At 60.8% G+C, this 53,165-nt stretch carries 53 protein-coding genes and 8 pseudogenes; 27 read left to right on the plus strand and 34 right to left on the minus strand.

All coding sequences use genetic code 11. From position 1 onward, the window contains the following. From NKH41_RS34260 to NKH41_RS27995, 5 genes are all read right to left on the minus strand, one after another. The coding region (locus NKH41_RS34260; protein ID WP_502906061.1) for a Y4oE-related protein at positions 1–413 on the minus strand (413 nt) is incomplete at its 3' end. An 849-nt stretch (positions 414–1,262) separates the two neighbouring features. Then, positions 1,263–2,348: an MBL fold metallo-hydrolase gene (locus NKH41_RS27980; RefSeq protein WP_352934990.1), complete on the minus strand. Its 1,086-nt coding sequence runs from the start codon at positions 2,346–2,348 to the stop codon at positions 1,263–1,265. Beyond that, complete coding sequence (locus tag NKH41_RS27985; protein ID WP_352934993.1) at positions 2,336–2,887, minus strand: hypothetical protein; 552 nt, start codon at positions 2,885–2,887, stop codon at positions 2,336–2,338. Before NKH41_RS27985 ends, NKH41_RS27980 begins: the two co-directional genes overlap by 13 nt. 38 nt (positions 2,888–2,925) lie before the next feature. After that, positions 2,926–3,375 (minus strand): (2Fe-2S)-binding protein, encoded by a 450-nt coding sequence (locus tag NKH41_RS27990; RefSeq protein WP_352542524.1) that lies wholly within the window; start codon positions 3,373–3,375, stop codon positions 2,926–2,928. A gap of 13 nt (positions 3,376–3,388) precedes the next feature. Further along, positions 3,389–5,578, minus strand: coding sequence for a xanthine dehydrogenase family protein molybdopterin-binding subunit (locus NKH41_RS27995; protein ID WP_352934996.1), 2,190 nt, complete (start codon positions 5,576–5,578; stop codon positions 3,389–3,391). Positions 5,579–5,801: 223 nt separating this feature from the next. Here NKH41_RS27995 and NKH41_RS28000 point away from each other — a divergent pair, with 223 nt between their 5' ends. The 5 genes and pseudogenes from NKH41_RS28000 (at position 5,802) to NKH41_RS28020 (ending at position 10,086) form a co-directional block, all read left to right on the plus strand. Beyond that, complete coding sequence (locus NKH41_RS28000; RefSeq protein ID WP_352934998.1) at positions 5,802–6,683, plus strand: LysR family transcriptional regulator; 882 nt, start codon at positions 5,802–5,804, stop codon at positions 6,681–6,683. Between the two features lie 1,258 nt (positions 6,684–7,941). Continuing rightward, a pseudogene (locus NKH41_RS28005) lies at positions 7,942–8,584 on the plus strand (DUF2130 domain-containing protein). Between the two features lie 187 nt (positions 8,585–8,771). Then, positions 8,772–9,119 (plus strand): ArsR/SmtB family transcription factor, encoded by a 348-nt coding sequence (locus tag NKH41_RS28010; protein WP_352473191.1) that lies wholly within the window; start codon positions 8,772–8,774, stop codon positions 9,117–9,119. Position 9,120: 1 nt separating this feature from the next. Next, on the plus strand, positions 9,121–9,627 hold the full coding sequence (locus NKH41_RS28015; RefSeq protein WP_352935001.1) for an SRPBCC family protein: 507 nt from the start codon (positions 9,121–9,123) through the stop codon (positions 9,625–9,627). Positions 9,628–9,633: 6 nt separating this feature from the next. After that, positions 9,634–10,086 carry an MAPEG family protein gene (locus tag NKH41_RS28020; RefSeq protein WP_352473188.1) on the plus strand — a complete coding sequence of 151 codons (453 nt, stop codon included), beginning with the start codon at positions 9,634–9,636 and terminating at the stop codon, positions 10,084–10,086. Positions 10,087–10,949: 863 nt separating this feature from the next. Here NKH41_RS28020 and NKH41_RS28025 read toward each other — a convergent pair. The 7 genes from NKH41_RS28025 to NKH41_RS28055 form a co-directional block, all read right to left on the minus strand. Next, on the minus strand, positions 10,950–11,828 hold the full coding sequence (locus NKH41_RS28025; protein ID WP_352935004.1) for an SMP-30/gluconolactonase/LRE family protein: 879 nt from the start codon (positions 11,826–11,828) through the stop codon (positions 10,950–10,952). A 35-nt stretch (positions 11,829–11,863) separates the two neighbouring features. Beyond that, positions 11,864–12,826 carry a 3,5-dioxohexanoate:acetyl-CoA acetone transferase gene (kce, locus tag NKH41_RS28030; RefSeq protein ID WP_352686489.1) on the minus strand — a complete coding sequence of 321 codons (963 nt, stop codon included), beginning with the start codon at positions 12,824–12,826 and terminating at the stop codon, positions 11,864–11,866. Continuing rightward, the gene (locus NKH41_RS28035) at positions 12,823–13,770 is read right to left on the minus strand and encodes a 3-hydroxyacyl-CoA dehydrogenase (RefSeq protein WP_352935007.1); all 948 of its coding nucleotides are present in this window, start codon (positions 13,768–13,770) and stop codon (positions 12,823–12,825) included. The genes kce and NKH41_RS28035 overlap by 4 nt, the downstream gene beginning before the upstream one ends. 10 nt (positions 13,771–13,780) lie before the next feature. After that, a complete protein-coding gene (locus NKH41_RS28040) occupies positions 13,781–14,587 on the minus strand; it encodes an SDR family oxidoreductase (protein ID WP_352935010.1) in 807 nt (268 codons plus the stop codon). Positions 14,588–14,600: 13 nt separating this feature from the next. Further along, a complete protein-coding gene (locus NKH41_RS28045) occupies positions 14,601–16,673 on the minus strand; it encodes an ABC transporter permease subunit (RefSeq protein WP_352935013.1) in 2,073 nt (690 codons plus the stop codon). Beyond that, on the minus strand, positions 16,670–18,208 hold the full coding sequence (locus NKH41_RS28050) for a sugar ABC transporter ATP-binding protein (protein ID WP_352935016.1): 1,539 nt from the start codon (positions 18,206–18,208) through the stop codon (positions 16,670–16,672). The genes NKH41_RS28045 and NKH41_RS28050 overlap by 4 nt, the downstream gene beginning before the upstream one ends. Positions 18,209–18,279: 71 nt before the next feature. Then, positions 18,280–19,407, minus strand: a complete 1,128-nt coding sequence (locus tag NKH41_RS28055; RefSeq protein ID WP_352542536.1) for a sugar ABC transporter substrate-binding protein — start codon at positions 19,405–19,407, stop codon at positions 18,280–18,282. Between the two features lie 230 nt (positions 19,408–19,637). Between NKH41_RS28055 and NKH41_RS28060 the strand changes: the two genes are divergently transcribed. Next, positions 19,638–20,318: a GntR family transcriptional regulator gene (locus NKH41_RS28060; RefSeq protein ID WP_352473177.1), complete on the plus strand. Its 681-nt coding sequence runs from the start codon at positions 19,638–19,640 to the stop codon at positions 20,316–20,318. A 41-nt stretch (positions 20,319–20,359) separates the two neighbouring features. On the opposite strand, the gene NKH41_RS28065 is transcribed toward NKH41_RS28060, so the two are convergent. The 3 genes and pseudogenes from NKH41_RS28065 to NKH41_RS28075 form a co-directional block, all read right to left on the minus strand. After that, on the minus strand, positions 20,360–20,674 hold the full coding sequence (locus NKH41_RS28065) for a hypothetical protein (protein WP_352935018.1): 315 nt from the start codon (positions 20,672–20,674) through the stop codon (positions 20,360–20,362). Positions 20,675–20,771: 97 nt separating this feature from the next. Beyond that, positions 20,772–21,434 carry a nucleotidyltransferase domain-containing protein gene (locus NKH41_RS28070; protein ID WP_352775248.1) on the minus strand — a complete coding sequence of 221 codons (663 nt, stop codon included), beginning with the start codon at positions 21,432–21,434 and terminating at the stop codon, positions 20,772–20,774. A 214-nt stretch (positions 21,435–21,648) separates the two neighbouring features. Next, positions 21,649–22,230, minus strand: a pseudogene (locus tag NKH41_RS28075) (transposase); the annotation flags it as partial. Between the two features lie 460 nt (positions 22,231–22,690). On the opposite strand from NKH41_RS28075, the gene NKH41_RS28080 reads away from it, so the two are divergent. Continuing rightward, a complete protein-coding gene (locus NKH41_RS28080; protein ID WP_352473173.1) occupies positions 22,691–22,972 on the plus strand; it encodes a hypothetical protein in 282 nt (93 codons plus the stop codon). 192 nt (positions 22,973–23,164) lie between these two features. Next, positions 23,165–23,320, plus strand: a pseudogene (locus NKH41_RS28085) (ferritin-like domain-containing protein); the annotation flags it as partial. Between the two features lie 200 nt (positions 23,321–23,520). Here NKH41_RS28085 and NKH41_RS28090 read toward each other — a convergent pair. The 5 genes and pseudogenes from NKH41_RS28090 to NKH41_RS28110 form a co-directional block, all read right to left on the minus strand. Then, positions 23,521–25,041 (minus strand): FAD-dependent oxidoreductase, encoded by a 1,521-nt coding sequence (locus tag NKH41_RS28090; protein WP_352935021.1) that lies wholly within the window; start codon positions 25,039–25,041, stop codon positions 23,521–23,523. Between the two features lie 82 nt (positions 25,042–25,123). Beyond that, a pseudogene (locus NKH41_RS28095) lies at positions 25,124–25,461 on the minus strand (integrase core domain-containing protein); the annotation flags it as partial. A gap of 274 nt (positions 25,462–25,735) precedes the next feature. Further along, on the minus strand, positions 25,736–26,452 hold the full coding sequence (locus NKH41_RS28100; RefSeq protein ID WP_352935024.1) for a pentapeptide repeat-containing protein: 717 nt from the start codon (positions 26,450–26,452) through the stop codon (positions 25,736–25,738). Positions 26,453–28,264: 1,812 nt separating this feature from the next. Then, positions 28,265–28,420 carry a hypothetical protein gene (locus NKH41_RS28105; RefSeq protein ID WP_352935027.1) on the minus strand — a complete coding sequence of 52 codons (156 nt, stop codon included), beginning with the start codon at positions 28,418–28,420 and terminating at the stop codon, positions 28,265–28,267. Positions 28,421–28,605: 185 nt separating this feature from the next. Then, positions 28,606–28,767 (minus strand): hypothetical protein, encoded by a 162-nt coding sequence (locus NKH41_RS28110; RefSeq protein WP_352935029.1) that lies wholly within the window; start codon positions 28,765–28,767, stop codon positions 28,606–28,608. A gap of 221 nt (positions 28,768–28,988) precedes the next feature. On the opposite strand from NKH41_RS28110, the gene NKH41_RS28115 reads away from it, so the two are divergent. Both NKH41_RS28115 and adh read left to right on the plus strand, forming a co-directional pair. Then, on the plus strand, positions 28,989–29,660 hold the full coding sequence (locus NKH41_RS28115) for a Crp/Fnr family transcriptional regulator (RefSeq protein ID WP_352935032.1): 672 nt from the start codon (positions 28,989–28,991) through the stop codon (positions 29,658–29,660). A gap of 107 nt (positions 29,661–29,767) precedes the next feature. Then, positions 29,768–31,244, plus strand: a pseudogene (adh, locus tag NKH41_RS28120) (aldehyde dehydrogenase); the annotation flags it as partial. 370 nt (positions 31,245–31,614) lie between these two features. Here adh and NKH41_RS28130 read toward each other — a convergent pair. Then, complete coding sequence (locus NKH41_RS28130; protein ID WP_352832179.1) at positions 31,615–31,863, minus strand: DUF982 domain-containing protein; 249 nt, start codon at positions 31,861–31,863, stop codon at positions 31,615–31,617. Between the two features lie 179 nt (positions 31,864–32,042). Further along, positions 32,043–32,261 (minus strand): hypothetical protein, encoded by a 219-nt coding sequence (locus tag NKH41_RS28135; RefSeq protein WP_352935038.1) that lies wholly within the window; start codon positions 32,259–32,261, stop codon positions 32,043–32,045. A 593-nt stretch (positions 32,262–32,854) separates the two neighbouring features. Here NKH41_RS28135 and NKH41_RS28140 point away from each other — a divergent pair. The 4 genes from NKH41_RS28140 (at position 32,855) to NKH41_RS28155 (ending at position 34,899) form a co-directional block, all read left to right on the plus strand. Then, positions 32,855–33,166, plus strand: a complete 312-nt coding sequence (locus tag NKH41_RS28140) for a hypothetical protein (protein ID WP_352775022.1) — start codon at positions 32,855–32,857, stop codon at positions 33,164–33,166. Between the two features lie 649 nt (positions 33,167–33,815). Continuing rightward, the gene (locus NKH41_RS28145) at positions 33,816–34,079 is read left to right on the plus strand and encodes a hypothetical protein (RefSeq protein WP_352935041.1); all 264 of its coding nucleotides are present in this window, start codon (positions 33,816–33,818) and stop codon (positions 34,077–34,079) included. A gap of 256 nt (positions 34,080–34,335) precedes the next feature. Further along, positions 34,336–34,590, plus strand: a complete 255-nt coding sequence (locus tag NKH41_RS28150) for a DUF982 domain-containing protein (protein ID WP_352473196.1) — start codon at positions 34,336–34,338, stop codon at positions 34,588–34,590. Positions 34,591–34,737: 147 nt separating this feature from the next. Continuing rightward, positions 34,738–34,899, plus strand: coding sequence for a hypothetical protein (locus NKH41_RS28155; RefSeq protein WP_352935044.1), 162 nt, complete (start codon positions 34,738–34,740; stop codon positions 34,897–34,899). Between the two features lie 41 nt (positions 34,900–34,940). On the opposite strand, the gene NKH41_RS28160 is transcribed toward NKH41_RS28155, so the two are convergent. The 10 genes and pseudogenes from NKH41_RS28160 to NKH41_RS28205 form a co-directional block, all read right to left on the minus strand. Further along, a complete protein-coding gene (locus NKH41_RS28160; protein WP_352775014.1) occupies positions 34,941–35,396 on the minus strand; it encodes a Ros/MucR family transcriptional regulator in 456 nt (151 codons plus the stop codon). A gap of 168 nt (positions 35,397–35,564) precedes the next feature. Continuing rightward, positions 35,565–35,774: pseudogene (locus NKH41_RS28165) on the minus strand (biotin/lipoyl-containing protein); the annotation flags it as partial. A 33-nt stretch (positions 35,775–35,807) separates the two neighbouring features. Continuing rightward, complete coding sequence (locus NKH41_RS28170) at positions 35,808–35,945, minus strand: DUF982 domain-containing protein (RefSeq protein WP_352775011.1); 138 nt, start codon at positions 35,943–35,945, stop codon at positions 35,808–35,810. 804 nt (positions 35,946–36,749) lie between these two features. Continuing rightward, positions 36,750–37,187: a DUF982 domain-containing protein gene (locus tag NKH41_RS28175; protein ID WP_502906063.1), complete on the minus strand. Its 438-nt coding sequence runs from the start codon at positions 37,185–37,187 to the stop codon at positions 36,750–36,752. Beyond that, positions 37,174–37,515, minus strand: a complete 342-nt coding sequence (locus NKH41_RS28180; protein ID WP_352935050.1) for a hypothetical protein — start codon at positions 37,513–37,515, stop codon at positions 37,174–37,176. Before NKH41_RS28180 ends, NKH41_RS28175 begins: the two co-directional genes overlap by 14 nt. Beyond that, entirely contained in the window at positions 37,490–37,762 is a 273-nt protein-coding gene (locus tag NKH41_RS28185) for a hypothetical protein (RefSeq protein WP_352935052.1), read from the minus strand. Before NKH41_RS28185 ends, NKH41_RS28180 begins: the two co-directional genes overlap by 26 nt. Before the next feature lie 128 nt (positions 37,763–37,890). After that, on the minus strand, positions 37,891–38,124 hold the full coding sequence (locus tag NKH41_RS28190) for a hypothetical protein (RefSeq protein ID WP_352775003.1): 234 nt from the start codon (positions 38,122–38,124) through the stop codon (positions 37,891–37,893). A 122-nt stretch (positions 38,125–38,246) separates the two neighbouring features. Further along, on the minus strand, positions 38,247–38,534 hold the full coding sequence (locus NKH41_RS28195) for a DUF982 domain-containing protein (RefSeq protein ID WP_352472934.1): 288 nt from the start codon (positions 38,532–38,534) through the stop codon (positions 38,247–38,249). A gap of 6 nt (positions 38,535–38,540) precedes the next feature. After that, positions 38,541–38,774 (minus strand): hypothetical protein, encoded by a 234-nt coding sequence (locus tag NKH41_RS28200; protein ID WP_352935055.1) that lies wholly within the window; start codon positions 38,772–38,774, stop codon positions 38,541–38,543. Between the two features lie 69 nt (positions 38,775–38,843). After that, positions 38,844–39,104: a hypothetical protein gene (locus NKH41_RS28205; protein ID WP_352935058.1), complete on the minus strand. Its 261-nt coding sequence runs from the start codon at positions 39,102–39,104 to the stop codon at positions 38,844–38,846. Positions 39,105–39,304: 200 nt separating this feature from the next. On the opposite strand from NKH41_RS28205, the gene NKH41_RS28210 reads away from it, so the two are divergent. The 8 genes from NKH41_RS28210 (at position 39,305) to NKH41_RS28245 (ending at position 47,264) form a co-directional block, all read left to right on the plus strand. Further along, positions 39,305–39,457 (plus strand): DUF6894 family protein, encoded by a 153-nt coding sequence (locus tag NKH41_RS28210; protein WP_352822509.1) that lies wholly within the window; start codon positions 39,305–39,307, stop codon positions 39,455–39,457. A gap of 136 nt (positions 39,458–39,593) precedes the next feature. Next, entirely contained in the window at positions 39,594–40,808 is a 1,215-nt protein-coding gene (locus NKH41_RS28215; protein ID WP_352935060.1) for an ROK family transcriptional regulator, read from the plus strand. Continuing rightward, positions 40,805–42,064: a M20 family metallopeptidase gene (locus NKH41_RS28220; RefSeq protein ID WP_352935063.1), complete on the plus strand. Its 1,260-nt coding sequence runs from the start codon at positions 40,805–40,807 to the stop codon at positions 42,062–42,064. The genes NKH41_RS28215 and NKH41_RS28220 overlap by 4 nt, the downstream gene beginning before the upstream one ends. Positions 42,065–42,097: 33 nt before the next feature. Then, positions 42,098–43,159 carry a substrate-binding domain-containing protein gene (locus tag NKH41_RS28225; protein ID WP_352935066.1) on the plus strand — a complete coding sequence of 354 codons (1,062 nt, stop codon included), beginning with the start codon at positions 42,098–42,100 and terminating at the stop codon, positions 43,157–43,159. 59 nt (positions 43,160–43,218) lie between these two features. Beyond that, on the plus strand, positions 43,219–44,280 hold the full coding sequence (locus NKH41_RS28230; protein ID WP_352935069.1) for a substrate-binding domain-containing protein: 1,062 nt from the start codon (positions 43,219–43,221) through the stop codon (positions 44,278–44,280). A 35-nt stretch (positions 44,281–44,315) separates the two neighbouring features. Then, on the plus strand, positions 44,316–45,290 hold the full coding sequence (locus NKH41_RS28235; RefSeq protein ID WP_352935072.1) for an ABC transporter permease: 975 nt from the start codon (positions 44,316–44,318) through the stop codon (positions 45,288–45,290). Positions 45,291–45,302: 12 nt separating this feature from the next. After that, complete coding sequence (locus tag NKH41_RS28240; RefSeq protein WP_352472943.1) at positions 45,303–46,502, plus strand: alanine racemase; 1,200 nt, start codon at positions 45,303–45,305, stop codon at positions 46,500–46,502. Positions 46,503–46,511: 9 nt separating this feature from the next. Further along, positions 46,512–47,264 (plus strand): ATP-binding cassette domain-containing protein, encoded by a 753-nt coding sequence (locus NKH41_RS28245; protein ID WP_352458022.1) that lies wholly within the window; start codon positions 46,512–46,514, stop codon positions 47,262–47,264. Between the two features lie 104 nt (positions 47,265–47,368). Here NKH41_RS28245 and NKH41_RS28250 read toward each other — a convergent pair whose 3' ends face one another. Then, complete coding sequence (locus NKH41_RS28250; RefSeq protein WP_352935075.1) at positions 47,369–49,759, minus strand: thiamine pyrophosphate-binding protein; 2,391 nt, start codon at positions 49,757–49,759, stop codon at positions 47,369–47,371. A gap of 128 nt (positions 49,760–49,887) precedes the next feature. Between NKH41_RS28250 and NKH41_RS28255 the strand changes: the two genes are divergently transcribed. Both NKH41_RS28255 and NKH41_RS34265 read left to right on the plus strand, forming a co-directional pair. Next, positions 49,888–50,361, plus strand: a complete 474-nt coding sequence (locus NKH41_RS28255) for an Lrp/AsnC family transcriptional regulator (protein WP_352935078.1) — start codon at positions 49,888–49,890, stop codon at positions 50,359–50,361. 252 nt (positions 50,362–50,613) lie between these two features. Next, entirely contained in the window at positions 50,614–51,093 is a 480-nt protein-coding gene (locus NKH41_RS34265; RefSeq protein ID WP_502898819.1) for a carboxymuconolactone decarboxylase family protein, read from the plus strand. A 441-nt stretch (positions 51,094–51,534) separates the two neighbouring features. Here NKH41_RS34265 and NKH41_RS28265 read toward each other — a convergent pair. Next, positions 51,535–51,972: pseudogene (locus NKH41_RS28265) on the minus strand (ATP-binding protein); the annotation flags it as partial. Positions 51,973–52,020: 48 nt separating this feature from the next. Between NKH41_RS28265 and NKH41_RS28270 the strand changes: the two are divergent. The 3 genes and pseudogenes from NKH41_RS28270 to NKH41_RS28280 form a co-directional block, all read left to right on the plus strand. Continuing rightward, a pseudogene (locus NKH41_RS28270) lies at positions 52,021–52,316 on the plus strand (hypothetical protein). Further along, a complete protein-coding gene (locus NKH41_RS28275; RefSeq protein WP_352774978.1) occupies positions 52,306–52,896 on the plus strand; it encodes a type II toxin-antitoxin system VapC family toxin in 591 nt (196 codons plus the stop codon). The pseudogene NKH41_RS28270 and the gene NKH41_RS28275 overlap by 11 nt, the downstream one beginning before the upstream one ends. Positions 52,897–53,016: 120 nt before the next feature. Beyond that, a partial coding sequence (locus tag NKH41_RS28280; protein ID WP_352935081.1) for an ArsR/SmtB family transcription factor occupies positions 53,017–53,165 on the plus strand: 149 nt, incomplete at its 3' end.

Raw genomic sequence — 53,165 nt, forward strand, 5'->3', positions numbered from 1 at the left:
CGGTCAAGGCTGGCGCAGCACGCGCCACAGCGATGCGGCTCTGGCCTTGACGGGCTGACTTCGGTCCGGCGTTCTCTCGACAAGCAGGCAGTTCCCTCGTCGAACATGATTTCCCTATCGGGGAAAAGCCTGGACGAACTCTCTCCGACGCTGCTTCCACTTCGGCAAAGATAGGCGAATACCCGAAACCAGAACCGGTACTCCCGTATCCGCCCGTAGCAATACGCCGACACCGCGCACCAGGCGATTGCGGTTGCGGCTGTCTTTCCCCGCAGGGCAGTCGCTGCCTCTGCAGCTTCAGGCACGGTCCGTTTCTGCACGGCGGCATCGCGGTTGAAGGCATCCAACAGATTGGGATCGCTCACCGCCCGATGGTGAGATGCCGCAAGAGGGCTCTGCGCTGGCAATTCCATGGCGGTTGAAGGGTGACGTGAGGCAGACGCTTCACTGCAAGCTGAGGGGTTCTCGGCTGAAGCCGGAAGTTGGGTTGGACGGGATCTTAATATCGCGCCTCCATTTTTCAGCCGCGGAAACAGCAGCCAGCCCGCCGCCTCAGGATCTTAGGACGCTGCTCGCCGTGAAAAGAACTGTTCCGGCATGTTCTGCCGGGCGATGCGCACCAGATCGCTAAGCGCCGAGCGGATTTGCGGCCAGGGGAACTCGGAGCATTCCCCCCAGGCCTTACCCTCGTGCAACACGGCCTCAAGCTTGCCCGCCACGCCGGCGACAGTCGTGGCAGGCGTCGTTGAGAACGCTTCCAGCAGATCCTTCGCCCGGTCGCCAGCCTCGCACTCGGCCTTGAGCGCGGCGGTGTCCGCTCCAAGCGGCCGACATCCTTTGCCCGCAGCTCAAGCGCCGGCAAATCTCCGCCGCCAGCCTCGCGCCGAAAGACTGTGTGAGATATCCGGGCTAGATATGCGCCACATTGATGCGCGCCTGCCTTGGGTGACTCCGAAGGCTGTGACAATCCAATTTGGTCTGCTACGTCGGTCCAGCATAGCTGCAGAAACGACTTCATGTCCAAGTTCACGCAGCTTGCGCGCGAAAGGCGTGATCTCACAGCCTCCATGCCAGCCGCCCGCCACGATAACAACGTTCGCCATCCGTCAACTCCTCGTCAATGCCCTGCCGTGGGGCACGTCAAGCCCTGCCGCCGTGCAATTGCGAAGGCTTTTGCTGTGGATAGGTTCTGACGTTCGACCATTGCCAATACCTGCTCAGGTTCGCAGGCCGTGAAGGTTGAATCCACAAACAGTATTGCGTTACAGCCCGGAGATATCCGGCTTGCCCTGGACGACGAATGTTTCGAGCATCGCCCAGCAATTGTCCCGCAGGTAGGTTTCGGTCCCGGCGAGCCTGTCGCGCCATTTCGTTAGCAGCCCATCATGCATCTGGGAGACCAGGGCCTGCTCATAGCCCTGATGAAGGTCCCAGGCTGTTTTGCCACTGCGCCCTGGCGGATGCTGCTTCAGGAAGGCGGGAAAGGACAGGCTCGCGTAGGCCTGTTCCGCCGCCTCGACGAGGTCCTTCACCAGTTCGACCTGGGTCTCGACATCCGCGCGGTTTCCAGGACGACTGACGTGGCCGGCGACCAGCGTCTCGAAGTCGTAGGCAAGAACCGTGCGGTGTGCTTCGACGAAGCCGGGAATATCGACGGCGAGGCCGAGATTCTTATAGGGCATCCAGCCGGGATAAACGACGTCGATGAACATCAGGGTCTTCTGGCGTGGCGCGAAGATGAAGATGTTGTCGATCGAATGGTTGATGCCCTTGTAGGCCAGTTCGAGGCGTTGGTTTCCCTGCTCAAGGGTATAGGTCGTTTCGAAGGTTACAGTTGGAGCCGGGCGCCGCTGGTCCTTCCGCGATGAGAGCAGTTCGGCTGTCCGGGCGTGGGCCACGATCGTAACGTCCTTTGCAAACAGATGCGCGCCGGCGATATGGTCGACATGTTCGTGGCTGTAGACCAGATGCGTCACCGGCTTGTCCGTGACGTCCGCGATAGCCCTAAAGTAGTTTTCCCCAAGGCTGGGTGGCGCATCGCAAGCGATCACCCCGGTCGAAGAGACAAGAAACATGGTGCTGTAGGCACCATCCGTAACCCAATAAAGCCCATCGCCAATCTGCTGGACAAGGTAGCCTTTGCCAGGGTCGACCACAGGTCCCGCACCAGGCGTCGTAGTCGTGCTGCTGGCCGCAAGGGCGGGATGAATGCCGCACCCGCACAACCCGGCCCGGACGGCTGTCGCACCGGCCACATATTGCAGGAAGTGGCGGCGACCTCGGTCGGCGGCGCCTTTGTTCAGTGTGTTGCGATCCGGCAGATCCTCAGGGTTGGCTATTTCGGACACTCGGCTCCGCTCCTCATCCAGATTTCGGCATCCATCACGAATTCATCATAGGGGATCGGCGGGGTCGTTCGTGCTTGCCCGGTCCGATCGGTACCTGGTGACCAGGCCCATCTCACAAGCGTCGATCTGAAATGGTTGATGACCTGATCGCCAGTGCGGTTTCCGTTGTGCCGCGGGTCTTTCAAATGTTCGCAGAGCTCATTTGTCGAAAGGCCGTCCCAGCCCATGCTGAGTGGCGCGAGGCGCCAGTTCTCGTCGGCGCCGGGGACGCCGCTGGCCGCATTGTTCGATTTTCCATGACAGGATGAACATGGCAGGCCCGCCGCACCATGATCCGCGGGTCCACGCGCCACACGAAACAGATGTCGATGCCGGTCGTCGCCCTGGCGCGGATAGTCAGTCAATGTGTGGCAATTCTGGCAACGCGGGCTTGTCATGACGCGGGCGACCTTCGCGAAGGCGTCGGCTGAGGCCGTACTGCCGCCGTTCGTTTGCGACCACAGCGGCTGCACGAACGCCGAGACGGCGGCAATCGTCACGCCGACGAGCGCTCCCAGCGCAAGCCGATGGCCAGTCATCACGCATCACCCGCAGCGCGATGCACCGCGGCGCGGATGCGGGCATAGGTGCCGCAGCGGCACAGATTGGTGATTGCCGCATCGATGTCTTCATCCGTCGGATGCGGCTTGTCGTTGATCAGCGCGGCGGCGGCCATGATCATGCCGGACTGGCAATAACCGCATTGTGGAACCTGCTCTGCGATCCAGGCCTGCTGCAAGGGATGCGAGCGGTTATCCGAAAGTCCCTCGATCGTCGTGACATGTTTGTCCTCAGCTTCACCGAGCGAAAAGGAACAGGAGCGCACGGGCTGGCCATCGACATGCACTGTACAGGCGCCGCAGGCAGCGATGCCGCAACCGAATTTAGTGCCCGTCAGGCCGAGGTGATCGCGCAATGCCCAAAGCAGCGGCATGTCCGGCTCGGCGTCGACCGTGACCGCGCGACCATTGACGGAAAATCGTGTCATTGCGTTGCTCCCGTCAGATCCGCTGGTAGCCGCTGCGCGAAATCGGCAGGGCTCGGATGCGCTCGCCTGTCGCGGCGAACACGGCGTTGCAGAAAGCGGCGTGCGTCGGCACGGGACCAATCTCCCCGACGCCTGTCGGCTTGGCGCCGCTCTCGACGAACCGAGTCGTGATGACAGGCGTCTCGGACACGTGCAGCGGGTCAAACTGATCGAAATTCGTCTGTTCGATCTCGCCGTCTGCGAAGGTTACCTCGGTGTGCAGGCCGGAAAGTCCCCAGACCACGCCGCCCTCGATGTTGGATTTGGCAATGCCTGGGTCGAGGGTCTGGCCGATATCGACGGCGCTCCAGACATGGTGACACTTGATGGTCTTGTCCTTGACGGAGAGTTCGACGACTTGCGCGATATAGCCGCCGAATGCTTTGGCGAGCGCCAGACCGCGGAATCGCCCCGCCGGTAATGCAGCCGGCCAGCCGCACAGCGCGCCGACAGCGTTCAGCACCGCGACCGCGCGGGGATCGGAAGCGGCAAGTCTCAGCCGATACGAAAGCGGGTCGGCATTGGCGCGGTGCGCCAACTCGTCGATGACGCTTTCCAGGACGAAATTGTTCGGTCCGTGGCCGGTCGTGCGCCAGACGGAAACCGAGAGCGGCGTGTCGACGCGATGTTGTTCGACCGCATAGTTCGCAATGACGTAAGGCGTCTCGGTCAGGCCCTCGACGGCCATGCCATCGTATGCCGCCGGCGGCATGATCGGCCGCGCCCAGTCGCCCTGTGCCTTGATGACACCGCGCGGGAATATGTAGAGCATGTGGGACGGCGAGACGACACGATGCGTCATCGCCGCCGGCAACCCGTCATTGCCGAGAGACGCCTTCACCGCATGGACCATTGGCGGGCGGTAGGCGTCGTAGCGGAAATCCTCTTCCCGACTCCAGATGACCTTGACCGGGCGGCCGGCGGCCTTTGCAACCAGGATCGCGATCTTCGCGAAATCCGCGAGCAGCCGCCGCCCAAAGCCGCCGCCCAGCAACGTTCTGTGGATGATGATCTGGTCGTCGGCGAGACCCAGCATCTGCTTGGCGACAGCGTGGGTGATCTCGACGCCCTGTGTCGGGATCCACAACTCGCACCGATCGTCCGTCACATGGGCCGTGCAGTTCATCGGCTCCATCGTCGCGTGCGCCTGCACCGGAATTTCGAAGATAGCCTCAAGCGGGCTGTCGGCAGCCGCCAGAACGGCAGAAGCGTCGCCCGCTTTGACTTTCGTGTCGAACGACGCGGATTTCAGCAGCGCGCTATATTCGGCCCTTTGGCCACTGGTTGAATATCCGGCGAGTGGACCCGGCTTGAATGTAAGCTCTGCGCCATCGAGAGCGCGCTTCGCCGTCCAGTAGTCATTGGCAACGACAGCGAGGCCGGACGGAATTTCGACGACGGCAAGCACACCGCGCTCAGTCTTGATCGCCGTTGGGTCGAAGGCCGCCAGCGATCCCCCTTGCGAAGGAGCGCGGCGGATGGCGGCCACCGCCATGCCGGGCACTTTCACGTCGATGCCGAAAATCGCCGAGCCATCGACTTTCGAGGGTATGTCGACGCGTGGCTGCGGCTTGCCGATCAGTTCCAAGCTGCTTGTCGGCCTGAGATGAGGATCCTTTGGAATATCGAGCCTTGCCGCGTCAGCGGCAACCGAACCAAAACTCACCACCCGGTCAGTCGGATCATGATGGATGCGGCCCTGGTCGACGCGAAGGCTCGCAGCGGCAACCCCCAGACGCGTCGCGGCCGCGCCGACGAGCATCTCGCGTGCGGCGGCGCCAACGGTGCGCATGATCGGGAAGAAGGTCGAGATCGATTCGCTGTTGCCGGTGAACATCCATTGATATTGCGGGTGCCGGTATGCGGGATCGAAATCGGCCCATTCAAGCGCGACGCGCGACCAGTCGGCGCCGAGTTCGTCGGCGAGCACCAAAGGAAGGGTGGTTTGGATGCCCTGTCCCATTTCCGACTGGGAGAGCATGATCGTCACCATGTCGTCTGGATCGATGCGCAGCCAGGCATTGATGAATTTGTCGGGGAGTGAAGATGCGGCCCGCGCTTTGACGGTGACCTGCGCCGACAGGAGCAGAGCGCCGGTCGCGACCAGCAATTGCCTTCGATCCAGCGATCCGACCTTGGTCGGTGCGCCCAGTGGACTATCCATCAAGTTCAGCGATCCCTTCTTGCGACCGGCCACTGCCACGACCGAACCTCTCGCCTTCGATCATAGGATGAGTCATTATTCGTTCAACTGAAATCGCTGGATATGTGATATGAACAATTCGGATATCATGGCTGAACAGGATGGCTGGTGCAGCAAGTAGGAGATGCAGTTGACTAGCAAAGCCAACACCGATCAGCAGAAACTGCGCCGGCTCGACTTCACCATGCTGACGATCTTTCGGGATCTCGTTCGATTGCAAAAGACAACGCTTGTTGCGGCTACGCTGGGTGTCAGCCAGTCTGCCGTCAGCCATGCGCTGGCTCGGCTACGGGAACTCTTCGACGATCCCCTGTTCGTCAGGCGCCCGAACGGTCTGGAACCGACACAGCGTGCCTCACAGCTTCTCCCACAAGTCGAAGTCATTCTTCGACTTGCCCAGGATGCACTCAACGTTCCCACGCACTTCGACCCCGAAACATCCACGCGCTCGTTCCGGCTCGCCGGCAACGACCTTGTCGGCGCCGTGATTGCCCCGCCGCTGATAAGGACGTTGCGTGCCGAGGCACCTGGATGCCGGGTGGCGTTTCAATTCGCTGTCGGAACCGAAAGCCTGAACGCCCTGCGCACCAACGAAATGGAGATGGCGATCGGGCGCGTCTGGGATCTGCCCGACGAGTTCCGGGCCGTGCCAGTCTTCGAAGAAGACTTTGTCGTTGTTGTCAGGAAAGACCATCCGGTCGCTCACCACGCGGCGATGTCGCTCGAAGAATACCTATCGCTCGATCACATCCTCGTCTCATTCAGGGGTGGATTTCATGGGATGGTCGATCAGGCTCTGAAGAAGCGCCGGCTTCGGCGCCGGGTTGTCGCCAGCGTCCCGATGTTCATGACGGCCATGGGCGTTGTGGCGAGCGGTGATCTCTCTTCAACGGTCCCGGCCCGGCTCGCCGCCAAATACGCCGATCAGTTCGGGCTTGCGGTCCTGAAAACGCCACTCGCCATTGATCCGTTTACGTTCAGCCTCGTGCGGCATGCACGATCGACGTCGGACGTTGGCCTGGATTGGTTGTCGGCAAGGATAATCGAGAGCGCCTGCCCGCCCTGACCCAAAAAGGAATAAGAAGAAACCATGGCCTTGTTCGGGATTTGACGCACACCGGACTCTTGGTCACGCTGGACCGATGACAAGGGGCGTGCTGCTGGACCTCGCAGGCGTCAACCATGTGGTAAGACCGCTATACCAGGCGAGGTCGACGCCGTCGCGCAGTTGCGGCAGTCCGGTTTGGCCGACGCATAGTAAGCAATGCCACGCGCTCTGTTGGTTTGTCTACGCTATTATAGCCGTGCAGTACGAAAACTACAACAACTTGAACATGTTAGAGGCAGCGCAATCGTACAAAGACCGGCATTGGGAACAACAGTAAAGGTCGCCTGACAAACTCCTAATTTGTAGGTCACAGGTTCGATTCCTGTGGGATCACCACTCAGTCACAGCAAATATGGCCCAAGCTAAATTAGAGCAAGGCTAGGCGATTCCGTTACCGGCCATCCTGGTCGGTGACCCACTAGCTTTCAAAGCAGCCATCAGCATAGGCCCGACCGAAAACTCCCCGGCCCTCGCCTTCTCAGTCAGCACGCGCAGATACATCGCCGATCACATGGACTTCATGGAGCCGCAGAAAAATGGTTCACTTTTTGTTCTTTTCCGAAAACGCGTGGCGAGATATATAGTCTGGCGTGTCCTTTAACTGATTCCTTAGGGAGGCAGCGCGCAGATGACCGTCCAGCCCATCAATACCATGCTGCAGGGGGACAGGATTCTCAATGAGCCGATAATCAGCTGCCCAAGCTGCAAGACGGAAATCAAGCTCAATGAGTCGCTCGCGGCCCCTTTGATTGCTGCCACGCGTGAAGAATACGAAATGCGCCTGGCGCAGAGCAAGGCATCGATGGCTGCCAGAGAAGAGGAGCTCAAGCGCCAGCAGGCCGAGATCGTCGCCGCCAAAGAGGACATCGCCAACCAGGTGGCTGGGCAAATCAAGCTTGAGCGTGCCGGAATCGCGGTCGAGGAAGCCCGCAAGGCAAAATTGCTGCTTTCGGTAGACCTGGAGGACAAGGATAAGAAGCTTGCCGAGCTGGAGGCGACGTTGAAGGCGCGCGACGAAAAGCTCACCGAGGCCCAGCAGCAACAGGCGGAATTCCTGAAAAAGCAGCGTGCGCTTGACGACGAAAGCCGGGAGATGGCGCTGACCATCGAAAGGAAGATCCAGGAGGGGCTGGACGCCGTTCGCGTCAAGGCGAGGTCGGAAGCGGAAGACGGGCTCAAAATGAAGGTCGCGGAAAAGGAAGAACAGATCGCAGGCATGCAGCGTCAGATTGAGGAGCTGAAGCGCCGTGCGGAACAGGGTTCCCAGCAGCTGCAGGGTGAAGTTCTGGAGCTTCAGCTGGAAGCCCTCATTGCCGGCCGGTTCCCGATGGACGTCATTGAACCGGTTGCCAAGGGTGAGTTCGGCGGAGATGTCCTGCACCGCGTCGTCGGACCGGCCGGCCAGCCATGCGGACATTGCGCTTATGATCTCGGAAGCTCTGCCTGCCGGTGTGGAAACCTTCGATCTTCTGGACGGGGTCTATGTCGCCCATCCCAAATGCGCGATGCCGATCGCAATCATGCTGCGACAATCACTCATCGAGCTGGCGAACTCCCGCCTCGCCCAGGACGGCCAAGCCACCAAAATGGAGCAGGTCTATGGCTATCTGACCGGTCCGCGGTTCCGCCATCGCGTCGAGGCCATCGTCGAAAAGTTCTCTGATATGCAGGAGGACCTGGCCAAGGAACGCAAGGCCACAACACGCCTGTGGGCCAAGCGGGAGGCTCAAATACAAGGCGTAATCGAGTCGACCGCGGGGATGTATGGCGACTTGCAAGGCATCGCTGGAAAGGTGATGCAAGAAATTGACGGCTTGGAGGTCCTGGCCATTGAAACATCTCCGCCCGGTGCCGAATAGGCAATCGGTATGCAGCTCAACAGGAAAACGATTGGCAATCTGGAGCGGCTTCCCCAGACATACCCATCGGACTGCTCGGATAGGGTAAGCAAAAGAAGCCCGCCCACCCGACGCAATCGTCGTGCCTAGCCGACGGCCTGTTATCTAAGGTCTTGACTCGTTAATCGCCATATGGCTATATAGTCATATGGCAATATATGGACCCACCGGCGACCGTCTGAGCAAGGCATTCTCGGCCCTCTCCGATCCCACGCGACGCGCGATCCTGGCCCGCCTTGCGACGGGCGAAGCCACGGTGTCGGAACTGCTGGCACCATTCGAACTCAGTCAACCCACGATCTCCAAGCATCTCAAGGTGCTGGAGGATGCGGGTTTCATCGAACGCGGACGTGATGCGCAGCGGCGACCGCGCAAGCTGGTGACAACGGCTCTCAAGGATATTGCCGACTGGGTAGAGCCGTTTCGCAGCCAATGGGAAGACAGGCTCGACAATCTGGATCGCCACCTCGAAAAAATGGGCAAAAAGGAGAAGTAGCATGCTGGCAGGGATCGCGAACACCGACCTGATACTCGACCGGGACACGCACACGATCATTCTGACGCGCGTGCTTGCTGCGCCCTGTGAACAGGTCTTCGAGGCATGGACGCAGCCGGAGCATGTGGCATGCTGGTGGGATCCATCAGGCGAACCGCTCGCACAATGCGAGATCGACCTGCGTCCGGGAGGGGCCTTCAGGTTCGTCAACCGGCATCCCCCTGGCGCCAACCAGTTCGCTGGCGTCTATCGCGAGATCGCACCGCCGCGTCATCTCGTCTTCGAAGCAATGGGGGCGATCGGGCGTGTCATTCTCGACCAGACTGGCGGCAAGACGTTTCTGACGGTGAGGATCGAGTGCGGCTCGGCGGAACGGTTGGAGCAATATCTGAAAATGGGCATCGACACCGGAACGGCCAAGACATTGGACAACCTTGCCGCACATATTGGCGCGATGGCACAACGGACATCCAGCTCTCCGTCAACTGCTCCGAGCAGCGGCGAGTAACATTAGATGCAACAATCAATCTGGACAGCGGCAGATGCGGCTCTGGTGGCGTATGCCATCACTTGCGTCGTTCTATGCCTTAATCTTCTGATGCTCTGGGCTTCCAGCGGGGCGATCCGCGCGAAGGGTGGCGTGGCAATCAATCCGGAGGATGGGGCTCGCTATGGTGTACCTGTGTCAGAAATTGACCCGCCAACTGTCGCGCGGCTCCTGCGCGCACACCGCAATGCCGAGGCCACGATCTATCCATTTCTGCTGCTGGGCCTGCTCTTTGTTTTCACGGGAGGAAAGGCAGCAATTGCAATTCCCATTTTCGCAATTTTTGTAGTCGCCAGGATCGTACATTCGATAGTCTATCTGAAGGCCATGCAGCCTTGGCGCACGATCGCTTTTGCAGTCTCCCTGCTCGCAATCGTTGTCCTGATGGGCGCCGTAGTCCACGATTTGCTCTTTGCCTGAGGTAGAACCGTATATCAGTACCGAAAGCTCCAATCCTGTCGTTCACGGACGTCGTCGCCATCGAGGCCTGCGTGTCGACTAGCGAAAGACTGACGAGGACGTCTGTTTGGGGTCGAACTTGCCTATTGGGAGAGCGGACATTCGCGGACCGCCACACTGCTATAGTCAATGCTATGGATCGACTCCAGCGCCTGGTGCACGCGCGGCGGCCGTGATGATTTTGTCGGGATCGTCGGTCCAGACGAAGGGCTATGACTGCAGCTTGTGGTCGATGACGAAGCGGTTGATAGCGGAATCCAACCTGCCCTCAACACAGGACTGGTGATAGCCGGCGCAGCGCCTGTCGTGCTGCCGCCATCGGTGCTCTTCGTTTTCTGAAGCGCTTCTTCGTGGACTCGATCGTAAGAGCATCGTCAGGGCGACCTGCGGTTTTCCACTATTATGATCGGCTCGTGCCCGAATTTTCTATCAACGTCGCCGCGACTCGAGTATTAGGTTCCGCTTATGGAGCGTCGACACGCCATGCGAAGGATCAGGGACGGGCTTTGGGAAGTCTATGACATAGACAATGAAAAGGTTGTCTTGGTGGACAGCGTAGCTCTGACCGATTTGCGGGACGAAGAGGCACTCGATGCGTTGGAGTTGCTAATGGGTGGATTTCTTGTTGCGAGCAGGTTTCCAACGCTCGGTTGATGGTTTCTCCAGGGACATGTTCGCGCGCACGTCAGGCGAAGGCGCCTCAAGCCTCTCATTGTGGGTTCCATCAGAACCGCAGGGCACGAGCTTCCAGCACCAGTTGCCCTGCGGCGGGACGTTGGGGTGGCACCAAGCAGGCAGGAAGGACATCGCCATTACGCACCGATTTACGCGGCAAATCTTGGCTCGGGAACTCCCGTTATGCCGAGGCCGGTGATGGCAAAAAGGCTGCCGCGTAAAACTCCGTCGCCCGGAAAGCGCGGCAGCGGCGGCTTGGCCATCGAAGTGACGTACAGGGTGTCGAGCCTCGGCCCGCCGAACATGACGCTGGTGATCTTCTTGACGGGCATGTCGATGATGCGATCAACGCTGCCGTCGGGCGCGTAGCGGACCAGCCTGCCGTCATAGACCAGCGCGTTCCACAGGAATCCTTCCGCATCGACAGTTGAGCCGTCAGCCGCCCCTCCCCGGCTGGTATCGACACGCGTGAAAGTGCGCCGGTTGGTGGCGGCACCGGTTGCGATGTCGTAGTCGTAGGCCCAGATCTCGCCGGTCCAGGTGTCGGCGAAATAGAAGGTGCGGTCGTCCGGGCTCCAGCACGGACCGTTCGAGCAGATGATGCCGGAATCTATTCTGGTAACGGAGAAATCCGGATCGAGCCGGTAGAGTCCGCCGGAGGGTCCCTCTTCCATCGTGTCCATTGAGCCGGCGAAGAAGCGGCCGCGCCGGTCGACCTTGCCGTCATTGAGCCGGTTCATCGGCCTGTCCGGCTCCGGATCGTGAATCGGCGTCACCTCGCCGGTGGCGAAATCAAGCAGATGGAAACCGCGCTGCAGCGATACCACCGCGCCACCTCCGTCCTTGCGCAATGCCATCGAACCGATCTTCATCGGCACGTCCCAGCAACGGATCTCGCTCCCGTCGGCGGTTGCCCGAAACACACGCCCGTCGAAACTGTCGATCCAGTAGAGGCGCTCCTGTTCAACGTCCCACAACGGTCCCTCGCCCAGCGTGGTCTTCACGTCCACCACGACTTCGATCTTCATGCCGTCCTCCTCCGTTCGAACCTTGCAGAAGCCGGTCAGAACGCGACCTGGTCGCCGCCCTTCAATGACAGGATTTCGCGGGCCTCGTCGGGCGTTGCCACTTCCATGCCGAGGCCTTCGACGATCTTGCGGGCGAGCACCACCTGCTCGGCATTCGACTTGGCAAGCCTGCCCCTACCGGCCCAAAGACTGTCTTCGAGCCCAACGCGAATGTTGCCGCCAAGCGCTGCCGATTGTGCCGCGATGCGCAACTGGCTGGCGCCCGCACCCAGCACCGACCAGCGGAACTGGTCGCCGAACAGGCGATCGGCGGTGCGCTTCATATGGGCGACGTCTTCCGGGTGCGTGCCGATGCCGCCGAGCAGGCCGAACACCGACTGCACGAAGAACGGCGGCTTCACCAGCCCGCGATCGGCGAAATGGGAGAGGTTATAGAGATGGGCGATGTCGTAGCACTCGAACTCGAAGCGCGTCCCATTGTCGTAGCAGGTTGCCAGTATGTATTCGATGTCCTTGAACGAGTTGCGGAAGACCAGATCACGCGTCGCTTCCAGATGCGGCTTTTCCCAATCGAACTTGAACGTCTCGTATTTGTCGGCGAGGTGATAGAGCCCGAAATTGATCGAGCCCATGTTGAGCGAGGCGACCTCCGGCTTGAATTGGGCGGCGGGGCGCACACGCTCCTCCACCTTCATGTAAGGACTGCCGCCGGTGGTGATGTTGATGGCGGCATTGGTGCCTTGCTTGACGCGCGGCAGGAAACGCGCGAACGCCTCTGGCGTCTGGTCGGGCTTGCCGGTCTCGGGGTCGCGGGCATGCAGATGCAGGATCGCCGCACCCGCCTCCGCCGCCGCGATCGCCTCGCGCGCGATCTGGTCCGGCGTGATCGGTAGATAAGGCGACATAGTCGGCGTGTGGATCGCCCCCGTCACCGCGCAGGTGATGATGACCTTGCCGCTGGGTTGCTGGGCGCCGGGCTTGCGGCTTGTTTGCGTCATTGTCCAAACTCCTGATCCGACTTTTTCTTGTGCGCCGCCAGCGCCATCAGCCGGCGGTCGCGCCAGACCTGCCGTTCGCCGAGTTCTTCCCGCGGCAGGCGCTTGCGACGCTCGGCCTCGACCGTCTCCATGACCTCGCCGGCCCAGTCGACGCGGCGCAGCATCTGCGGGAAGATGTTGGAATAGATCGCCTGATAGCGCTCGACATAGTCGCGCACACCACCGGGTGCATTGAGGTCGACCGTCTCGAACGGACCCATGAACGACCAGCGCAGCGCCAGCCCGTCGCGCAGGCCAGTGTCGACGTCCTCGACGCTGGCATAGCCGTCGGCGACGAGCCGAAACGCCTCCTCCAACAGCGCGCCTTGCAAGCGGTTCATGATGAAGCCGTCGAGCTCGCGCTTCATCACCAGTGGCGCATGGCCCGCCTCGACAAGAAACGCGCGGGTCCTTTCCACCGTTTCGGCGGAGGTCCATGGCGCCGGCACCACCTCCGCTGCCGGGATGAGATAGGGCGGATTGATCGGGTGCACGACGAGGCAGCGATGGCGCCCCTCAAGATGATCGGTGAATCTCGACGGCAACAGCGCCGAGGTGGAACTGGCGATCACCGCCTGCGGACCGGAAAGTGCGTCGATGCGGGAGAACACGTCACGCTTCACCTCGAGGTTTTCCGGCGTGTTCTCCTGGACATGGACGGCATCGGCCAAGGCCTCGCCAAGCTCCTCCACAATGATGATGCGGCCAAGCACGGTATCGACCGCCTGTCCCCGCAGCAGATCGTTGGCGCCAAGGTCGCCGAGCACCCCAGCGATATAGTCGCGCGCACCGCTGGCCGCGGCCGGCGCCTGGTCCCACATGCGCACATCATGGCCGGCACGAGCGAAGCTGATCGCCCACGCTCGCCCGATGAAGCCGCTTCCGACAATTGCTACCTTCGCCATGATCTCCCCCTCAGAGTGTCTCGACGTTGCCGTCGACGCCGAGCGACTGGCCGGAAATGTTGATGCCCGCATCGGAAAGCAGGAAGGCCACCATCGCCGCGACATCGAATGGGCTGGTCATGCGGCGCAGCGAGATGTTCTGCAGATAGCGTTGTGTCATCTCCTCGTTTGAAACGCCGAGCTGCTTTGCCCGGTCGGCAATGACCTTGTCGATGCGCGGCCCTTCGATGATGCCGGGCAAGATGGCATTGACCCTGATCCCATGCGGTCCGAGTTCCTTGGCAAGGCTCTGGGTCAGGCCGACAACGCCGAACTTGGCAGCCGAGTACGGCGTGCGGAACGCATAGCCATGGCGGCCGGCGGCCGAAGACATCGAGACGATCGAGCCGCCGCCCGCCGCCTTGATCAGCGGCACGGCACGGCGCGCGCACAGGAACTGGCCGGTCAGGCAGATATCTATGCAGCGCCGCCAGTCTGCCGGATCGATCTCATCGACCCCGCCGGTCGGCCCGGCAATGCCGGCATTGTTGATCAGGGCGTCGAGCCCGCCGAGCTTCTCCTTTATGGTCTCGAAGAGCCGGTCGACATCGTCGTCGCGTGAAACGTCCGCTTTGACTGCGCCGGTGAGTGTGAGCCTCTCTGAAGCGGCGGCCAGCGCCTCGTCGGAAATGTCGCAGATCACGACACGTGCGCCGAGCCGCGACAGTGTCTCTGCAATGGCAAAGCCGATGCCGCCGGCGCCCGCCGTGACCAGCACGCGTTGGCCTTTGATCCCGGTCAGGAATTCGTCCGCCGATGCCGGTGCGCTGGAGCTCATTATTCCATTCCTTTCATTGAATCCGCCTTTCGCGCAGCGCCATGACGGCAGCGAGCACCACCAGCCCGAACAGGATCGCCCGCGTCGCGTAAGGCAGCGTCGTGCCGGCGAGCAGCATCTGCAACGCCGTCAAAAGCAGCACGCCCCCCAGCATGCCGAGATAGTGGCCGCGCCCGCCGGTGATCAGCGCACCGCCGACGACGACTACGGCGATCGAGGGCAGCAGATAATCGTCGCCCATGCCGAGGCTGGCCTGGCCGGAAAAGCCGGTCAGCATGATGCCGACGAGCCCCGCGCAGACCGCCGACAGCACATAGACGAGGATGAGCGTGCGCCCGACCGCGATGCCGGAGAGCTGGGCCGCGCGCAGGCTGTTGCCGATGCCATAAACCCGGCGGCCGAAAGGGGTGCGGCCAAGCAGCAGCACAGCAAACGCGACGAAGGTGATCATGAACAGCACCACCGGCGTCACAACGAATACCTTCCCGGTCATGAACCAGCGCAGCATCGGCGAGGAGAAGCCGGCCGGCGTACCCTGCGAGTAAAGCAGCGCGACGCCTTGCAGAATGCCGTTGGTGGCCAGCGTCATCACGATCGGCGAAATGCCGAGGAAGACGATGCCGATGCCGTTGGCAAGACCGATCAGGCAAGCTGTCAGCAGCACCGCCGGCAGCGCATAGGCAAGTGCACCATCCGAGCCGTTGACCATGCCGGCAAGCAGGATGCCCGAGAGACCGATCGTCCACGGCACCGACAGGTCGAGCCCGCCGGTGAGGATTACGCTGCCTTGCCCAAGCGCCAGGACGGCGAGGAAGCTCGACAGCACGAAAAGCGAGTTCCAGTAGGTGACGTTGACGATGGCGCGTCCGAGCCAGATCTGGGTGACGATCACGACGACGGCCAGGCAGACATAGGCCGGCAGCGCATAACGCAGCGTCTCGGCATTGCGTATATGGAAGGCCGGCTGCGGCGCCTGCTGATCGTCGGTGCTGCCACGCGCGATCCTCAGCCGCCGGTCGGTGCGATCGATCTGCGAGGGCAGCATTCCGGCGCGCCATGCGGCCAACCGCGCCCGCAGCGCACGCAGTTGGCGGGCGAGCACGGAGCCATACGACAGCGAGCCGGCAAGCACGGCAAGGATCAGGATCGTGCCCTCGGCGATCGTCGAATAATAGGCCGAGACGTTGAGTACGAGCAGGATGTTGACGACCATCATCAGGATGTAGGCGCCGAAGACGGTGCCAACCGGCCCGCCTTGACCGCCGCCCAGCCTTGTACCGCCGACGACGACCGCCGCGAACATCGACAGCAACAACGGGTTACCGACGAGCGGATCGCCGCTGCCCGTCTGTGCGCTGATGAAGACGCCGGCGAGCCCGTAGCAGCCGCCGGCTATGACATAGACCACGAAGCGCACGAGAACGACGCGCACGCCGACCGAAGCGGCCGCGTCCGGATCACTGCCGACGGCATAAAGCGCGGTCCCGAAGCGTGTGCCTTTGAGCCAGAACCAGGCGAGCAGGACGACGCCGATGACCACCAGCGGCATCGGTATCCAGCCGGCGATAGCATCACCGAGATAGAAGGCGCCAAGATCGGGCGAGACGAAGCCGCCCGGCTTGTCCATGACCAGCAGCGTTACCCCCTGCAGGATGAACATGGTCGACAGCGTGACGACGATAGGCTGCATGCGCAGGACGGCAATGAAGAAGCCGTTAAAGGCGCCGACCAGCATGCCGACACCAATTCCGGCCAAGGTCCACAGCGCGACACTGGTGCCGGTCGCCATCGGATCCATACCTTTTGCCAGGACGACATTGACCAGCGAGATCACCGCGCCGGCGGACAGGTCGAAACCGCCGGACAGGATGACCACCGTCTGGCCGATCGCCGCCAGTGCCGAGGTGGCGCCGCCGCTGGAGAGAAACGAAATGTCGAAATAGGTGAGCCGCCCGGCACTGACCAGATCGACGACAAGCAGGAGCACCGCAAAGACGATCGCCGCGATGATCGCGCCGCTGTGCCGCGCGAGAAGCCGCGTCAATGTCGCGGCCGGTGCCGCCGCGGGCAAACTCGTCACGCTCATTCCGCCGCCTCCCGGACCAACTCGCCTTGCCCCAGCGCCGGTCGCATGATCGCGCCTTCCGTGATGTGGTTGCCGGCAAGCTCCGCCACCAAGTGACCGTCATAGAGGACGAGCACTCGGTCGCATTGATGGACCAGCTCGGGAATTTCGGTTGAATGCAGAAGGATCGAGCCGCCGGCCGCCACATAGTCGCGCATCATCACATAGAGCTCGTGCTTGGTGCCGACGTCGATGCCGCGGGTTGGGTCGAAGAGCAGCAGGATGCGGCTCTCGGCGACCAGCCATTTGGCGATGGCGATCTTCTGCTGGTTACCGCCCGAAAACGCCCCCGCCCTCGTCCACATGGCGCGGTGGTCGACCTCGACCGCCGAGAAGGCGGACTGGACGGCCTGCGCCTCCTCGTGCCTGCTGATCAGGCCAAATCGGGTAAAACGCGCGACGACCGGCAGCGATACGTTTTGCCGGCCCGAGAGCTTCAGGAACAGACCTTCGGTCTTGCGGTCCTCCGGCACCAGCCCGATCGCCATGTTGGGCTTGAGCGCATCGGCGGGCGAGCCGAGCCACACTTCGCGCCCGTCGACCAGGATATGGCCGCGCTCGATCTCGGCCATGCCGAAGCAGGCGAGGAACAGGTCGAGTTGGCCCATGCCCTGAAGCCCGGCAATGCCGAGAATCTCGCCCTTGCGCAGGTCGAAACCGACGCCGTCGAGCTTCATGCCGGCCTTGAGATCGCGTACGCCGAGCACCGGCGGACCGAAGACCGCCTCGCTTTCGGGTTTCGGCGGAAAGGTCTGGGCGATGCTGCGACCGATGATCTTTTCGATCACTTCTCCATCCGGGACGTCGGCCACCGGCGCCGTCACGATGTGACGGCCGTTTCTGAGAATGGTCAGCGTGTCGCAGAAGGCCCGCACCTCTCGCATGCGGTGGGTGATGAACACGACCGTCGTGCCGGCGGCCTTAAGTCGCGCGATGATGCCGCCCAGCCATTCGACATCGCCGCCCGACAGCGTCGAGGTCGGTTCGTCGAGCAGGAGGATGCGCGGCTTGCGATAGAGCGCGCGCGCGATTTCGATCTTCTGGCGGACGGCGAGATCGAGGGTCGCGACCTCGGCATCAAGATCGACCGAAAAGCCGAGATCTGAAATGTGCTGGCGCACCGCCCTGCGCGCGCTCGCCCGCCTGATCAGGCCGCTCGGGCCGACAGGCGCGTAGGGCAGCAGCATGTTGTCGAGAACGCTGAGATCGCGCACCAGCGTCATTTCCTGGAAGGCTGTCTGCACGCCTTTGGCGTGCGCGGCGCGCGGCGAACCGAGTGGCGCCGGTTCACCAAGAACGGTGATTTGCCCTTCGTCGGGCCGCACCAGTCCCGACAGCAGCTTGACGAGCGTCGACTTGCCGGCACCGTTTTCGCCGAGCAGCGCGTGCACGCTGCCCGAAACGATCTCAAAGGAGACGCCATCGAGGGCGACCGTCGCACCAAACGCCTTGCGGACGCCCTCTATGCCGACAGCTGTCGATTGCGCTGACATCATGATCCCAGTCCCGGCCTGCACGGGGTGCGTGGGAGTGCCTCCAAAGCACCCCACGCCCCATTCGGAGAGCCTTACTCCTCGGGCTGGCCGACAAGGGCGGCCGCGAGACCGATTTCAGGTGTCTGGTCGGAGAAGATCGAGGCGAACCAGCCGGGGTTGGAGACCAGCGACGGTTTGAAGGCGTTACAGCCAGCCTTCATCTCTGCCCAGGTGCCTTCGTTACAAAGCTTTATCGTGTCGTTGGTGACGACCGGCAGTGGCAGGATCGTCTTCTTGGCAACCTCCTTGCCGTCAAGTGCCTCGACTGCAAGCTTGAGGGCAAGCGCGCCGGAATAGGGCGGCGATGCATAGGAGATCCGGGGCGCGCCGAGCGGCGCATAGGGAGAGGCTGCGCCCTCGACCTCCGTGCCCTCCGGCAGCATCTGGATGCGCCCGCCATTGGAGCCCTCGCCGGCGCAAGGCAGTAATTCGCTGCTCTTCTTGCCGGCCTCGAGCTGCATGGAATTGGCGGTGAAGCAGCCGACCTGCATCCACAGCCCATTTATGTCGTCCCAGCTGCGCGTCGCCAATATCTTGGAAAGTTCGGTACGGGCCACCGCCTGGCTCCACATACCGACAGCCTCGCCCACGATCTTGATGTCGGGATGCTTGGCAAACACCTCCTTTGCGGCCTTGGTGCGCAGATCGTCGACCGAGGTGCCGGGAACGCCGGTCACTGCGATGATGTTGCCCTTGCCATTGAGCTTCTTGACCAGCCACTCCGCCGTCACGCGGCCAGCCTCTTCCTGATCGATATGGACGTTGTAGGCGCAGGGCTCTGTGATCTCGGCATCATAGGCAAACACCTTTACCCCCTTGTCGCAGGCGTTCTTCACCACCTGGTTGAGCGCTGTCGGCGAGATCGGGAAGATCACGATGGCTTCGGCACCTGCCTGCACCATCGCGTTGATCTGCTGGATCTGGCGCTGTGCGTTCGGCCCGGCCACCTGAACCTGGAGGTCGACCTTGTCGGCCATGCTCTTGTGCGACGCCATCGCCTTGACCATGTTGGCGGCCTCGGCCTGCCAATCATTGCCGATAAAGCTCATGCTGAGAAATATTTTGTGCTTTCCGGCCGCCTCGGCCGCCGACATCCCAAAGGCGCAAACAGCCATGCCGGCAAGCAGCGCGAGCCGCCGGGCTTTCGATCCGATACCCATTCGAAACTCCTCCCAATTCAGACGACCAAATGCCTCCCAAGGGCACGAAACGTGCTCCTTGTCATTCGATGCAGCTGACCGTATCATGATTTGATCAAAGATCAATGATGAAATGCTAGTGGGTAAAAGCCGGATACGCCGGCGCTTGACGCGGCAATCCGAACCTTGCATTCCGGGCACAGGCGCCGGGTAGGACAAGAGCGTCGCCGTTTGGGGAAAGGTAGGCACAGATGGCTGGGGCGGCATTCAGGAAGCCGGGCGTCGAGATTACGCCGCTGTCTAGGGAAACCCTGCAGGACAGGGTTTACCGGCACGTCACCGAGTTGATCCTCGACGGCAGTATCGTTCCAGGTGAAATGGTGACGGTGCAGAGCCTCGCCGACGCTTTCGGCGTCAGCCCGATGCCGGTTCGCGAGGCCCTGCGGCGTCTGAGCGCCGCCAACGCATTGATGGTGGTTTCGGGCCGTTCGATCGGGATACCGGCATTAAGCCGCGCGCGACTCATCGATCTCAGGAACGTCAGGTTTGAGATCGAGGCGATCGCCGCCGCATGGGCGGCCGAGCGAATGGACGATCCCAGCGTGGCGCTGCTGCGCCAGCATCTGGACGCACTCGAACAGGCCAATGCCGCCGGCGACGTCAAATCCTACCTCAGGGCCAACTACGCCTTTCATTTCTCCATCTATCGAGCCGCGGGTTCGGAAAACATGCTCAACATCATTGAGAACCTGTGGCTGCAGATCAGTCCCTATTTCAACATGCTGCACGATTCTGGAAACTATTCGACCGCCAACCAGCACCATCAGCAGATGTTTGCAGCGCTGCGAGACCGCAACGCGGAAGCTGTCCGGGCCGCGGTTCGCGCTGACATCGACGCGGCTTTCACAGTGCTGATCAAACTGCTGAAGTAACATTCAGGTCGCCATAAGCGACATGCCGCCTCCATTGCTGATCAGACTTCCAGTTCTTTTTCCGCCCACTCCGCGAACTTTTCCAACTTGTCGAGCAAGCTCTCGGCTTCGGGGAGTGATTTTGCCCTGATTCCGTATTGAGCTTCGTCCTTCTCATGGAGAATGCTCCGCAACCGGCTGGCCTGCGCTGCAGGAAGGCGATTTCCAAGCGCATCGCGCATGGTTTTCACCACGGCCGCATGATCCGCGCGGTTGATCGTTCCTGTAAATCGGGCAGTGAGCGCATCGGCGTATGCTATTGCCGCATTCACGATCTGCGACATAGCCGGATTGCCGATGTCACCCGTTTCAGACATTGCACCTCCAAACGGGCAGCCTTCAAATATGAGCGGGCGATGCGCAATCGCTCCTCGCCAAAGCCTGTCTCGACTACTTTCGTCGCACCTCTTCTGGTCATGCCAACGCCTTCTGGCGAGTTTTTGTTGCGAGTTCGTCCGGGCGTGGACCCAAGACGAGCAGGGCATTTGCTTCGACGCCGCCCCACCAAGGGTCTCCCGTGCTCGACAGCCTCGCCACATCCTGCGGAGTGAGTCCCACCACCGAGGGATTGAAGCCAAGCTCTTCACCGTGGGTGACCAGTGCCTCACGGATCTCTTGGAGCGCGCTTTCTAGCTTTTCGGATGGCGTAACCACTGCGATGTCGAGATCGCTGTCTGGACGGTCCTCGCCCCTCGCCACGCTGCCGTAAATCCAGGCCGCGAGTACGTTCGGCCGAACTGCGGAGACCGCCTCAGTGACTACAGCGCGAATGTTGGAATACCTAAGCGCCTCCTGCTCAAAGAGGGCTTCCAGTGATGTCGCCAGTGGATGGCGATCATTCAACCGATAAAGACGAGCCCTGCCCGTTCCCTCTGAAGATACGATGCCAATCCCCTCCAAGGTTGCGAGAGCAGACCACACGCTTGCCCTCGCAAGCCCGCTACGAGCCGCAAGCAATGGTGAAGAAAGCAAGCCGCCGTGCCGGGATAATTCCCGGAGCAATCTCACGCTTGCGTCGGTGCCGAGCATAATGGTGAGTGGATAGCGCAAAGCGCTTTGAGCGGTCGAGCGTGCCATGGCGCAAGTTCCTTCTGCTCTGGAGCCATAGCACGTCGACTGCCGGATATCAAATCTGATGTTTGGTTTTCTAAACAGATGTCCTGTTATCTGAGCTTGGCGGCTGCTGCGCCGCTATCACAAATGTATCCGAAAGATGTTGATCGCCACGTTCATCCAGTCCATCGTAGGAGCAAGAGCAAGATGCCGCTCTATCTTATCCATTTCATTATCTTCTTTCTGCTTCAGTCCGTCCAATGCCCGGTCGGCGGCGAACGGCGAGCTTCTCCTCCCGATAGAGCCGGAACAGCTTCTTGCGGTTCACGACCAGGCCCTTCCCGCCTCAGCATCACGAGAAGACGCCGGTAGCCGAACCGGCGACGCTCCTGCGCGGTCGCTTTCATCCGCTCGCGAAGCTCGCGGTCGTCCGGCCTGCTGGTCTCGTAGCGAACCGTCATGCGGCAACAGCCGATGGCTTTACACGCCCGCCGTTCGCTCATCCCGAAGCCTTCCTTCAGGCGAGCGACAGCTTTCCGCTTGGCCGCGGGCGTCACCATTTCTTTCCCACAAGATCCTTCAACGCGGCATTGTCGAGCATGGCGTCGGCCAGAAGCCGCTTCAGCCGCGTGTTCTCGTCCTCCAGACCCTTCAGTCGCCGAGCCTCGGAGACATCCATCCCGCCGAAGCGGGCCTTCCAGTTGTAAATCGAGGCGTCGCTGACCCCGTGCTTGCGGCACAGATCGGCAACCGATACCCCGGCCTCATGTTCCTTCAAAATTCCGATGATCTGCTCTTCAGAGAAGCGGCTACGTTTCATGTCCTGGTCCTCTCGATGGGCCAGAACGAACTTCAAACCGGATTAGATAAGAGGGGCAAGGTCACGCTCCCAATCAGATTGCCTGGGCTCACCGCTGCTCCTGGCGCAACCGCGACCTCCAAAATGATCGCCAACAATGTCTGCGTTCAGGCAGTGGCAACAGTGCCTTCAATGGCTGACATGAGGCGCGAGGCGGACCTGCCCGATGTTTCATGCGCCGAATGCCCGAGATGCGAGCGCAGCCATTAACCATCGATTAACTATTCGGTCGCCTTTAATTCAATTTTGCAGCATACTGATTTGGGTAGCGTGGCTGCTCAAGGAGATTGGAACAAGAGAGGGTAATTCTCCTGTTCGCGCACCAGACTTTCACTCACGACATTCGAAATTGAAAAAGAAGCGACGGAACACCGTCGTGTCATGGGGAGGCGCCGCATCATGTTTGATGAGGAGCGCCAGAATGAAGATCGAAGACGCAGTTACCGCAGTGACGTCAGAAGCGAGCGCGCTCATGTCTTGCCTCGGCCAGCCCGTTGTCGCCTACCACGTCACGGAAATCATGAGAGAGACAGACCTGGCACACGCCCGCGAGATGCAGCTCGCGCTGGTGCGACGAACCATCGAGGCTCTTGTCGATGACGGCCTGGAAGGCGTCGCCGCCGAACATTTTGCATCCGAGTTCGATGGCAGCATCGGCTTGACCTGGAGACTTCTGCACGCATCCGACGGCGTGGCGCATTGATCAAGACCAGAGCGGTCTTGGTCAAGCTCTGGGAGGTGCGCCGGGCGAAGTCAATGAGGTCGTTGGGTGTCTGGAAAACGCGAACGATACGGACCCTTTCTTCGCCGGAAATAATTGCGACTTGGGTGCCGTCGGAACTGAAAGCTGCGCGTGTAAGGCCAGGTCGGACGGTCACTTCGTCTGGCTGGCAAGGGCAGAGCCAATATCGTTCCATCGACCCGGATGCGATCGCCTTCACGAGGACGCCCCAGGAAGTGCTTCGGATCGTCTATCTCGACCGACAAGGCCGGCGTCAGCAAGGGCGGCTTCTACCCGAACGGGATGAACGGAACGCTCAAAAGCACCTGACGTTTGCGATGGAGGAAAGGTGGAATTGAATGCAGAGTGATTGGCTGCACAGCGGATTCCAAAGCCGAGAAAGATTCGGGGATCGACCTACGAATTACCTGGCGATGGGGTCCATCGGGTGCCAGTGTCGAGCGGCTACCAAGCAGCATCTTCGCCTGAGCTGGCATTGCGGCATCTCGCCTCAACGGGAGTCGCCATAGCTATTCCACCTCAGCCAGGGGCGCTACGGCCGGTCCGTTCAAAGCCGTGCCATCGACGGCAAAATGCGAGCCGTGGCAGGGGCAGTCCCAGCAGCGTTCCAACGAATTCCAATGGACATGGCAACCGATATGGGTGCATGCGGCCGATCGCTTGTAGAGCGTGCCGTCCTCATCGCGAAAGGCAGCGACTTTGGTAAGCCCCTGGCGGACGATAGCCCCCTGTCCGGGCCGCAGCTTATCGGCGGCATCAATTTCACCAGGCGCGACATACTCGGCAAAACTCCTGATCGCTGTCGCATTCTCCGCCAAGTAATCGCCGATCGCGCGTGCCGTCTTGCGAGAGGGTTCGTAAAGTTCCCGCCAGGGGCTTTCCCCCTTCAGGATCAGGTCGGAAATCAATTGGCCGGCCACAACCCCATGGGTGATGCCCTGACCGGAATCGCCGGTAACAACGAAGACGTGCCCGTTGCCGGGATTACGGCCGATGAACCCGGCGTAATCGACGGTCTCCATTACCTGCCCGGACCATCGATTGGCTTCCGCGCCGATATCGGCCACCAACCCTTTGGTCCAGGCCGCCAGGGCAGCGAAGCGGTCGTCGGCGTCGTCGGCCTGCCCTGTCTTGTGATCCTCACCACCGACGATCAGAAAGTCGGTCTTGCCTTCGCCAGGCTGCAGACGGACGTAGTGATAGGGGTCCAGCGTGTCCCAATAGAGTGCATCCGGCAAAATGTCGCGCGCGATCTCGAATGCCATCGCGTAGGTCCGATACGGCGCCTGTTTGGTGTGGAGCGCCACCCGATTGTTGATCGGCGAGTTGGTGGCGACAACGGCCGATCTGGCAGACACGGCAAAGCCCGGGACCGTGGTTACGCGCACGCCGCCGTCAGTCTCCTCGACTTTGTCGACGATGGTATCCGCATAAAGCGCGCCGCCGCGCGCGCGGATGCCGGCAGCCAGCCCGCGGAGATATTTGAGCGGGTGGAATGTCGCCTGATTGAGGTAACGAAGGACGGGTGCGTCCGAAAACCCAGCAAGCGGCACGCCCACGGTTTTCTCGACGTCGACACCGATTTTCAGAGCGGCGTCCAGTTCGCGCTCGATGACGGATTCCTTCCTGCCCGACGCCGGAAACAGAAAGCCTTCGAGGCGGCGGAAATCACACGGCATGCCCTCCGCCTCCTGAATCGATCGGATACGGTCGATAGCGGCCGACTGGCTTTGGTAGTAGATCCGCGCCAGTTCCTCGCCACGCAATTTGATCAGTTCCGAAAAGTAGTCGTCGCAGATCGATGACAGATGCGCGGTGGTGCGGGCCGTCATGCCGCTTCCGATCCGGCCGCGATCGAGCACTGCCACCTTTTGCCCGGCGATGGCCAGTTCGAACGCGACCGACAGTCCGGCAATGCCAGATCCGACGACCACGACATCGACCTGTTCACTCCGCTCGAGCGGAACTGCATCAGGCGCTACTTCGGTTGTCGCCCAAAGGGATACAGTCCTTTCGTCGCTGACATTCATGGCGGAACTTTCCGGACGCGATAGCCGGTAAACGGCCGCGACGGTTCAAAGTTCCTCGATAGCTTTTTGAATGCCGGCAGGGCTATCTGCGCCTCAACCTGGCGTTTTCCTTCTGGGTCATGTGGTCGGCGGTGACGTTGCCCCCAGTTTCTATCCAGTTTTGAGTTCGTTTCCGGCGTGGGTTGTGCCCTGCTGGGCGGGTGAAGCGACGGGCGCTGGCGCGGAGCCTTTGGCATCGCGCAGCGCGAGCGACCGTCGCAGATTGAAGGTAGTCGGCGCGCCACAGGGCGATGGCGACGCGTGCCTGAGCCAGCGAAGTAAACAGCGTCTCGTTGAGCAGTTCATCGCGTAGTCGGCCGTTGAAGCTCTCGATGAAGCCGTCTGCATCGGCTTGCCGGGCGCAATGGAATGCCATTCGACGCGTTGGTGCCAGGCTTCTGAATGATAATCACGACGATGGTAGTCATTCTCGACGATACAAGAGTTGCTGCCACTTATTCGGACAGGAGCGTACCGGTTCGATTGAACCGGTAGCGGTGAACGGAAGCGGCACAAACACCCTTCGGCCGCGATTTCGCCAATAGCAATACCGTAGAAACGTGCCACTTTGGCGTAGGATCTGCGCCCTCCGAAGGCAGAAGTTACAGGTTCAAATCCTGTCGGGTGCAGCATTGCACAGTTCGCTAGCCGACAACTATTCCTGCTGGAATTGACAGGGCCAATCTTCAGGCGTCGTCAAGCCAGAAGGCAACTCGGTCCGGGCGTCTCCGCAAGCCATGTTGAGCTGCCACTGGGACAGACCCGCCGAATTGGAAAGATCGAGGCCCTCGATACGGGTCAGAAAGAAAAAGGCGCGGTCAAAGTCTATCGGCGCGGTGAACGTCGCTCCTCGGAAGTCCGCCCGTGCGAGATTGGCAAATGAGAAGCGGCTACCGCTGATATCGGCGTCATGGAACTGCGCACGCCCCAATTCTGCCTTTGTGAAATCTACATTGGTCAGATTGGCGCCCTGGAAATTCGAGCGCTGCATTTCCGCGCTCGCAAACACAGCGCCCTGCGCGTCCATACGGCTGAAGTCGGTCCTGTAGGCCTCGATTCTGTCGAACCGGGCGCCTTTGGCGGCCGAGTCGGCCAGGGAAGCACGCACAAGCGTTGCCTTCTCAAGATTTGCCGCAAGGAGATTGCTGTTCCTGAGGTCGGTCGAAGTGAAATCAACACCGAACAGGTTCGCCCCGCTCAGGTCCTGTCCTTCTAGGATGAGAAGCTTCTTGTCACACTCGTGCCAATCGACGCCAGGCGTCGCGGCTGCGTCGCAATTTTGAGCGGCAGTGGCGTTCTGCCAAGCAAACACAGTGCAAACCGCTAGAACCAAGCCGGACGCGCCGTGAGCTCTGGTTCGTCTCAAAGTCATTGTTGCTGGACCTCTGCCACTCCCCGACACTCAACCTTACCACATCTGCTGACACACGAGCCACGGTGACCACAGCGTCACAGTTTCACAGTTAGCGCATTCTCATATTCAAGCTTTGATGTTGATCAACCGATCAACCCGCGCGTAGGGCGCGATTTGCGAGCGACTCCCCATATCATCGGCGGTCCAGCAGAGATTCATTTGTCACCGGCCAGGCGCATCATTCCGTAGGTATGCTTGACTAAGCCGAGGAGAGCGGTCGTTCAGGCTGGCGAAGTCGCGTGCCAAGATTGGCCTCCGCTCTGGACGTTTGTCTCGCTAGTTGGGAGCCTGCTCGGATGCTGACCGCCACCGCCGCCGTCCGCTGCCGACAAGCGTGAATCCGCTTGGTTCCGCACCGATCGGTACTTCCCGACGGCACGGGGTGCTCGTCGCATATCCTGATTCCGCTGTCGCATGAACCCCACGAGTTCGCTTAGCGAAGCCGAAGTTGATCTCTGCCATCTCCCAGGTCGAAGCATCAACCCCGCATATTTGTGTCGTAAGCTGACGTGCCGCGAATACGCCTTTTTCGGTTGGCGGGCTTTATGCGGACGCGCAACCTGTTCTTGTTTTTTTGTCAACGTAAACGATGTCGTATGGCGGAGAGGGAGGGATTCGAACTCCGCGCTTGGAAAAGCGTCCCTCTCGTCTTCACCGTGCAGGCCGCTTACTCTGGGCGGCAGAGTGCCCTTCCGCGCTTCGCCAAACCTGCCGTGGGAATGCCTTGCCGTTTTTTCCGGCGGGGCTTTGATCAGATCGTGGCTATTAGTGATTTATGCTGGAACTGGTTGCGGAGGGGAGTCGGACCTATTTGCGCCGATTAAGAAGTCCCGTCAGCAAACGAACTCGGTTACAGCACTGTATCGGCGGTATCCCTCTACCGACTCGAACCGCGACCGTTTCTTAGTCGCGCCTACCGTTTTGCACGCCCTCCCCTCCCCGGCCGTGGCGGAAGGTTGAACCAGTTGGGCGACTGCTAGGTTCCGGACTGGAGGTAAGGTCGGCTCGCTGAAAGCACGGCAGGTGGCATGCGGCACAAAGCTGCCATTAGGCACAAAGATAACAAAAAGCATCGGCGATCGGCTGAAGCCGCTCCTTCTCTGTCTGCTGGCGAACCGCGTAACCGGGGCAGTTTTCCGGGCGAAGGGGTTTGCAGGCGAGCGCGTTCGTGATTCACCCTATGCGTGACCGACTGATTCGTTTGAAGGCTGTCGCTCGTCGAACTCCGCGGGTTGGTTACTGCGCTGATCGGCGAAGTGCGCGGTCCAAACATGGTTCGAAGTGGTCGATCGCAGGGCCGCGTCGCACGGTGCAGAAGGCCATGCATCGTAGATTATGCGCAAACTGCTATCGCGCGCCTAGTCCGAACTCGCGCATCGAACAGTACATCACGTCTTCCGTCCCCAGCGCACCGGCGGCCTCCCCGCTCGCAATCCAAATAGACGTCTTTCAACTGTGTGGCATGTCAGCGTGAGCGAACGCGAGGTCCTGAGCGTCAGAAGCCGACAATGAAGCCGGACTGATTGCGATCAGCACGGTGCCGAGCGTCACAGGCGCGAGGGACTTAACAACTGACATGATCATTTTGAGATCCTCCCCAGCTCCCGTCGGTCAACATTCAGTCCTTGGGGGTCGCAGGTGTAGTGCCGTTCGAAGGTCCCGTCCGCGCGCCGCTGCTTGTTGAAGCCGCGATGTAAGGCTCGATCGCGCGCTCGTGGACCAGCCAAAGGGGATCTCGGCCGAGGCGTAGCCACTGCCGGCGGCCAACCGTTACGGGATCGAGGCCGAAGCGATCCTGGTGCGCTCGATCGTCGTGCCGGCCGCGCCTGCCTCCGCATGACGGATGGCGCGGCTTCGCAAATCGCACATGATTTCGTCACGTGAGATGCCGATGTCGCCAAGGACGTCATCGGATAAACGGCTCAACTGGTCCGTTGCCGACAAGAGAGCTTTTCGCTCGGCGCGGAGGCGTAACCACCTGCGAAATGGACCAATGGCGGCAGCACGAATTATAACCATGATCAGATCGTCCCTTCATTGATCTGAATTGACCGGTACGGAACGGCGCCAACGGCACTCCGGGCGAGAGCGTCAGCCGTCCGCGAGGCAAATTAGGCGTAGTGGTCGATGGATTGGTTTTGCCGCGGCGTGCCCATACGGCGGGCGGTGGCTGGCCCCGGGCCACGCATGTAATAAAGCTCCGGGCGGTAGTGCGGCGCGACGAATTTGCGAAACCACGCAGCAAGTTTTGTGACGGGAGCCAAGAATTTCATGACTGTTCCCTTTCCCTTCGCCGGCTTTCACATGAGCCGGCGGGCCTGACGTTGCAACAAGGATATGACAGTCGAACCAGGCTCGGCTGTGGGAATTCCCACACCGGGGAAAACGGCGAAATCCGCTCCCAGTTTGCATCCCGGAAAGCGGGGCCTGCGGCCATCAAATTTCCTTGGATAGGGAGTAAGGTGAAGTACACTTGATTGAACAAGAGACCGTTGTGACAGGCTCTCTGGCCTTCATCTCAAGACTTTGCGATGCCGATCTCGCCGCGCTGACCAAACGGTGGCACGAGCGCAGCTATCGACACAACGAGCTAATCATTTCCCACGGCGACACTGGTCGCGATGTCTTCTTCCTGCTGGAAGGACGGGCTCGCGTGACACTGGTTTCAGCGGACGGCAGGGAGATAGCGTATCGCGATGTCGAACCGGGTGACATTTTCGGGGAGCTCGGAGGCATTGACGGGATTGCACGCTCTGCCAGCGTAGTCGCGCTGGAGGCAACCCGCGCTGCACGGCTGTCCGGCACAGCATTCCGGGATATCGTGATGACCCACCCGACTTTTGCCTGGATGCTGCTTGAGCATCTGTCTGCCCAGCTCCGGCGCATGACAGAGCGGGTATTCGAATACAGCACTCTGGTCGTGCGAAAACGGCTGATCGTCGAGCTCCTGCATCGGGCGGACAAAGCCGCACTCGTGGACGGCGAGGTGTCCATAAGCCCGGCACCGACGCATTCCGAGCTGGCGGCAACGATGAGCACGCACAGGGAAGCGGTCTCGCGCGAAATGAGCGACCTCGCCAAGAGAGGCCTGATCGAAAAGCGCGGCAGCAGGTTATTCCTGCATGACGTCTCGGCACTACGGGCGCTGGTCGACAAGAAGGAATAGCGAAGGCTGTCGCTGCGGCGGGGGGCACCGCACGTTTCATACTCCTCGGCCGCAAGTGATTATTCCTTCCGGCAAACGGGGCAACCTGGCGTGCCAGCGCGCGGGGCTCCGGCCGCTACTTCGAGAACTTCTCGCCGGTGAACGGTCAGCTACTTTGCGAGGTGGCCGCTCGGATGCCCAGGACATCGAGGTGGCCCTGGACGCGGCACATGCCGCCAAGGACGCCTGGGGGCGCACCAGCGTTGCTGAGCGGTCACTCATCCTCAACCGCATCGCCGACCGCATGGAGGAGAACCTCGATCTTCTCGCATGCGCTGAAACATGGGACAACGGCAAGCCGATCCGTGAAATAACCGCCGCCGACCTGCCCTTGGCCATCGACCATTTCCGCTATTTCGCCGGCGCCTTGCGCGGCCAGGAAGGGAGCCTTTCGCAGATCGACGACGACACCCTCGCCTATCATTTCCATGAGCCGCTCGGGGTGGTTGGCCAGATCATCCCCTGGAATTTTGCGCTGCTGATGGCATGCTGGAAGCTTGCTCCCGCGCTTGCGGCCGGCAACTGCGTCGTGCTGAAGCCTGCCGAGCAGATTCCGGCTGCCATCCTGCTGTGGGCCGACCTTGTTGGCGATCTGCTGCCGCCGGGCGTGCTCAACATCGTCAACGGCTTTGGTCTCGAGGCGGACAAGCCACTCGCGTCGTCGCCGCGCATTGCCAAGATCGCCTTTACCGGTGAGACCACGACGGGCCGGCTGATCATGCAATATGCCAGCCAGAACCTTATCCCGTAACACTGGAATTGGGCGGCAAATCGCCAAACATCTTCTTCAAGGATGTTGTCGCCGAGGACGACGATTTCTTCGATAAGGCGATCGAAGGCTTCGTCATGTTTGCGCTAAACCAGGGCGAGGTCTGTACCTGCCCGAGCCGCGCGCTCATCCATGAATCGATGTACGATACGTTCATGGAACGCGCCCTCAAGCGCGTCGAGGCGATTGTGCAGGGCGAGCCGCTCGATCCGGCAACGATGATTGGCGCCCACGCCTCGTCCGAGCAGTTGAAGAAGATCCTGTCCTATATCGACATCGGCCGCCCGGAAGGCGCGGAGGTGCTGACCGGTGGCGCCCGCAATGTCCTGCCTGGTGATCTGGCGGGCGGCTATTACGTCAAGCCGACCGTGTTCAAAGGACACAACAAAATGCGCATCTTCCAGGAGGAGATCTTCGGGCCGGTGGTTTCTGTCACGACCTTCAAGGACGATGACGAAGCGCTCAGCATTGCCAACGACACGCTTTATGGCCTCGGGGCCGGGGTCTGGACCCGCGATGGCAACCGTGCCTATCGCTTCGGCCGTGCGATCCAAGCCGGCCGCGTCTGGGCCAACTGCTACCACGCCTATCCCCCGCATGCGGCCTTCGGCGGCTACAAGCAGTCTGGCATCGGCCGCGAGACACACAAGATGATGCTCGACCACTATCAGCAGAAGCCGAGGGGGATAACAGTGTCACGCGGCTTGCTACTCCAGAACAAGCATGCCCCTCCTCCTTGGCGACCTCGTCAAAGGCCTACGGACATCCTCGGGTGACACTCGGTCCTCAAAGGCGTCGATGCAGGACTGCACCGCCAGCTTCCACTTAGGTCCCTTCTTGGTCCACTTCATGAGTTCCTCGGCGGCACCCTCGACGGGGCTAACCCGTACCGGATGCCAGGTCTGTCGCTCCTGACGTAGGCTGGAGGGTTGAACCAATGGAGAGCCATACAGGGAATTGGAGCGGAACCAGACTGCCGATCAACCCAGGTTGTAAGGAACAACGCAGGCCCTCGCGGGTTTAGAGGTGGCAGCGGATTCTTCGTGATGTGCAGCCGCTGTAGGGGGGGCCGTCGCCTCTCCCTCACCGGCGGCGGGCTCCTTTCGCGAAGGCGGTATTGGCCAGAGAACCTTTACCGCATCCAAGTTAGCTAGTTGGGGGGAGTAATATCCCCTCCTCTTTTGCAGCAGCCAGGAATGCCTTGCGAGCCTCCTCAGGTTCCATCTCGTCGAATATCACGGCCATGCAAACGCGCACCGCGAGGTCCCAGCAAGGGCCACGCCTGGTCCACTTCATCAGCTCCTCGCCGGCTGCCTCGGCGTTGTTGACGTTGCGGATGATCCCGGGACGCTCGGTCTTGACGGGGACCGGAGGGTTGAACCAGTGGAGGGCCATGCGGTCACTCCTTGACCTTATCAAGTTCCTCCAGCAAATACCTTTGCTCAGCCCAGTTCCCGTTCTACAGGCAGATTTAGCAGCTTGCGAAGGTAATTGCGGATTACCTCTAACTGTTGAAAATGGCGCAGGACGGCGCGCTTTGTTGCGATGCCACAGTGACTGGAGTTGGCTGACAGCTACTCGCGACCGTCGAAAGCCACGCACAGGCCCATGGCAGTTGCTGCCTCGACGATCGCCTCAGTTAGTTCTTCGTCGGAGGCCACCAAATAAGGCGCAGCCTCCCGCGCTTCGCGTAGCGCCGCATTTATCGAGACCGTGTCGCGACGGTCCGCCCTGTTGAGGAGTACAGTGATTGCTTGCTCTAGAAGCGGACCGACCCTTTGCGCGACGCTCATCCAGCCCTCCCCAGGCACACGCCGAAAGGGAATCTACTCACTTCCTGACCGACATCAACGCCATGTACGAATCGTACAAATTGGCACGGTGCTAGGCCGCAATAGTCAGGAATGTTTGGTTGAAAAATTCGTCCGGGTGATCGGATAATTGGGTCGCGCGAAGAACTCCGGACGCCCCGTGGTGCCAAACACTGTTGCTTCGCCGTCGATGATTGCCCGCTTTGCGTTCAGTTCAGCCGCAGCCCGGACGATTGGGCTGTATCTGTCAGTCCAGTCGAAGCCGTTTTGTGTGCAGGCCTGCACCTTACCCGTTGGATGATCAACTGCGTGCGATACCCATCATATTTGATGTCGTGAAACCACCCTTGGCCCTTGGGCGGCTTCTCGACCAGGGTGGGCATTTGGAACTCAATAAATGACAGCCGGCCAACGCCAGGCCCGGTGAGCATGCGCCGGCACTCCACACAGTATGATTCGAATCAATATCGCTGGTTCGAATCGGTTCCGAAACAAGGTACACGCTGGCGGCGTTGGCATTTTCCACATATTAGCAATCCCTTGACTGCCGTCAAAGCCGCTCCAGAATCATGGGCATGGCTTGGGAAATTGCGGACATCAATATCGGCGATGAGGTGGCGATCACCGTGACGGTGCTGAAGCTGCTGGACGACGGAAGAGCTAGTGTCAGCATCCCGTCCTATGGTTTTCCGCATTCAGTCCCTGCTCCTAAAAGATCCAAACCAGGTGACGAGCTACAGCTGACCGGCGAGGTCACGCGGGTCGACGAGGAAAATCGAAAGGTGACGGTGAAAGCTGGCGGCCTAATCACCGTGGATGCCGATACGATCACCGACTGGACGCCTGTTCGCCGCAAAAAGATGTCGCGTAGAGATGGGGCGGATTAGCGAACGCAGATCAAAGCATGGATGCCGATGATAATCCGCAAGGCCTGGCCGCCCTGCTCTGGTGCGCATGGCATCGAGGACACCTGCCCGGCCGGCGTGCTGCCAATCGAGGAAGCTGCCTTGCCCAGCTGGCGCACTGTACGAAAATTACCAACTTCGTTAGCCGGGAACAAGCACTCTACATCAAACGTTTTTGCGAGACTGAACTCTCCTCCTCCGGCCTGGCTGTAGCGGCCCGCTGCTCTGTACGGGCAGCGGGCCTGAGGGGTCGCACATGCCGCAGCGCCTGCGTACCAATCGCACCTGCCTTAGTCCTCATGATTTGGCTATTTGCCAGCGCGTTTTCGATCGAATTTGCGCAGACGAAGACCTCGACCCTTTAAGCCAACAGGGCGAAATCCTGGCGGAAACGGTAGTGGCGACTTTTCGAAATGCTCACACTGACGAGAGCGAACTGCTGAAGGCAGTCAGGTCTCGTCGCCGAAATTGAGCAGCATAATTTCACCCGGCAACCCGCTCCACAGTGTAGATAGTGTTCCGCGACCTGACGAGTGCCACGCGCACAGGCTCCTTAAAACGGTGCCCTTGCACGCACACCGCCCGAGTCTCGAACGCGACTCAATCCTCGGTCATGTGATAGGTTCCCGCCATGTCTGATCATATTCTGCCCGGTCAAAAGAAGCCCAAGCTAATCGTCGTCGTGGCGTTCGATCGAGGCGAGGACGGCGAACTGTTTCCCGCCTTTGGTCCGGCCGATCAGCAAAGCGAGGAACGCGCCATTCGCACCGGTCAGGCGCTCGCAGGGAAGCACGTTGGCGTATTAGCATGGAGCCGCGACGCCGACCCGGCCGTTGGCGACTACGGTCCGCCGACCGTGCTATTCACCAGCGGCGACGTGCCGGATATGGAGTAAATTCAGCCCGAGATTCCAATTCGCGGTGTTCGGCGAACTCCCCTTCACTGGGTATTTGTGGATCATTTATTGGGTAACGCCGCTCTTGGCGATGCGCTCCTCGAAAGTCGGGGCCAAGCCCGACATGCTGAAGCACTGGGCAGCGTCCATCGCGGCGGCAGCTTCTGGCCAAGCGCATGTCTTCTGCTACTTGCCGACGTTTGATGTGGCGCAAAGGATCTGCAGAAGCTAACATAGCTTGTTCTTGGAGGCTGTCGTGCGTACGAGACGTTTCAGAAAGCCCGTCGTCGTTCAACCCGGCCGGATCGATCGCGACAGAGTTGTTGCGTCCGTATCCGACGCGGCCGAAGTTCTGCTGAGGGATTGGCCGAGGCCGGCGGGCAAGTCGCGGCTCGCCGCAATCGAAGCATGCCTTGCCGTAATCCGTGGAGAAAAACCACCAAGAATAGCGCGCCAGGCGTTCATCGCTGCTGCCAAGGAGGCCAGGATATTGCTCGCGGAAGAAATTTAGGCTTACCCAGCACCCGTATGGATGTGCCCTTGAAGCACGGAGCGCTGCTGGATTCAGCGGCTTTGTTGCTTGTGGCATCGGCAGAGCGCGACCTATCGATGTAGTGCGATTTTATCGATATGATTCGATTGTGTGTCGAGGGCGACGATGTATCAGCTCGCCTTGTCGATCGCACATTTGATCGACCTCTCCTGCCCGTCAGGATACGAGGACGTGAAGACGCAAGCCGTGCTGAAGGTTGTGTTGTGGCGTGAGCGGCGCTTACTGAACCGCGAAGCCAGGCAGCTCATTCCCAGCCAGGCCACCTAGACCATCTAGACCTGACGGCATGGCCCGAACGTCGTGCACTGTCAGGCTTTGCCCTTGCGCTTTGCTGGTGCTTTTTTCGGCGGCGTTTTGTCAACCGCCTTGCGGCCGAGACCGGCAGCTTTGGCAAGTGCAGACCGCTGAGCCGCATAGCTGGGCGCTACCATAGGATAGTCCCACGCCAAACCCCACTTGGCTCTGTACTCATCAGGTGTCATGCCAAGCAAGCCCAGGTGGCGCTTCATCGACTTGAACTTGCGCCCGTTCTCAAGGCTTATAATGTATTCGGGAAAGATCGACTTCTTAGGATTTACCGCGGGCGTAAGTATTGGCGATGGTGCAGCGACCGGCTCAGCCAGGCCAGACAACGCAGAATTGACACTAGCGATCAAATTCGGCAGATCCGCCACGGGCGTTGCGTTGCTCTGGACATAGGCTGCGACGATGTCTGCTGTCATCCCTAGCAAATCAGCCCTTCGCTGCCCGATTGCTTCATCCATCAAAATCGTTCCCGTGTTGATCTCCGGCGTTCCTATTTGGAAAATTCGGCCTGCGCAATTGCAAACAACGATTATTTGACGCTAGATTACTCCAAGGCCGACTTTGCTGGTCATCCCCTGCGACATGGGTGTGTGCGGCCAATTTCCCTTCAGGTGTAGCACCCTCATTCACCCGAATGCGATCAGCAGATCGTTGGCATTATCTGGTCCCCGGCCTTGATCTGGACTTCGGCGATGGTCCTGTCGCGCTCGGCATGCAGCGCCGTTCCATCTCATCGCTTCGATCGACACCAGCACATCGCCGGCCTTCACCGCTTGGACTGCAGCGACCGAGAGCGCCGAGACGACGCTAGGCATCGGCGCGCCGACACGCGGACACAGCCCAGGATGACAACGTGTGTTCGGGAGATGTCAGGCGTTCAAGATTTTCGCTTCCTTGGTGGCGCTGAGAAATGCCACGCGGGCAATCTCCGGGGCCTTATCGCCGCCGAGCACCTTCATGCAGGCCATGGCTGCTGGGTGCGGCGCCCAGTTTCTCCAATGGGCCAATCATAACGCATCAGCTCAGGCCGGCGTTTAGCCGCTTAACCAATTCCATAGGTATAGAGGCTGAGATTATTCAGGGGTGATCGCTGAAAATTCAGAGATACTGGCCGGCAACGCAAAGTGGCTAACTGTTGCATTTTGGGCGGGGGCAATTGCCCCGCTTGCCGGCCTACCTTTGTATGCAATTGCTAGCCTTTTTCCCACGGCTAGAGCGACCCGGCCGCCTATCTTTCGCCTGAGTTAAAGCTGAGGCAGCAACGCTTTTTTCTGCTTTCGTTGATTTGGGATTGCTAAGAATCTTGGACGCCGCGCTTGCGACGCCCGTGGTCGTGGTTTCGTTTTTTGCCACTTTTCTTCGCACCTAGTTGGTGCGCGAGGACAATGATCCCGCATTTGCTCCGAGTCGATTCGGCGCTTCTTTCGCCTGTGGAGAAACTTTCATGCCCTCTGCCAGGCTTCACCAATCCGAAAGGCAGCTTCCTTCTTCAGCAGAAGGCCCCCAAGCTAATTGTCGTCACCACCTTCGACCCGCGATGAGAGCGGCGGCTTCCACGCAGCCTATGGGCCAGCCGAGCAGCAGACCGAAGACCGAGCGATAAAGGACCGCCAAAGCTCTGGCGACCAAACATACCGGTGACGTTGCGGGGTCGCGTGATGCTAACCCGGCGCTGGGCGAATACGGCGAGCCAACGACGCTCTTTGGTTCGGGGCGACGTGCCCGACATGGAGTGACGATTAGGCCGGTATCCCAACGCTCCCCTGAAATTCTCCTCAGGGGTAGTCGAGGGGCACAGGGACACAGGAGACCTAACCAGAGGAGCGTAACACCCCTCCTCCTTGGCAGCAGCCTCGAAAGCCTGACGGACCTCTTCCACAGTTCTGAAGGGCTTCTACGCTTGCACAGCCCTCCTCCACTTGGGTCCCATCTTGGTCCACTTCATAAGTTCCTCGGCGGCACCCTCGACATTGTTGCACCCGTCGGTGGCCCAACGTCGGTCGGTCTTGACGTACACCGAGGGGAGAACCAATGGGTTGCCATGGGTGGAAATTAGAGGGGACTTCCTCGGTAACCAGCTTCCGGTCGCGAGTTTTGATAAACTTCCAATCACCAGCTCTAATCAGAGGCGACCGTAACGTCCCCTCCTCCTCGGCAGCAGCCAGGAATGCCTTACGAGCCTCCTCAGGTTCCATCTCGTCGAATATCGCGGCCATACAAATGCGCACCGCGAGCTCACCAAGGGCCACGCTTCGTGCACTTCGTCAGCTCCTCGCCGGCCGTCTCGGCGTTGTTGACGTGGTGGATGATCCCGGAACGCTCGGTCTTGACGAGGACCGGAGGGGAGAACCAATGGGTTGCCATGAGCGGAAATGTAGGGCGAGGAATTTCGTCGGCCGATTCTTGCTTCCGCAGCTCAAACTCTTCTGAAAGCTCCCGCGCCAGCGCGGCAAGCGTCGGTGTCAGAGTTGGTTCGCCTACAAACCTTAGGAGCCTGCGCAGCTTCCGGCAGTAGCCTTCCGAACTGATCGTCCCCCGGAAGGCACGTCCCCTACGCAGCATGGCCATAAGGGTCACTGAAGGTTCCTTCTGGTTCGTCGAAGGCCATAGAAACCCGCGCTGCCAAAGTGGTGGCGCTCCAATCAGCCTCGACCTGCTCTCGCCGCTCAAGCTCCTGCAACAATGCAGCAAGGGACGCCGGCAGCTTCTCGTCGACTTCGAGACCAAGCCTGTTGCGGAGCATCTGACGATTATCTTCTGAGCTGATCAGCCGTTGAAAGGCTGTCCCTGCTGTTGGCGTGCCGGCATAAGGTCGTTCCCACATTCGGTTTGAAACACTTTCGTTGCGAAAGGGTTCCGAAGGGGATGCGAATAATTTGGTGGGTGCTCGCGCGAAATTCCCCGTGCCCCTCTCGATCCCATAGACGGTTGAACCAATGGGTTGCCATGCGGCTATTCGCGAAGATCGAACGCGACGAACAGGCCAAAGGCTGGTGCAACATCAACAACAAGAGCGACCAGCTCGCAGTCACTTGCCACCAGATGTGGCCCGTCACGGCGCACCGCCGCGATAGTGTCTTTGACGGAGATGATGATGATTTGGCCGCGCCGGGCTTGTAAGATCAGCTCTTCAACAAGCTCATGTGCAGTCACTTTGCGGGGTCGGCAGTTCGTCAGAACGTTCATCCGAAGGCCTCCCACCTCAGCGAGAACCCAAGTGGGAATTTATGGATCACTCCACGGAAAAATCAATGTTCGAATCGTACTGAATAAAGGACTGAATCTTTAGGAGAAATTTTCCCCTCGTCCTACGGGGAAAGATACATCTTGGCTTCCTTGGCGGCAGCCTCGAAGGCCTTTCGTACCACCTGAGGGTCAATCGGATCGCCCTCTAGATCTGACAGGCAGAGGGTCACCGCCTTATGCCAGCGAGGTCCTCTGCGGGTCCACCTCTTGAGCTGCTCAAGGGCTGCCCTCGCATTGTCGCAGCCATGCCTGTCGCCGGTTTCAGTCTTCACGAACACCGGAGGGACGAACCAATGGGTTGCCATGAGGGGTAAGTAGGGCGGCACGAACCCGCCGACCATCCGAATCATGGTAGGTCATGCTCGGTCCCTTCTCGGCAGGGAGCGGGCAACAAACCGAAGGTGTTCATAGAGAACGGCCTCGTCGAACTCGCCGTCCGAGAAGAGTGCCATTGCGCTCACGCCCAGGCGCTCCGCCTGCTCGCTTCCTACTGGAATGCCTTGCTCGGCGCATACACGATCAAAGACCTGCTTCAACAGAATCAGGTCGCCAGGATAGGCAGTACCACTAGTTGAGCTGCTGCTGGTCATAGGCTGTCACCATTGGGGCGGACGCGCGGTGGGCTCTCCTGCCAGAGCCGAATGCCCAAACCCTAACCTTCAAGTCGCGCGACTCAGAGCAGTTGAAACTACAGCCGCTTCCGTTCCCGGCAGTTCGAACAGCATGGGCAGATGGCGACACTCGGCTTCGTCCACGATCAGCTCCTCGATAGTCGCGATGGAAAGATGGCTTTTGAGGCGCAGCCGGACAACCGCCGCGAGTTTGTGAACGGGGACCGGTACCGACCCGGCGTGATGGGCTAGCAGAGTATTGATCTCAGCAACTACCTTTGGATCGACGGCGTGGGGCAATGGCAGCATGAGAGCACTCCTTTCGGAAGTAACTCTAAGCGGATCAGGGCGATGAGTCTGGCCGCGTACGTTTTTAACCAAATACGCGGACATCATTGGACGTCAGATCACGCTCGTTAGCGGCTGCGTGCATTAGAGCGGCGGGGCGCCGGCTGCATAGCCAATCGTGAAGCAAGATAACCTTTCCCGCATTTATTGTGTTTGTAGGGATGCCTCGCTTTTTCTTCGACTTCACCGATACCGGGCAAGTCTTCCCCGACGTCGAAGGCACAGATCTGCCAGACCTCGAAGCTGCAAAACAAGAGGCGGTAAGAGCCTTGGTCGAAATCACCAAAGATAAACTGCCGCAATTGGTGCGGTGACGACCAACCTCCTGCATGGCCCGGTGGCCTCGCATATGCGTCGGTTGCCCGCCGGTGAAGAGCCTGAGCGGCCAGTTGACGGCCGTCGAAAATGACTATTAAGTTCGGTCATAGAACGAATTAATCGGAGCTGCTGTTGAACGACCTGCCGCGCATTTCTCGTCAGTTCTCCCAGCGCTCCGTCATGGAGGCGATCGTGCAAGGTGGGCCGATCTCGCGCGCTTCGATCGCAAAACAGACCGGCTTGTCCAAGCAGACAATCTCCGAGATCGTCAGGACGCTCGAGCAGGAAGGCTGGGTGCAGGAGACAGGGCGCACGAGCGGACATGTCGGACGCACGGCTGTCACTTACGAACTCGTATTTGACGCGGCCTACATCGCGGCCGTCGACCTCGGCGGTGCCAAAGTCCGGGTCGCGCTCACCGATCTTGCCTGCCAGATATTCGCGGAGGAAACGGCGCCGACCGATCCTCGGGGCGGACAGTTCATCGTCGACCAGATCGTGGATCTAGCGCTTCAGGCGGCCGAGAGGCACCGAATCTCGCGCACAAAGATAAGGCTGGCGGTGATTGGTGTTCCCGGTGCACCCGACAAGAAGACGGGCCGCGTTCTGCTTGCCCCGAATATTGCCGGCTTTGGCACGATGAATGTCGTTCGCGCTTTCGAGCAGGCATTCGGGTTTCATGTGATGATCGAGAACGATGTCAATCTGGCGGTGCTCGGCGAGAACTGGCAGGGGTGCGGCCGCGGTATCGACAATCTCGCCTTCATAGCGCTGGGTACTGGTATCGGCAGCGGCCTCATGGTTGGAGGCAATCTGGTGCGGGGCGCCAGCAATGCAGCCGGCGAGATGGGCTTTTTGCCGATTGGCGCCGATCCTTTCGCGCCGACATCGTTGCGCGCCGGCGCTTTCGAGCGCGTGGTCGCAACCAACGCCATGGTTGAACGCTACGCAACGCTGACGGGCAACATCGTCAACGTGCCGACGATTTTCCACAGTGCATCGGCTGGAGACAGGCATGCCGCGACGGTACTCGACGAAACCGCGCGCTACCTCGCACAAGGCATTGTGGCCATAGCGGCAATTGCCAATCCGCAAAAGGTCGTCCTCGGCGGCTCGATCGGGCTGCGGCCGGAAATCCTGTTGCGCGTTAGGGACCTGCTGCCGCGCTGCTTCCCCTACCCTATCGCCGTTGAGGCCAGCGAACTCGGGTCGCGGGCAGCGCTCATCGGCGCTGCCGCGATCGGGCTCGGCCAGTTGCACAACACACTGTTCGGCGTCGACGCGCCCGACGGACGCATTTCGCTTCCCCCAGCCAGTTCGGCCGTGCTGCGCGAGGCCACGCTATGACTGTCTCAAAGGACATCACCACTCGCTTGCGCGCGGCCCTCGATTGCGACGCAGCGGTTGAGCTTCTGCAGGGGGCAATCGGCCGCGAAAGCATAACCGGTCACGAAGAAAACTTTGTCGCCTTCCTTGAAGACCGGATGCGCGTGCTTGGCTTGAGCGGAATTCGGCGCGCGGAATTCGCGCCCGGCCGGCCCAACCTCTGGGGTGAGCGCAAAGGTGCCGGCGCCGGCAAGCGGCTGCTCTTCATCGGCCACACCGATACGGTCCATGTCGAGGGCTGGCGCGAGCACTGGACTGGCACCGCCAAGCAGGATCCGTTTGCCGCGCCAATGATCGACGGGCAGATCTGGGGCCGCGGCGCCGGCGACCTCAAGGCCGGCATCTGCTCCGCGCTGTCGGCACTCTTTCTGCTCGACTCCGCCGACATCCAACTGGCCGGCGACGTTGCCTTTGCCTTCGTCGGCGACGAGGAGAGCGGCCAGCCTGGAACCGGCGTCTCCGCCGGCATCAAGGACTTCGTCGGCCGCATCGAGAGAGGCGAAGTCGTGGCGCCCGATTTCGTCGTCTATGTGGAGCCTACCCGCCTTTCGGTTTATCCGGCCCAAATTGGCTTCTTCATTACCGATATCACCATCACCGGACGATCAGCCTATTTCGGCGTACCCGAACTCGGCAAGGATGCCTTGCGTGCAAGCCACGCCGTCATGAGCGCGCTGTGGAAGCATTCGGAAGATGTTGCAACAAGAGCCGAGCACCCGCTGATTGGGCGTGGCTTCCTGCTGATCACCGGCCTTGCGGGCGGCGGCTACATCGCGGTGCCCGAACGCTGCACGTTGTCGCTGATCCGCAAGCTGTTACCCGGCGAGTCGCTGGACGAGGCCGCCGCCGAAATCGAGGCAGTGGTGCGCGGCGCCATCACCGATCCCGAAATCATGTTGGCGTTCGCCTATCCGGCCGGTCGCGATCATCCGCTCGGGGGTAACGCCGCCGAGATTGCACCTGACAGGCCGGAGGTCGGCGCTCTTGCTGCCGCCATGGCCCGATCGATGGCTGGTCGCGGCGCCATCGAAGGCGCGCCATTCTGGTCAGAGTCATCATTTTTCACCAACCGGCTCGGCATCCCCGCCGTGTACTGCGCGCCAGGCGACATTCGCAACTGCCACACCTTCAACGAACACGTCGATGTCGAGGAATATCTGGCCGGCGTCGTCGGCTTCGCCCGGTTCATGGTGGAGTATTGCGGCGTTACGGAATGAAGGACAACTGAGAGCGAAAATGGGAGAACTATCATGCTGATAGACAGACTTGTTGCTACAGCACTTGCAGGTAGCCTGATGCTCATGGCCGGTGGAGCCGGCGCACAGACAATGGGACCGAGCGGCGAGACGGCGACACCCAGCGCCGAGGTTAGATTGTCGGATGCAGACCTGGCCGCAGTAAAGGAGAAGGGCTACAAGGCCGCGCTGCTGTGGCACACCTCCTCCGACTTCACCAATGCGGTCACGTCCGGTGCCAAGGATGAATTTGCCCGTGCCGGCATTCAAATCGTCGCCACCACCGACGCGGGCTTTGACGCCGCGCGCCAGCGCAGCGACATCGAAACCGCGCTCGCGGCGAAGCCAAACGTCATCCTGTCACTGCCCCTTGATCCGGTCACTTCGGCCGAGGCGTTCCGTCAGGCGCTCACCGACGGCACCAAGCTGGTATTCCTTTCCAATCTGCCGAAAGGCTACAAGCACGGAACCGACTATGCCGCCATCGTCACTGACGACCTGTTCCAGATGGGCAAGCAGGCGGCCGATGCACTGGCCAAGGCGCTCGATGGCAAGGGCAAGGTCGGCTACATCTTCCACGACGCCAGTTACTATGTGACGAACCAGCGCGACCAGGCTTTCAAGACAACGATCGAGAAGGATTATCCCGGCATCAAGATCGTCGCCGAGCAGGGGATCTCCGATCCGGCGCGGGCAGAAGAGCTGGCCAGCGCGATGCTCGTGCAGCATCCCGATCTTGACGGCATCTACGTCACCTGGGCCGAACCGGCCGACGGCGTGCTGTCGGCCTTGCGGGCAAGCGGAAACACCAAGACCAAGATTGTCACGCTCGACCTCGCCGAACCGGTGGCGCTCGATATGGTCAAGGGCGGCAATGTGACCGCACTGGTGGCCGACAAGGCCTATGAGCTCGGCCGCGCCATGGCCGCTGTCGGCGTCAAGGCGCTGCTCGGCCAGGAGACCCCGGCCTTCGTCGTTGCCCCGGCGCTTACCGTGACCAAGCAGAACGTTGCGCAGGGCTGGAAGGATTCGTTGAACCGCGACGCGCCGCAATCGGTGCTCGACGCGGCCAAATGACAGGGCAATGCCCGGCGGCCAATCAGGGTTGCCGACATCATAAAAACAAGGGGAATGACATGCGCATAGCAATTGGAATGTTGTCGGCACTGGTAGCACTCGTCGCCGCCAACGCCTTGGCAGCCGAGGGCACCACCACGGGACCGAACGGGGAAAAGCCGACGCCGGCAAAGAGCGTCGTGCTCACACCAGCTGAGGAGCAGCAGATCAAGGACGGCAAATACACCGCCGCGCTGGTCTGGCATGAGATGAGCGAATACACCAACGCGGTGAACAGCGGCGCCCAGGACGAGTTGAAGCGGCTCGGCATCACGATCGTCGCTCAGACCGACGCCGGCTTTGATGCGGCCCGTCAGAAATCCGACGTCGAGACAGTACTCGCCAAAAGGCCCTCTATTATACTGTCCCTACCGGTCGATCCCGCGAGTGCGGGCACCGTATATGATCCTGCGCGCCAGGCCGGCGTGAAATTGGGATTCGTCGACAATTCGCCGGCAGGCTACGTTCACGACAAGGACTATGTGACCATCGTTTCGGACGACCTTTTCCAGATGGGCAACAAGGCCGGGATCGCAATGGCCGACGCGCTCGGCAAGCAGGGCAAGGTCGGCTACATCTTTCACGATGCCGATTTCTACGTCACCAACCAGCGTGACGGAGCATTCAAGCACACGATCGAGCAGGACTATCCCGACATGAAGATCGTGGCCGAGGCCGGAATGGCCGACCCCGCGCGCAGCGAGGAAATCGCGCAGGCGATGATCACACAGCACCCGGACCTCGACGGTATCTATGTCACCTGGGCTGAGCCGGCGCTTAGCGTGCTGTCCACTTTGCGGGCGGCCGGCAACAGCCACACCAAGATCGTCACGCTCGACCTGAACGAACCGGCGGCACTGGACATGGTGAAAGGCGGCAACGTTGCGGCACTCATCGCAGACGAAGCCTACGACATCGGCGTGACGCTGGCGCGCGCCACGGCCGCCTCGTTGATCGGCAAGAAGGCCGCGCCGTTCATCGTGGTCGATTCCCTCGCCGTCACCAAGGACACTGTCAAGGACGGGTGGAAGCGGTCCCTCAACAAGGACGTGCCCGCGACCATCGCGGCCGCCATGAAATAGCGGCGGACAATGGCGCCCCGCCGGAGGAAGTGAGAATGTCGAGTGTCAACACCAGCCCCGGCCGGGCAGCGAGCTTGGTCAGCCGCTTCAACCTGCAGCAATATGTCGTCTATCTCGGATTTCTGGCGATCTTTCTGTTCTTCGCGATCGTACTGAAGGACAGCGGTTTTCTGACGGTCCGCAACCTGTCGAACATCGTGCTGCAGACGGCACCCGTGACGATCATGGCGATCGGCCTTGTCTTTGTCATGTCGGCTGGCGAGATTGATCTTTCGATAGGTTCGATCGTTGCCGTGGCAGCCCTTGCCGCCGCGGTGGCGATAAACGCCTACGGCTTGGTGGCTGGGGTGCTGGCCGGCCTCGGCGCCGGCCTGCTGATCGGCCTGCTCAACGGCGCCCTCGTGGCTTACGTCAAGTTGCCTTCATTCCTGGTAACGCTGGCGACGCTCGGGCTGTTTGCCGGCGTATCTCGCTCGATGACCGATTTGCGGTCGATCCCGGTCACCAACGACGCCTTCACCGGTTTCTTCGGCTCGGGTTCTTTGCTGGGTGTTCCGTCTTTGATCTGGTGGACGGTAATTGCCGTTGCGATCGCGCATCTCGTCTTTCGCGAGACGCGCTTCGGCGCCCATGTGCTGGCCACCGGCGACAACAGCCGTGCCGCCAGTGTTTCCGGCATCAGCGTGGCGCAGATAAGGCTTGCCGTTCTGACCACAAGCGGCGGGCTCGCCGGCCTTGCCGGGCTGCTCTATGCGGGCCGGCTGCAGGCTGCGAAATACACGCTCGGCGAAACCGACCTTATGACGGTGATAGCGGCCGTCATTGTCGGCGGAACCCTGCTTAACGGCGGCAAGGGATCGATTGTCGGTGCGCTGGTGGGCTCGCTGATGATGGGCATGCTGAACAACGGCCTCATCCTGATGGGCCTGTCCGTCTCCGACCAGATGATCGTGCGCGGCTTGATCATTCTTGCGGCCGTCGCCGTATCGCTGCGCGAAAAGTCCCGTTGAAGGAGTTTTGTCATGTTCCTCGATGTTCTGCGGCGCCGCAATCCGAGCTTTATAGAAAGCGCCATGCGCCTGCACCAGGAAGGAAAGCTGCCGGCTAATTCCTATGTGCTCGACCTCGATGCCGTCGAAAGCAATGCCCGGGTCCTGAAGCGCGAGGCCGACCGGTTCGGCCTGAAGATTTTCGCCATGACCAAGCAGGTCGGCCGCGCCAGTTCGTTCTGCCATGCGCTCAAGCGTGGCGGCATCGATCAGGCCGTCGCCGTCGACATGGCCTGCGCGCGGGCAACGCACAGAGCAGGCCTGAGGCTCGGTCATCTTGGCCACCTGCAGCAGATCGCAAGGCACGAGGCCAATGCGGCGGCCAAAACGTTCAGGCCGGACTATTGGACCGTCTTCAACGACACCAAGGCTGAAGAAGCCGCTGCCGGCGCAAGGCTCGCCGGGTACACGCAAAACCTGCTTGCCCGCATCCGCGCCGATGGTGACGTTTTCTACCGCGGCCACGAAGGTGGTTTTGAGGCGGCTGATATCGCCGCGGTCGCCGAAAAACTGGATGGTCTCGACGGCGGACGGTTCGCTGGCATCACCACCTTCCCGGCGCTGTTGTTCGACCAGACCACGCGAACGGTCCTGCCGACACACAATCTGGCGACACTGGGCAGAGCTGCCGAAGCGCTCGCCAAGTCCGGTCGCAGCGACATAGAGGTGAACGCGCCCGGCACAACGTCGAGTGTCCTGCTTGGCGCGCTGGCCGAAGCCGGCGCCACGCAATGTGAACCGGGCAATGGCTTGGCCGGCACCACTGCGCTGCACGTCATGGAAGATCTGCCGGAGCTCCCTGCCGTTCTGTATTTGACCGAGGTCTCGCATTTGTCTGGCGGCAAAGCGTACTGCCTGGGTGGCGGCTTCTATATCGATCCGATCTTTCCGGACTATGAGGTGAAGGCAATCGTGTCCGCAGAACCCACCACGGCCGCCGCCGCGCTCAGAAGCGTCGAGGTGCCGCCGCCTGCGGCAATCGACTATTACGCAATGATTGACGCTAGCGGCGCCAATGCGCCACGCTCCGGCGACACGGCGGTGTTCGGCTTTCGCGGCCAGGCGTTCGTGACCCGCGCCTACGTGGTCGGCATCTCCGGTGTCTCAAAGGGGGCGCCCCAAGTCGAAACGATCGAAAACGGTTTTGGCGAAACCGCTGCCTGGCCTGTCTAGGAGCAAGTGATGAACGCGACCACGACCGGCACGCCCCCTGTTTTGCAGCTGCGCGACATCCGCAAGAATTTCGGTGGCCTCACCGCCATCGAAAATTTCTCGCTCGAGCTCTATCCCGGCGAGATAGTGGCGTTGGTCGGCGATAACGGTGCCGGCAAGTCGACGCTGGTCAAGATCGTGACGGGGGTGCATGCTCCGACATCCGGGACGATCATCATCGAGGGGCAGGCGGTGGCAATGTCGAGCGCCACCATGGCGCGCGCGCACGGCATTGAGGTGGTCTATCAGGACTTGGCGCTCGCCGATCAGCAGACCGTCTACATGAACATGTTTCTTGGCCGCGAGCCGGTGAACCGCTTCGGCCTGCTCGACCGACGCCGGATGATCGACGACACCGAAAAGCTGGTGAAGGATCTCGACGTTCGCATTCCATCGGCTCACGCCACCATCCGCGATCTCTCGGGCGGCCAGCGCCAGGGCGTGGCGATTGCGCGCGCCACGCACTGGGCAAGCAAGCTGATCCTGCTCGACGAGCCAACCGCCGCGCTCGGCGTTGCCGAGACCGCCAAGGTCGAGACGATTGTTCTGTCGCTGAAGCAGCGCAACATTGGCGTGCTGATCATCAGCCACAGCCTCGACCAGGTGTTCAGGCTCTCAGATCGGATCTGTGTTCTGCGACGTGGCAAACAGATCGGCGTGCGCAAGACCAGCGAGACCGACAAGAACGAGATCGTCGCCATGATCACCGGGCTTCAGCACTAGCCCGGTCCGACAGAGGCGCGCCGTTCAGACATTGCGTTACCCGAGCAGCGAGTGGCATGATTTCAGATCCACGATCAGGCCTCGGCCACAGAATGTCGTCAGCATCAATCCAGCGCGCGCAGATGGCGGATGGGGCGCCCACCAGCAATCCGGTCGGCGGCTGTGGCTATGGAATTGGCGTCGATGCCGAAGTGGCGGTAAAGGTCGCCGATAGTCCCTGACTGGCCAAAATGCTCGACGCCGAGACTGCGCGTGCGATGGCCGTACACCGAACCCAGCCAGCCGAGTACCGCCGGATGACCGTCGGTGACGGAGACGATGGTGCAATGCGCAGGGAGATCGGCAAACAGCCTTTCGATATGACTTCTGGCGTGAACGAGGCCGCGTTCGCGCGCGCGACTTGCCGCTGTCCAGCCTGCGTTCAAGCGATCGGCCGAAGTCACGGCCAAAAGACCGACGTCGCGACGGTCCTCTGCCATCATGCCGATAGCTTCGATGGCCTCCGGCGCAACCGCGCCGGTATAGGCAACAATCACTTCGGCATTGGGACCCGGAGCCCGCAGCCAGTAGCCCCCGTCGATGATGTCCTGCTCGAGCTGTGGCATCATGGGACGAATGATCTGCTCGACCGGGCGCGTCGAGAGCCGCAGATAGACCGAGCCGCCGGTCTCGTCGCGCAGCCAGGTGCGCTCCGACTGCACGGCGTCGCCGTCGCGCTGCATATAATCCAGCGCAAAGCGCATGATGACGGCGAGCTCGTCGACGAAGGCCGGCTCGTAGGCCGCAAGCCCGTCCTGTGCCATCCCGATCAACGGTGTGGCGATCGACTGATGCGCCCCACCTTCCGGAGCCAATGTGACCCCGGATGGCGTGGCGACCAGCAGGAAGCGCGCATCCTGATAGCAGGCATAGTTGAGCGCATCGAGACCGCGCTGGATGAACGGATCGTAGAGCGTGCCGATCGGCAGCAGCCGTTTGCCGAAAATCGAATGCGACAGCCCAAGTGCCGACAGCAGGATGAACAGATTGTTCTCGGCGATGCCGAGTTCGATGTGCTGGCCGGAGGGGCCGAATTCCCATTTCTGCGCCGAGGCGATGCGTTCGCTGCGGAAAGTGTCGGCGAGTGACTGACGCGCGAACAGGCCGCGCCGGTTGACCCAGGGGCCGAGATTGGTCGAAACCGTGACGTCGGGCGATGCCGTCACGATCGCGTCGGCGAGCGGCCCGCCAGCCCGCGCAATCTCGTCCAGAATTCTGCCGAAGCCGACCTGCGTGGAGACGCTGCCTTTGGCTTCCGCGACGAGACGACCAGGGACCACGATGCGCTGGGCGTGCCGGCGCCGCTGGCCCTTTGCCGCGAACGGAACGGCGTCGAGGAATCGTTGCAGCTCCAGATCCCCAGCAGCCAATCCCTCGAAGGCGTCCCACTCCCGCCCGTCGCCGACCGACATCGAGGCACGAAGGACCGCCATCTGATCCCTGGTCATCAGGCCGGCGTGGTTGTCCTTGTGGCCGGCGAGCGGCAGGCCGAAGCCCTTGATCGTATATGCAATGAAGCATGTCGGTCGATCATTGCCGCGTGCTGTCCCGAAGGCCTCGATCAGGCATGGCAGGTCGTGGCCGCCGAGATTGGTCATCAGCGCGGCGAGCTCGGCATCGGAGCGCCGGTCGAGAAGCGATGCCAGGCCCGGCTTGTCTCCGATGTCGGCGACCAGGCGCTTGCGCCAGGCGCCGCCGCCTTGAAACGTCAGCGCCGAATAGAGCTGGTTCGGGCAGGCCTCGATCCAGGCCTTTAGCGCCTCGCCGCCGGGTTCGGTGAAAGAGGCTTCGATCAGCGAGCCATATTTCAGGATCACGACGTCCCAGCCGAAATTCCGGAAAATGTTTTCGAAGCGTTCCCAAAGGCCTTCGCGAACCACGGCATCGAGGCTCTGTCGGTTGTAGTCGACGATCCACCAGCAGTTGCGCAGGCCGTGTTTCCACCCTTCGAGCAGCGCCTCGAAGATGTTGCCTTCGTCCATCTCGGCATCGCCGATCAGCGCCACCATGCGGCCCTCGGGCATGCTTTCGTCGCGGGCGCCGAGATAATCCTGCACAAGCGAGGCAAACAGTGTCTGCGCGACGCCGAGGCCAACCGAGCCGGTGGAGAAATCGACGTCGTCGACATCCTTGGTCCGCGACGGATAGCTTTGCGCGCCACCGAAGGCGCGAAACCCTTCGAGCTTCTCCCTCGTCTGATTGCCCAGAAGATACTGGACGGCGTGAAACACTGGCGAGGCATGCGGCTTTACCGCGACGCGGTCGTGTGGCCTCAGCACCGAGAAATAAAGCGCGGTCATGATCGTCACCAGCGACGCCGAGGATGCCTGGTGTCCGCCAACCTTCAAGCCGTCCGTATTTTCCCGCAGGTGATTGGCGCTATGGATCATCCATGTCGACAGCCAGAGCACCTTTTTCTCCAGTGCCGAAAGTGCCTCCAGTTTTTGTTTGTCCATGCTGCAAGACTCCCAGTTGCGATGTCTCAATCATAGGGCTGAGCAAAAACCAATTGTCGCTAAACTTGCATGAGATGGGCAGCTGCGTTAGCTGGTTGTGCCAATATCAGCCAATGGAGCAACGTTCGATGCCAAAAAGTCGACTGGACAATATCGACCGAAAGATCATTGCCGCGCTGCAGGTCGATGCCAGGATGACGGCGCAGCAGCTTGCCGAGCGGGTCGGCCTTTCGGCCTCGCCCTGCGCCCGCCGGGTCCGCCTGATGGAGGATATGGGGGTGATCACCGGCTATGCCGCCCTGATCGACCAGGACATGGTCGATCTGCCGATCTCGGTGTTTGCCTCGATCAAGCTTGAGCGCCAGCGCGAGAGCGAGCTGAAGCGGTTCAACGCGGCGATAGCGCGCTGGCCGGAGGTGGTCGATTGCTATCTGATGACTGGCCAGCGCGATTATCTGCTGCGTGTGGTGGTGCGCGACCTGCACGCCTATGAGCGCTTCCTGAAGGAAAAGCTGACGCGGCTCGATGGCGTCTCCTCGATCGAGTCCAGCTTCGCGCTTACGCAGATCAAGCGGTCGAATCGGCTGCCGGTCGAGACATGATTTTTTTCGGACGGACCCGCGTGTCGCAGGTCTTGCAGCAAGTGGGCAATATGGGTTCGGTACGCCTCAACACTGGCTGTGATTTCTGGTGTTTCCGCCGGCTGCAATTGGATCTTATGCGTCATGGTTGCGGCGATTAGATAAAGAATTTTTTGTTGCGCCTCGCGAGCATCGACTGCCTTCCGGCGCATCAGCCGCCGCCGCGCGGATTGCTCAAGAACCTGGCTGACCGCCAAAGCCAACCAGGCCGCAATGGCGCGGGACGTCCACCATTTGGCGGTCCTCTTCCGGGAAAACCGGTCAGAGGCGATCAGAAAAGTGCCGGTGCTGCTCGACATAGCGCGCCATGGCACTGGAGCGGTCTGCAGATTTTGCGCAACGAAGAACGCCGTCTTTCCGGTGCGACGGCGGAACGTCAACCCGGAAGGGACAAGGACAATGCGAGTTGAACCCAAGAAAACGAACCAGGCAGCTTCTGACGCTATGAATGCGCTTTGGGCGCTTGAACACGCGATCTGCAACTGTTGCCTCGAACCGAGTCTGATCGCGCTCGTAAGGATGCGCGCATCCCAGATCAATGGCTGCGCCTACTGCATTCATATGCACACAAGGACGTTCGCGCGCTCGGCGAGACGGAAGAGCGGGCTCTATCTGCTCGATGACTGGCGCAGGGCAGATTCGCTGTACAGCGAGCGCGAACGCGCCGCCCTCGCCTGGACACAGGCCCTTTAGTGACGAAGAGCTCGCCCAGCTGACCTTTCTCACCGGCACCACCAATCTCTGGGACCGTCTCGCTGTCGGCTTCCGATTGGTCCACCCGGAACGCACGAGGCCTACCGACATCAGCCAGGCGCGTTCCTCGTTTGAGCCGGCGAGCGCCAAAGCCCTCTTCATTGCAAACCATTTTCGTCAGGAAAAGGAACTCCAGGAGGAGACCTGAAACGATTTCAAATCCGCACCAGCGGGGCATCGCTCATTTTGAACGGCTTTTCGGCGCCGGAGCCGCCAAGGCTTCGCACGGGCTGCCCAGCTTGGAGCTTTCGGCTTGCCGGCGGAGGATGGGAATGCGTTTCCCGACGCCGGGCACTCGCCGTCCTTTCGCGGTGTGTTTCTGACGGCCCGGCCGTTTACTTCAGTTTGCAGCCTCAACTCATCCCACGCCGCAGCAGCCAACTACGTGAGCTCGTGAATTGTAACGCCGGGAACAACAGCCTTGGCGATCTCGCACAGGTGCTGGTGATGGGTCAGATAAATCACCTGGCCAGCGCTTGCCATCTGACCAAACAACCTGAAAACCTCCTCGGACCGGAAATGGTCGAAGTTCTCCATGATGTCGTCGGCAATGAATGGCACAGAGGGTCGAAACTGGGCGAACTCGTAATATCCGGCAAGCCGCAGGGCCAGGTAGAGCTGAAAACGCGCACCCTTTGAGAGCGCGTCGGCGACCTTGGACTGCCCGTCGCGCTGCAATGCGATGAGGACTTCTCAGCCCTTCACGGGTTGGGTCGCAAGCCCCGAATACTGACCGCGCGTGATGAGTGCGAAAGCGTCAGATGTCCGCTTCATCATCCCGGAGCGATGGTCCCGACGGCCAGCGGCTACTAAGCCTTGCCTATGCGTTCAACGAAATCTATATTCTGTTCAACACAGGAGGTTCTCATGGCTAGGCAGACGCGGACGGCTGCAGAAAGCGAAGCAACGGTCGCATCGACCCGCAATAAACTTGTGCTGGAGCGAGCGAAAGCCGCCGGCCTCCTCGGCGCCGCGAAGAATACCCGTCTTTCGGCGCGGGTGCCCGCGGAGTTGATCGAGGCGGCCAAGAGCGCGCCCATGTCACCTCGGACACGGAGCTGTTGGAACTGGCGCTGTCGCGCCTGGCCCTCGAAGATGACTTTGGCGCCCGCCTGGTCGGACGTAAGGGCAGTATCCCGGCGGACATAGATCTTGGGGTTTGATCTTTCCGAAACCCTCCGATCGCTAAAGCCCCAAAAGCACAACGGAACGCTGAAGCGCAGGGCCGACGACGATCTCCCATGGGTTGCTGACGAACCGGCGATCGGGGGACCGCTGTTTCTGGATACGAGCGTCTATCTGGATGTCCTGCAGGGACGATCGCCGGTTGAAGTCGATACGCTGCTTACCTATCGCCGATGCCACCATTCCGCTGCCTGCCTGTCTGAGCTGACCCAAGCCTTTGGTCAGCTGGACCCTAAGCATGCCTCCACAAAAGCTGTCCTCGAGACGATTGAAGCCACGGTAGAGGACATTCCGGACCACCGACTTCATGCACCGGACGATGCGATCTGGGGACAGGCCGGGATCTTGGCTGGCTTGCTCTTCCGGCTGAGCAATCTGCCCAAGAGGGAGGGGCACGAGCGCCGCTTCCTAAATGACGCCCTCGTGTTCCTGCAGGCGCGTCAGTTGGGTGCGAGCGTGCTGACCGGCAACGTCCGCGATTTTGATTTCCTCACCCAGGTTCTGCCGACGGGACGGATCATCCTCTATCGAGCTCCGCCGGAACGGCGGTCATCATGAACGTCACGGTTGGTCCTCCTGTCGACTGTGAGCGACCATCCCTGTCCGAAAGAGATCGCTCTACGTTCACCCGGATTATCGAGGTTGACAGTGCCGGCCCATCGATTTAAGTTCGCGTTAGTGGCCACTAACGCGAAACACTGGACAGCGCTCGGAGACTCGACGAGGCGCACGATATTCGAACTGTTGGTCGAACAGCCTTGTTCGGTCAGCGGACTTGCTCGTGTGCTGCCTGTAACCAGGCCGGCGGTCTCTCAGCACTTGAAAGT

Origin of the sequence: Mesorhizobium sp. M1169, from assembly GCF_040318345.1 — a bacterium.
GTDB lineage: Bacteria > Pseudomonadota > Alphaproteobacteria > Rhizobiales > Rhizobiaceae > Mesorhizobium.

Excerpts from the sequence above, each read along its gene's own strand:
- NKH41_RS27990 (WP_352542524.1), bottom strand. The coding sequence starts at position 3,375 with ATGACACGATTTTCCGTCAATGGTCGCGCGGTCACGGTCGACGCCGAG.
- NKH41_RS27995 (WP_352934996.1), bottom strand. The coding sequence starts at position 5,578 with ATGGATAGTCCACTGGGCGCACCGACCAAGGTCGGATCGCTGGATCGA.
- NKH41_RS28000 (WP_352934998.1), top strand. The coding sequence starts at position 5,802 with ATGCTGACGATCTTTCGGGATCTCGTTCGATTGCAAAAGACAACGCTT.
- NKH41_RS28010 (WP_352473191.1), top strand. The coding sequence starts at position 8,772 with ATGGCAATATATGGACCCACCGGCGACCGTCTGAGCAAGGCATTCTCG.
- NKH41_RS28015 (WP_352935001.1), top strand. The coding sequence starts at position 9,121 with ATGCTGGCAGGGATCGCGAACACCGACCTGATACTCGACCGGGACACG.
- NKH41_RS28020 (WP_352473188.1), top strand. The coding sequence starts at position 9,634 with ATGCAACAATCAATCTGGACAGCGGCAGATGCGGCTCTGGTGGCGTAT.
- NKH41_RS28025 (WP_352935004.1), bottom strand. The coding sequence starts at position 11,828 with ATGAAGATCGAAGTCGTGGTGGACGTGAAGACCACGCTGGGCGAGGGA.
- kce (WP_352686489.1), bottom strand. The coding sequence starts at position 12,826 with ATGACGCAAACAAGCCGCAAGCCCGGCGCCCAGCAACCCAGCGGCAAG.
- NKH41_RS28035 (WP_352935007.1), bottom strand. The coding sequence starts at position 13,770 with ATGGCGAAGGTAGCAATTGTCGGAAGCGGCTTCATCGGGCGAGCGTGG.
- NKH41_RS28040 (WP_352935010.1), bottom strand. The coding sequence starts at position 14,587 with ATGAGCTCCAGCGCACCGGCATCGGCGGACGAATTCCTGACCGGGATC.
- NKH41_RS28045 (WP_352935013.1), bottom strand. The coding sequence starts at position 16,673 with ATGAGCGTGACGAGTTTGCCCGCGGCGGCACCGGCCGCGACATTGACG.
- NKH41_RS28050 (WP_352935016.1), bottom strand. The coding sequence starts at position 18,208 with ATGATGTCAGCGCAATCGACAGCTGTCGGCATAGAGGGCGTCCGCAAG.
- NKH41_RS28055 (WP_352542536.1), bottom strand. The coding sequence starts at position 19,407 with ATGGGTATCGGATCGAAAGCCCGGCGGCTCGCGCTGCTTGCCGGCATG.
- NKH41_RS28060 (WP_352473177.1), top strand. The coding sequence starts at position 19,638 with ATGGCTGGGGCGGCATTCAGGAAGCCGGGCGTCGAGATTACGCCGCTG.
- NKH41_RS28065 (WP_352935018.1), bottom strand. The coding sequence starts at position 20,674 with ATGTCTGAAACGGGTGACATCGGCAATCCGGCTATGTCGCAGATCGTG.
- NKH41_RS28070 (WP_352775248.1), bottom strand. The coding sequence starts at position 21,434 with ATGGCACGCTCGACCGCTCAAAGCGCTTTGCGCTATCCACTCACCATT.
- NKH41_RS28080 (WP_352473173.1), top strand. The coding sequence starts at position 22,691 with ATGAAGATCGAAGACGCAGTTACCGCAGTGACGTCAGAAGCGAGCGCG.
- NKH41_RS28090 (WP_352935021.1), bottom strand. The coding sequence starts at position 25,041 with ATGAATGTCAGCGACGAAAGGACTGTATCCCTTTGGGCGACAACCGAA.
- NKH41_RS28100 (WP_352935024.1), bottom strand. The coding sequence starts at position 26,452 with ATGACTTTGAGACGAACCAGAGCTCACGGCGCGTCCGGCTTGGTTCTA.
- NKH41_RS28110 (WP_352935029.1), bottom strand. The coding sequence starts at position 28,767 with ATGAAATTCTTGGCTCCCGTCACAAAACTTGCTGCGTGGTTTCGCAAA.
- NKH41_RS28130 (WP_352832179.1), bottom strand. The coding sequence starts at position 31,863 with ATGGCCCTCCACTGGTTCAACCCTCCGGTCCCCGTCAAGACCGAGCGT.
- NKH41_RS28135 (WP_352935038.1), bottom strand. The coding sequence starts at position 32,261 with ATGAGCGTCGCGCAAAGGGTCGGTCCGCTTCTAGAGCAAGCAATCACT.
- NKH41_RS28140 (WP_352775022.1), top strand. The coding sequence starts at position 32,855 with ATGGCTTGGGAAATTGCGGACATCAATATCGGCGATGAGGTGGCGATC.
- NKH41_RS28145 (WP_352935041.1), top strand. The coding sequence starts at position 33,816 with ATGTCTGATCATATTCTGCCCGGTCAAAAGAAGCCCAAGCTAATCGTC.
- NKH41_RS28155 (WP_352935044.1), top strand. The coding sequence starts at position 34,738 with ATGTATCAGCTCGCCTTGTCGATCGCACATTTGATCGACCTCTCCTGC.
- NKH41_RS28160 (WP_352775014.1), bottom strand. The coding sequence starts at position 35,396 with ATGGATGAAGCAATCGGGCAGCGAAGGGCTGATTTGCTAGGGATGACA.
- NKH41_RS28185 (WP_352935052.1), bottom strand. The coding sequence starts at position 37,762 with ATGTGGGAACGACCTTATGCCGGCACGCCAACAGCAGGGACAGCCTTT.
- NKH41_RS28190 (WP_352775003.1), bottom strand. The coding sequence starts at position 38,124 with ATGAACGTTCTGACGAACTGCCGACCCCGCAAAGTGACTGCACATGAG.
- NKH41_RS28195 (WP_352472934.1), bottom strand. The coding sequence starts at position 38,534 with ATGATTCGGATGGTCGGCGGGTTCGTGCCGCCCTACTTACCCCTCATG.
- NKH41_RS28200 (WP_352935055.1), bottom strand. The coding sequence starts at position 38,774 with ATGACCAGCAGCAGCTCAACTAGTGGTACTGCCTATCCTGGCGACCTG.
- NKH41_RS28205 (WP_352935058.1), bottom strand. The coding sequence starts at position 39,104 with ATGCTGCCATTGCCCCACGCCGTCGATCCAAAGGTAGTTGCTGAGATC.
- NKH41_RS28210 (WP_352822509.1), top strand. The coding sequence starts at position 39,305 with ATGCCTCGCTTTTTCTTCGACTTCACCGATACCGGGCAAGTCTTCCCC.
- NKH41_RS28220 (WP_352935063.1), top strand. The coding sequence starts at position 40,805 with ATGACTGTCTCAAAGGACATCACCACTCGCTTGCGCGCGGCCCTCGAT.
- NKH41_RS28225 (WP_352935066.1), top strand. The coding sequence starts at position 42,098 with ATGCTGATAGACAGACTTGTTGCTACAGCACTTGCAGGTAGCCTGATG.
- NKH41_RS28230 (WP_352935069.1), top strand. The coding sequence starts at position 43,219 with ATGCGCATAGCAATTGGAATGTTGTCGGCACTGGTAGCACTCGTCGCC.
- NKH41_RS28235 (WP_352935072.1), top strand. The coding sequence starts at position 44,316 with ATGTCGAGTGTCAACACCAGCCCCGGCCGGGCAGCGAGCTTGGTCAGC.
- NKH41_RS28240 (WP_352472943.1), top strand. The coding sequence starts at position 45,303 with ATGTTCCTCGATGTTCTGCGGCGCCGCAATCCGAGCTTTATAGAAAGC.
- NKH41_RS28245 (WP_352458022.1), top strand. The coding sequence starts at position 46,512 with ATGAACGCGACCACGACCGGCACGCCCCCTGTTTTGCAGCTGCGCGAC.
- NKH41_RS28250 (WP_352935075.1), bottom strand. The coding sequence starts at position 49,759 with ATGGACAAACAAAAACTGGAGGCACTTTCGGCACTGGAGAAAAAGGTG.
- NKH41_RS28255 (WP_352935078.1), top strand. The coding sequence starts at position 49,888 with ATGCCAAAAAGTCGACTGGACAATATCGACCGAAAGATCATTGCCGCG.
- NKH41_RS34265 (WP_502898819.1), top strand. The coding sequence starts at position 50,614 with ATGGCGCGGGACGTCCACCATTTGGCGGTCCTCTTCCGGGAAAACCGG.